Consider the following 55989-nt stretch of genomic DNA (forward strand, 5'->3'; position numbering starts at 1 on the left):
GCTGCAGGCGCCGATTTCGAGGGCCGCATCGGCGAGTGGCATGAGCCCGAGACCCATGCGATCCCGCTGGCCATCGATGCGGCACTCGGCCGCCGCGAGGGCTTCAAGGTCTTCGGAACCGACTACGACACCCGCGACGGAACCTGCGTACGCGACTATATCCACGTCCTCGACCTGGCAGATGCCCATGTACGCGCCGTCGACTATCTGCTGGAGGGCGGCGAGAGCGTCGCGCTCAATCTCGGAACCGGCACCGGTACAACGGTGAAGGAACTGTTGAACGCGATCGAAGACGTGGCAGGCCGGTCGTTCAATATCGGCTATGCGGAGCGCCGCGAAGGTGATTCGACCACGCTGGTGGCGAATAATGACAAGGCACGCGAGGTCCTCGGCTGGGAGCCGCAATACGATCTCGCAGCGATAACCAGGTCTGCCTGGAACTGGCATTCCCGCAGAAACCAGGGCGCGTGACTTTCCCAGAGCGGCTGGCCGCGCTGTCGGAACGTTTAGGCAGCCCGGCCATCTTTTCGAAATCGTCCTATTCCGCCGCACGCCCGGCAAGGCCCCCGGCAACCCGCCGGGCGTTGCCCCGCCGCATCAGCGGGCGCTCGAGCATCATGTATGCCGCAACGCCGATGAGCGTTCCCGAAAGGACGGCGACGAACATCGTTGCCAGCGCGCCGAGATCGATCTCCAGGGCCACCTTAGCCACGACCGATATCGCAAAAGTGTGCCAGAGATAGATGGAATAGGAGGCGTCGCCGAGAAGCGTCGGCAGCGGCACCTTCCGTACGCAGCCATTCGCCTCCAGCGAAAGGACGCCGAGGACGAGCAGCACGGCAAGCGGTCCGGTTATCAGCTCGTCAAAAGGCAGAGCGAGCAAGCCGATGAGAGCGAAGCCGCCGAGCGAGCAGGCCATCAGAGCGGAACCGACCGCCAACGGCGGTACCCTGCCCTTCAGCCAGAACTCCGCGATGATCATGCCGGCGACGAACTCAAGAATGATCGGCCGCGTATAGGTCAGCATCAACGCACCGTCGAAGGTTGCGACACGGCCGGCGATGACAAGCGCCAGGAAAAGGCCGGACATGGCGGGCAGCCGCCAGTTGCGCGGCAAGACGAGGGAGCCGGCGAAGACCAGGTAGAAGAGCATCTCGAAATTGAGCGTCCAGCCTTGCACGAGCACAGGCCAGATCTCTCCGCTGCTCGGAGAGCGCGCCGGCACGAAGAACAGCGACGCCAGGACATGTTCCAGGCTAAGGACCAGATTGGGAAACAGACCCGCCAGCGCCCCCGCGACCATTACGGCGGTCGCGAGCCAATAGACCGGCACGATGCGGCGCGCACGATCCCTGATGAATTCCAGTGGTGTCACCGGCCGACGGTCGCTGATGACCCACATGATGAAGCCGCTTATGACGAAGAAGACGTCGACGCCGGCGGCACCGATCGTGAAATGATGGCCGGTTTTCTCCGCCGCGTGGAAGAAAACAACGGCGAGTGCCGCCGCGGCGCGGAGATATTGTATGCCGTAGATCGTCTTCAACGGTTTTCCCCGGGTCGCTGCATCATCGGAGTGAAGGCCCGTCCGTAGGGTGCGGGATGAAGCTGCGGCGGCCAAGGCAATGCCGCCACCCGGCGGCGCGGGATCGTCAGCTTCCCAGCGGTGAAGTACAGGAGGAAGGAACCGATATGGTAGGGCGTGAGGATATCGATCTCCACGAAGGCGCGCACCAAAAGCAGTGCTCCAACACCGAAGAGGACCATCGATTCCGGGTCGCGATCCTCCGAAAGCAGGCGCTTCAGCTGCCCGAAGAAAGTCATGGCCAGCACCATTGTCAGCAGAACAAGCCCGATGAAGCCCGTCTCCACAGCCGTCTCTATGAAGGTGTTGTGGAAATGAAAGCCGGCGCGCGAGCCGATATAGAACTCCTCCCATAGCCGCTCGGCTTCGGAGAAGCCCTGCACCCAATAAGCCTGATAGCCGATGCCGACGAGGGGCGACGCCTTTGCCGCCTCGATGCCCTGCTGCCAGAGATAGGTGCGGCCGGTCAGCGTCGAGTCCTTGCCGAAAGCGCCGAGGATCATATCGATGCCGCCGGCGTAGATTATTGCCACGGCAGCCACGCCGCCGAACACCGATGCGGCGGTGAAGAGGATCTTTCTGCTCGCGGGACGCAAGGTCGTGATCGCGCGCATGCCGAGGCAGAGGCCGATGACCGCTGCCGTCGTCAGCACCGACGTTGCCGATTGCGACATGAGGAGGCAATAGGCGGCAAGCAATCCGCCGCCCCCTGCCGCGCCCATCCAGAGGCCTCTTTCGCCGAGAACAAAAACGGCGGCGAAAGCGAAATAGATGCCGAGCGAGGCGTAGAAGCCCAACTGGTTCTTCGATGCGAACGCACCGACAAAGCTATAGGTGCCATCCAGGGGATCGTAATGATACGAGCCGAAGAGCAGCGAATAGAGGAGCACGATCGCAACGCCTGCAATCATGCCGCGCGTCAGCGTGCGGATGTCGATCGTACGCATTGCGATGAGAGCGCAGACGACGTGGCTCAGATATTGTATTCCCGTCCGCAGCGACAGGGATGGCGCCGCCGACCAGAAGATCGTGAGGCAGGCGAAGATGGTGAAGGACAGGATCCAGAGATAGCTGGCATAGTTGCCGAGAACCTTTCGGTAGTCGACAAGGACCAGCGGCAGCCACAGGCCATAATAGGCGAGAATCGAAACCTGTCCGAAGCGCGCCGAATAGGCGAAGACGAAGACCGACAGGGCCAAGGCGAAGGTGCCGAAGACGTCATTCGCTCCAGGTCTGACAAGGCTCGCCTTGGATATTCTCATGCCGGCCTCACCGCATCGCCGCCAACGCCGTATTCACTTTGATGACGTCCCCAGGCAGCACAGGGGTGTTCTCATCGGCCGCGATCTCGGTCGGCTTCCCATCCTTGTCGCGAATGATGGAATAGGTGATCTGGGCTGCCTGCTGTTCGAGCTGGGCCGCGTCCGCCGACTGCAGCAGCGCCTCTGTCATGAGATCCCGGCTGGTGCCGAGCTTCAAGGCCAGCGTATCAAGTTCGGCTTCGGTGTTCTGCAGTTCCTGCGCAAGTTGCGCATCCCAGTCGTTGCGCAGATTCGTTTCGTCCTGCGCCGCCTTGCTCGCATCCTGTTTCGCTTTCAGCGATGCGGTGTCGATATCCAGCAGGGAAGCCTGCACGTCCGCCACCCGTTGTTCGAGGGAAAGCTTGCGCTGACTCAGCGCAAGCCCTTTCTCGGCAAGGCTGTCGACCTTGTCGCGATCCTCGGTGGCAAGCTCCAATTGGCGCGCCTGCGTTTCAGCCTTCTTTGCGAGCGCTTCGATCTCGCTTTGAAGAAGGGACCTCAGATCGGCGAGAGCATCGAGCTGACGCTTCTGGCGCTTGTCGCGCGATTCCATAAGGGCGGTTTCGCTGGCGAGCAGTTCGTCGGCACCCGGTACATTCTTGAGCTCCTCGGGCATCCCGATCGAGTCACGCTTGCCGATTTCGGCCTGCAGGCGCGCTCGGCGAATGAGGAGACGGCTGCGTTCCGCGACCTGTACAGCCGATTCCCCGCTCGCATTGATGTAGTCGCGTGCAAACCGCTGGCCGTTGTCGGCCCGCCGCAGCCCTCCCCCGAGACTGACGGCCTTCAGGACCGTCATGTTGGGAGCGTAAGGATATTCGCCAGGCGTCTGAACCTCTCCGGAGAGATAGACCGGTCGATATTGCGCCATCTCCACCGATGCGGAGGGCCGATCCCTGAGACCGAAGAGCTTCTGCATCTTTACGCCGATCTCTTCGGCCACTTCGGCTGTCGTCTTGCCTGAGGCAGGCAGTTCGCCGACGAAAGGCAGGGAAATGCTTCCCGATGCACCAACCGTATAATCGCCGCTGACGGCGGACCAATCGCGGACCGCACCTTCGGCGGTCTGCCACTCGGCGACGCGAACCCGGAGTTTGTCCATAACGCCGAGCCGATATTCGTCGGCGCGCGCCAGCGATGTCGCGGAAGCGGCGAGAGCCGCCATGAGCACCAGGCGGGTTAAACAGGAAGCCATGCGGGAACCAGCGGATGCCCCTGGTAGTCTGTTCGATTGCATTTTGGGATATTTCCGTTGCTCAGCGTTACCCGTCTAGGGCTCACGCCAAGATTTCAGTAGCTGCCGCGGGAGAGGCAGACGGCAGGAATCGTTTTGAATACAATGACAAAATCGACCAAAAGCGACCAGTTCTGGACATATTGCGTGTCGAAAGCAACGCGCGTGGCGTAGGACACATCATTGCGCCCACTGATTTGCCAGAGGCCCGTCAGACCAGGCCGCGAGCGCAGATAAAATTCGGCAGCCGAATCGTAGAGTTCAAGTTCGTCTTCGACCACAGGACGCGGGCCGACGACACTCATTTCACCGCGGATGATGTTGAGGAGCTGCGGCAGCTCGTCGAGACTGAGCTTGCGCAGGACGGCCCCAACCACGGTCACGCGCGGATCGTTCTGAAGCTTGCGAGTGGCGCACCATTCCTCGTAAGCGTCGGGATTGGCCTTGAAATAGTCTTCGAGGATCTGGTCACCCCTCTCCATCATCGTACGAAATTTAAGGCACTTGAAGGACTGGCCGTTGTGACCGATTCGGCGATGCCCATAGAAGACGCTGCCGCCGTCGGAGAACTTGACGAGGGCCATGATGAGCAGGAAGAGCGGACTGAAGAGTAGAAGGGCCACGGAGGCGGCAACAATGTCGAAACTGCGTTTTGCCATACCCCCGATCGGTCGGACTGCCCCGGTATCATCGGGGATAAAAAACGGCGAACTGGCCGAGCGAGTCGCGGACTTCATAGAGATGACTCCATTTAGGTTGGCGATTGTCGGTCCCGTGGGACGCGGGCTGATCTAACGCGAGTGTATGGTCAGATTTTGATTTTTGAAGGCGGAATAATGGCAAGCCGCAGCGTCCTTGCCCGGAGAGGGATTTCAGCCGGCGCGATCGCGAAATATTGCAAAGAGTTAATTTTGGCGAGCGGCAAACTAGCGCTAGGATAGTTCCCGATTGCATCACGCGAGGAAAACATCGTTATGATTAATCACTTATAATAATAAAGTATTGTAATAGACGCATCATTCTTGCACTGCGGCGGGCCCCAAGCGGCGGCGAAAGAAATTGACGCGCGGCAAGTTTGACCGATTTTTTTGCATCGCAACATTTTATTGCGCCGCACATTTTTGGAACCGTGCTGTGCCAATGGTTGTAATAAAAGTTGATCGAAAAATGTGCCGGATCGCGAACTGGGAGAGGCAGCATTCCAGGCCGAGTGCCTAATGCCCAACAAAATTAGGGGTCGCCCAGCTGACGGAACTGCTCGTCCTCATTTCGGGTCAAAAGGAGGAACTTATCGCCGGTTGCACCCGTTTGATTCGTGCGGAATAGAGCGAATGCCTAAAGACGACGGAAAGAATTCCGATGTATGCTCAATTTCAACAATGCAGCGTTTCCAGGTTGAAGAGAAAAGCGGCGGCTAATATAGTGGCTAGGCAGGAGGAGAGGGCAACAACTCTTATGACGCTTCCAATCGCAGACCCGAAGGCAGGGTAGCGCCATGTTTGCACCGCGTGTTTTTGTAAGCATGATCGGCGCCTTGGCGGCATTTGCCGTTGCAACCTATTATTTAAACGGTTCGCTCGCCTCGACGGCGATCCAAACCCTGATCTGTGCCGTCCTCATGCAGGTAGGTTATTTTGCCGCCATCCTTTTCCTGGTATGGAAGGAAGCGCGCGAGCGCCGCAGGGTTTCCTTGCAGAAGCCATTCGTGACGGCTGAGGCTGCCAATGACGAGAAGCAGTCCGGAAAAGTCCCGCTGCGCCGGCTGAACCGGCCTCATCATTTCAATTCCTGAGAAGCTCCGCCCAAGCGTATAACTCCTTCGCACCTGCGAAAAAATTCGTTTCCCGACGCGTTTGCGACATGATCGCCGGGCATGGTCCCTTCAGCGTCGCGCCGCTGGCGTGGCTTGGATAGCTGTAGAACCTTGAATTGCTGCATGATTTCGTGCTGAGCAATCCGTTCTCGACGAACATGCAAACGCCGGAATCGCGCCGGCGGATAACCCGCTGGAGGGCTCACATGACCGCAGCCGTGCCGACAAATGTCTGCATAATCATCGCCGCGAAGAACGCCGCCGACACCATTGCCCGTGCGGTCTCCTCGGCGCTTGCCGAGCCGGAGGCGGCGGAAGTGGTCGTCATCGATGACGGCTCGACCGATGACAGTGCTGCGGTCGCGCGCGCTGCAGATGATGGCTCCGGCCGGCTGAACGTCGTTCGCTTCGAGGAAAATCGCGGCCCGGCGGCGGCACGTAATCATGCAATCGAGATTTCGAAGTCTCAGCTTCTTGGCGTGCTCGACGCGGATGATTTCCTCTTCCCCGGCCGGCTGCGCCAGTTGCTTTCGCAGGAGGGCTGGGACTTCATCGCCGATAATATCGCCTTTATCGATGCCGCGCAGGCGGCAAACGCACAAGCCAGTATCGATCGCTTCGCCCCTGCTCCTCGGCTCATCGATCTTGTCGGCTTCATCGAGGGAAACATTTCGCGCCGCGGCGTGCGGCGCGGAGAAATCGGATTCCTGAAGCCGTTGATGCGGCGCGCCTTCCTCGACCAGCATGGCCTGCGCTATAACGAGACTTTGCGCCTCGGCGAAGATTACGACCTCTACGCTCGCGCGCTGGCGAAGGGCGCACGCTACAAGATCATCCACAGCTGCGGCTATGCCGCGGTCGTGCGCGGCGACTCGCTGAGCGGCAGTCATCGAACCATCGACTTGAAGCGTCTCTATGAGGCCGATCGTGCAATTCTCGCCGGAAACAAGCTGAGCAACGACGCCGAAGCAGCCCTACGCCGACACGAGCGACACATCCGGGACCGCTACGAACTGCGCCATTTTCTCGATCTCAAGAACCAGCGGGGCTTCGCTCGTGCAATCAGCTATGCCCTGACCCACCCAGCGGCTCTGCCGGCGATCCTGGGTGGCATCCTTGCGGATAAGACCGAGCGTTTTCGTCCGTCCCGCGCGCCGGCTCCCCTTGCCCTCGGCGGAACGGGCGATGTCCGCTATCTGCTCGAGGCCTTGGCCATGGATCAGCCTCAAAAATAGTCCCGGCGGATGCCTTCGAGCACCACCTGGAAACGCTCCTTGCGCTCCGCCAGCGCGCTGTCCTTGCTTAATTGCGGCGTGGCACGGCTGGCATGCCACAGCGCCAGGGCCGAGGGGGCGGCGAGAACGCGCTTTGCTGCACCGCGCAAGGAACTGTGTCGGGGCGCTCGCTCCGCAACGACGACATCTCCGTCAATATTCCGTCGGTTGGGATCCTCCGGCCGCGGCTCCTTCGGCTCGAAATCCATTCCCCAGAAACGGGAGCCTTTGATCACCGCTTCCGCTCGCGTCGACACCGGCACCCGCCGCGGTCGATAAGTGACGCCGAGGGTCTGCGCCCAATCGTTCCATTTGAAGCTGTTGATACTGTTCGATGTGCTGACCGCGGTCCAGGGAACGCGGAACGCGTCGGCCAGAATGGCGCCGTGCATGGACTCGGCGACGATCAGTTCCGATTGCGCGATCTTTCGAATGACGTCCTTCGCCTCCCCGCGCGGATCGATGTAGTTGAGCCCAACCACATCACAGATCGCAGGCCACAACCCGGCGATCGCAGATTCCCAGTGCGGCACGAAGCTTCGCTTGTATATCTTGCCTAGATCCTGAAATTCAGGGAGATCCGCAACCATTACGGCAGGATCGATGATGCCGAGCTCTGGCGCCACGCCGACTTTTGCAGCCGTTAACGGACCCCGGACCGACCGAATATCCCATTCCTGACGATCGCTCATATCCGGCAGCGTGCCGTAGCCGAATCCGCTGCCGATGACGAGCTTGTGCGTCCCCTCCGGAAGAAGGGCGCGATTCAAGACCGTGCCAACCCCGACGAGCAGCGTCTCGGGGTGAATCTCGCGAAAACCCGGCAACAGGAAGTCCCAGAGCCACAGGTTGAGGTCATCACCGAAATTTCCGTGCTGGGATTCCCAATAATACGGCTTCATGACCGTCTCCGTTTGAAGTGTGTGGGGCGACACGACAGCCACCGGCGTCGAATGCCATCATTCGCTTTCCGGGTCTCGCCAGTGCTAACCCGGTCAGGTCGGAAGTGAGGTTCAGCGAGACAGCTTGCCGACGGCAAGTTCGGCGGCGCTGCCGAGCAATCGCGGGTCTCGCCACAGCCAGCGGGCAAGAAGATCGAATTGCGGCAATTTCCTGCTCTTTATCCGGCGTGCCTGGCTCCAGAGCGCCTGCCGACGCGCCGTATGCTTGTAAGAGCGAATCGCCGCCATTGCCTTGGGCCTGTTCTGATATCGGCCTTCGAGCGTGTCGAGTGCGACCCATGTGTTGAACTGCTGCTTCAGGAACTGAGGCGAATCGTTGTCGATCGAATGAAAGATGTTCAGTCCCTCGCCGCGGACTGCACCCGCCGCATCGCAAAGCACGACGCGCTTGGCTGCCAGTACGCAATCGCAGAAGAAGAGTACGTCTTCGGCCGCAAGCTTGAGCGCGGCTTCGAAACGGGCGGTTTCGAAAAGCTTGCGCCCTATGACCATGCAGGACATGTGGAGGAAGCTCCAATCCTTCAGCATGACGTCCTGAAGCTCGGGAAGTTCGACGACGAGCGGGTCTTCCGAAAGGCGCGTGACCATCTCGCTTTTTTCGAGGTCCGCGACCCCGAAATGATAATAGAAGGCGTCGCCACCGGTGATCGAAGCCCAATAGCAGTCGGCGTCGAAACGCGTCATGCTCTGATAGGCATTCAGGAGGTGATCCGGAGTCCAGACATCGTCGGAATCAAGGAAAGCGACGAACTCGCTGCCTGCAGGAACATTGTCGAGGCCGGTATTGCGCGCGCCACCCGGCCCAGCATTGGGCTGGCGGACGACCGTGATGCGCACTTCCTGCTCCGAAGTAAGCCCGACAAGCTCGTCCGCAACCGGATAGGGGGACTGATCGTCGATTATGAGAACGTGGAAATCCTCGAACGTCTGGGCAAAAACGGATGCCAGCGCCCGGCGGAGGATACCCGGCTCCTTTTGGTAGTACGGAATGACAACTGTCAGCTTCGCCATCTTTTCGCCCCTGCGGCTTCTCTAAAAAGAGTCTGCGTGGTCTCCTCCCATCGGGTTGCGGCCGTATATCTAGAGTTTGTCCTTTGCATTTCCTCCCTCAAAGGACTTCACGGAATCTTCTTCAATGACCCCAACCGTTAACGCAAAAACCGTAACGCGCAATGTCGGCTGGAGCGTTCTCTCCAAGACAGGGACATTCGGGCTTAAATTTGTCACGGTACCGATTCTGGCGCGCATTCTGTCCCCCGAGGAATTCGGCGCGGTCGCTGTGGCGCTCACGGTGGTGCAGTTTCTCGCGATGATCGGCGGCGCCGGGCTCACCTCCGCGCTCGTCATCCAGCATGAAGAGGAAATGGAAACCGTACACTCGGTCTTCTGGGCAAACCTCGCGATCGCGCTCATGATGGCGCTTGGATTGTTCGTTTTTGCCGAGCCGCTGGCCACGCTGCTCGGCGCGCCGGAGGCAAGTTACCTGCTCAAGATAATGAGCCTGCTGATCCCGCTGCAGCTCAGCGGAGACGTCGCCTATTCGCTGCTGGTCCGGCGGATGAATTTTCGCAAGGATGCCGTCTGGAGCATGATCTCGGAATCACTCGGCGCCGTGATTGCCGTCCTCCTCGCACTGCTTGGTTTTGGCATCTGGTCGCTGATCGCCCAGCTTTTCGTCTCGGCGCTGGTGCGCCTGTCCGGGCTCTACGCTGTTTCCCGATACGCTCCGCGCTTCGTCTTCTCCATGCAACGCGTTGTGGCACTGAGCCGCTTCAGTTTCGGGATGATGGGTTCCGAGATCGCGAATTTCATAACCTTCCAATCACCGATGATCGTCATATCCCGTTATCTTGGGCTCTCCGACGCTGGCGCCTATTCGGCAGCAAACCGCTTCGCCAGTATCCCTAATCAGGTCGTACTCTCCGCCGTCATGGGCGTGCTGTTTCCCACCTTCGGCCAGATGATGCATGATCGCGAGCGGCGCTCGCAGGCGCTGATGCTCAGCACCCAGGTGACGACCGTTCTGCTGGCCCCGATGATGTTCGGCCTTTGGGCGCTGGCCGAGCCGGCGATGCTCGTTCTTTTCGGAAGACAGTGGGCCTATGCCTGGCCCGTCCTCGGTCTTCTCGCGCTTTCAAAGGGCATTCTCACTCCCTGCAGTACATTCATCCCCTATCTGAAGGGTGTCGGAAAGGGAGCGGTCCTGTTCTGGTGGGCGCTGATTCGGGCGGCCGCGACGACGGGGGCGGTCGCCTACGGGGCAATCAACGGTTCGCTGATCGAGGCCATGATCTGGCTGTGCATCGTCAATACCGTTACGCTTGTCGGATATTCATGGGTGGTTTTTCGTGCCGACGATACACCCTTCCTCAAGGGGCTTTTCCTATCCAGCCGGCCGATGATCGCAGCGCTGCTGATGGCCCTTGTCGTTCGTTTCATGCTCGAGCGGTTCGGCGCCCACCTTCCAAACGCCGCTCTCCAGATGATCGCCGGGGCGGCCATCGGCGGCGCGATTTATACGGTTCTGATCCTTCTGACGGAGCGATCCCTGTTGCGGAGGCTTTTGGACATGATGCGGGCACGCAAATCGAGAGCCGCACTGGCGGGAGCCGGCGAGTAGCCGGACACGTCTGGCTTCGGAGGAGCACCGCCGGTCCGACCGGCCTTTTGTTGCTGCTACAAACGAGCCGCGGAACGGTTTGCCTCATGCCGCGTTTCCGCTCCAGTGGTAACAACACGGATTTTTCGAGATGAAAGGTATTATTCTCTGGTTGATGGGCGTGCCCCTCATCGTCATTATCCTGCTCTACATGTTCGTTTTCTGAATGCGCAGCTCCGCCAATCATCCGACTGGCGCCGAAGCAAGCCGATTTGCACGTGGCAGGGCTTTTCCCCATGCTTTTGACGGATGTGGATGGCACCCATCTGGGCTAGCCTGTTCGGGTTGGCTGGGCTGGAAGGGGATGGGGCATGACCGCCACCATAAGCGCTAGATCATCTGCGGCAGATGCGTGCCCTGCGCGTTGCCAAAGTTCCGGAGCGCTTATTGTTGCGGCTTCCCAGCCGCTCGCCTTTCCGCGGCCGAAGGCGCTGGAACCGCGGATCCCATCATTGGCAAGCCCGGTCGGAGCCAATTTCGTTGAAATCGCGAGCGCGAGCGCTTCCAATTTAATTAATAAGGATGGTGTATAGACGATGTGAACCGAAGCCGAGTTGCTAGAGACCGCAGACGAGAGACGATGATCTTAGAATTCTGGATCCTGTGCGCTATTGCTACTGCCGTTATCGCGGCGGTCAGAGGCGGTCATAGTCTGTTTTGGTTGCTTATCGGCTGCATCCTCGGGCCCATCGGAATTGTTGCAGCGATCTTCGTGCCTTCCCTGAAAGCGAAAGACCCGTCGGTTGCCGCAAAACGGCAGGGTGAGGTCGATGAGCTGGCAAGGCCGCTGCGCGAAACCGACACAAAGGCGGTCTCGGTCAAGTCGAAAGATCATTAGAGCAGCCGGCCCGGGTTGCCCGCTTCCCGAGTCGGGAATTTGCTCTTCGGTCAGAGGAATCTCTTCACTGATCCCGGCGCCGCTGACCTCGCTCCGCTTGCCCCAACCTCGCCGCATTTGGCGCCACGACTAATCCATTCGGAACCGGTGCCGAAAAATATTACGTACTGCCGGAAAGATTTCAGTCTCTGAAATTCAACTACCGGTTACCCCAAGTATTTGCGGGAGACAGGTTCCGCAACATGCGGCGAAACCGGGATTTATCGCGCAGGCAGGCCCCCTCCGGAGCGCCGGCAATATTGCGGGCGCTCGCCATTTTGGTGCACTGCAGCATGATTCGGTTCAATTTTCTGCTGCAACGCCATATTTTTTCTAAGGGCGTGCCCTAGTTTCTCTTCTGCGGGCCGCGGTCTGCTCTGTTGAAACGGCTGCCGCAAGGCGCTGCCCGATAGGGAGTGACTGAAATCGTGAGTATGGACGCGAATGTCTCGGCGCGCATCAACCTGATGCGTATTCTGCTGATCTCCGGCATCGTATTCGTGCACGTCCCGTACAATCCGCAGTGGAGCCCATTTCTGGGCAACTACGGCATGCTGGACTGGATTCGCGTCTTCCTCGGCGAAAGCCTGTTCCGGATCGGTGTTCCCTGCCTGAGCGCGATCTCCGGCTATCTCCTGTTTCGGCGTGGCCTTGCCGGTTTCGACTATTGGAAGACACTGAAGACCAAGGCGCGGACCGTTCTCCTGCCGTTCCTTATCTGGAGCGGCTCCTTTTTTGTGGTGGTCTATGCCATCCAATACCAGGGCGTCGGCTTCGGCTATCTGCCAGACACAATCAGTGCGACGCCGCGCCAGTGGCTGAGCATGGCCTTCGCGCTCGAGGCAACGCCCGTCAACCTGCCACTGTATTTCCTGCGCGACCTCATGCTCTGTGTCCTGCTTTCGCCCATTCTGGCGTTGCTGGTGAGCCGTTATCCGCGCGTGACGCTGCTTGCTCTGCTCGCCTATGCGATCCTGCCGCTGCCAAACGGGATTTTTCTCAAGAAGTCCATTTTGTTCGGCTTCTCGGCAGGCATCTATGCGAGCCTGCATGGCGTGAACATCAAAGCGCTTGATCGCTATGCCGGGCCGATCGCGGCCGGATTCCTGGCGATAGCCGTCGCGATCGCCGTCGGCCTCTATTACACCGGTCCGGATTTCCCGCTGTGGCTCGACATGGCGCTCCGCCTGACGTCGATTGCCGGTATCATCGGCTCCTGGGCAATTTCGCAACTGCTCGTTCGTACGCGCCTCGGCGGCAGGTTGGGGCGCGGAAGCGGGCTAAGCTTCTGGATCTTCTGCGGTCACTATCCGTTGCTCGTCCTGTTCTGGATGATCTGGAACCGCACCGGGCTCAGCTACTACCCACTCTTCTACTTCTCCGCGCCGCTCATCGCGATTGCGATCCTCGTCGCGTCTCACAATCTCGTACAGCGCCTGGCGCCGGACCTGCTTGCAGTGCTTACCGGCAGCCGGACGGGTGCGAAACGAATACCCGTGCCGGCGCCGCAAGGCGCGCAAGCTGGCTATTCGCCACAGCAAAGGTAACAACCATGACAAACGATCGCTATACACGCATCGCCCGTCTCGCCTTCATCGCAACGCTTCCGTTCGTTGGGCTTGTCAGTGCCGCCGCGGCGCAGGAAGGCGCCAACGGCACCTCCTTCAAGGACGATTTCGACAGTCTCGATACGCGCATCTGGTACGTCTCGGACGGATGGAACAATGGCGGGCACCAGAATTGCACTTGGTCGAAGAAACAGGTGAAAACGGTCGATGGCATTCTGGAGCTGACCTTCCAGGAGAAGAAGGTAAAGGACCGCAATTTCGCCTGCGGGGAAGTCCAGACGCGCAAGCGCTTCGGCTACGGCACCTATGAGGCGAGAATAAAGGCGGCCGACGGCTCCGGGCTGAACTCCGCCTTCTTCACCTATATCGGCCCGGCCGACAAGAAGCCGCATGATGAAATCGATTTCGAGGTACTCGGAAAGAATACGGCGAAGGTCCAGATCAACCAGTATGTGTCGGCGACCGGCGGCAACGAATTCCTCGCCGATGTTCCGGGCGGCGCCAATCAGGGTTTCAACGATTACGCCTTCGTCTGGGAGAAGAACCGCATCCGCTACTACGTCAATGGCGAACTGGTTCACGAAGTAACCGATCCGGCGAAAATCCCGGTCAACGCCCAGAAAATCTTCTTCAGCCTCTGGGGGACAGACACGCTCACCGACTGGATGGGTACCTTCTCCTACAAGGAGCCGACGAAACTGCAGGTCGATCGCGTCGCTTTCACGGCAGCCGGCGACAAATGTCACTTCGCCGAGTCGGTGGCTTGCCAGCTCGAGCGGGCAGCGTCCGAATAAACGCTCGTCGCCAGGTAATTTATTCAAATTGTTGCAGTGCACAAAGAATTGAACTAAGCTCGGCCTCGGGCTGGGCAAGAAAACGGACGTTTTCATGCTGCAGATACTCTATCTGGCACAGGATCTTGCCGATCCCGCAGTGCGCCGGAGAACCCTCACTCTCGTCACGGGCGGAGCACGCGTGGCGCTCGCCGGTTTCCGCCGCGGCGCCAATCCGCTCGCAGCCATCGACGGCGTCGAGCCCATCGAACTTGGGACCACCGCCGACGGCCGTTTCGGCCAGCGGATCGGTGCCGTCGTCCGCGCTTGCATGTCTCTGAAAAGCAGGCTCGCACACGTTCCCAAGCCCGACTTGATCATCGCGCGCAACCTGGAGATGCTTGCACTAGCAAGGAGGGCAGTCGCCGTTTTCGGCGGCACGGTTCCGATCGTTTACGAATGCCTGGACATTCATCGCCTAATGCTTCGCCAAGACATGGTCGGACGGACTTTGCGAGCGGCCGAAGGCCAGCTCGGCAAGGACGTTCGCTTGCTGATCACCAGCTCCCCGGCCTTCGTCGAGCACTATTTTCGCCCCATTTCCAGCATCGGCGCTCCGCCAATGCTGCTTGAAAACAAGGTTCTTGAACTCGATGGCATCTCCGAACCTAAAGCCGCACCGCCGGTATGCCCTGCGCCCGGTGCGCCTTGGAAGATCGGCTGGTTCGGGGCGTTGCGCTGCCGGAGGTCACTCGCACTTCTGGCCGAGTTCTCGCGCAGGATGAACGGCCGCTTCGAGGTCGTTCTGCGCGGCCGGCCAGCCTACTCCGAGTTCGAGGATTTCGACGGCTTCGTTACGAACGAGCCCTTCATGCGTTTCGCAGGCGCCTATCGCAACCCAGAAGACCTCGCAGATATCTATGGCGAGGTCCATTTCACCTGGGCGATCGACTTCTTCGAGGAAGGCCAGAATTCTGCCTGGCTGCTGCCGAACCGTCTCTATGAAGGCTGCCGCCACGGCCGAGTTCCCATCTCCATGAAAGGGACGGAGACTGCTCGTTTCCTATCCGTGCGGGGCATCGGTCTCGTTCTTGAAGAAGCCGACGCCGACAGCCTCGACACAGTCCTCGGCTCGCTGTCTCCGCAGAGCTATGCCGACGCCACAGAACGCATCAACCGCTGCGATCCCGGATCCTGGATATTCAGCCGCGCCGATTGCGAAGCCCTGGTGCGGCAACTGGCGGCGCTTACCGTGGAGACGCGGCAGCACGTTCCCATAGTCGCGACGGCGGGGGCCCGCCACAACGAAGGTGGTTTCTTATGAACTCCGAAGAACTGACATCCACGTCGAGCCTTATCGTCATACCGTGCCTCGACGAAGCTTCGCATATCGAGGCGCTGATCGAAAAGCTGCGTCCGGCGCTCACGCCTTTGAACGCGCAGATCGTCATTGCCGACGGCGGCAGCACCGACGGGACGCGCGATATCGCCCGCCGTCTGGCTACAGAGGATCCGCGGGTGCTCTTCCTCGACAATCCGAAGCGCATACAGAGCGCTGCAATCAATCGTGCCGTTGCGGAACTGGGTGCCGACAGCGACTACCTGATCCGCATCGACGCCCATGGCACCTACCCGGACGATTATTGCGAACGGCTCGTCGAGGATGCACTGGCGACCGGCGCGGATTCGGTTGTGGTCGCCATGCAGACAGTCGGTTTCAGCACCTTCCAGAAGGCGACGGCATTCGCGCAGAACTCCAAACTCGGCAATGGCGGTTCCAAGCACCGCTCGGGCGCCGTCGGCCACTGGGCCGAACATGGCCATCATGCGCTGATGCGCATCGAAGCCTTCAAGGCTGTTGGGGGATATGACGAGTCCTTCAGCCACAATGAAGACGCGGAACTCGACTATCGGCTGGGCAAAGCGGGCTACCGGATCTGGATGACCGATAGAACCAGTATGGTTTACTACCCGCGTGCGAAGATCGTCCCTCTGTTCCGGCAATATTTCGGCTATGGCCGCGGCCGCGCAAAGAACTTTCTCAAGCATCGCGCCATGCCGGGGCTGAGGCAGATGGTGCCGCTTGCGGTCGCACCCGTCGTTTTCGGAGCGCTTCTCGCGATCGTCAACTGGATGGCCGTTTTGCCAGCCGGCGTTTGGGCAGGGGCGTGCCTTGGTTACGGCGTCTGGATGGCGCTTGGTCAGCGAAACCCCTATGGTCCGCTGGCCGCGGTTGCGGCTATGGTCATGCATCTCGCCTGGTCTGCCGGTTTCTGGCGCGAGCTCCTCGACTTTCGCCGCAGGGTGGCGTAATGGCGAGCGAAACCCTGCACATAGATATCGGCGTCTGCACGTATCGGCGGCCGGAGCTTGCCGAAACGCTTCGCTCATTGGCCTCGATGAAAGTGCCGGAGCGTACAGATATTCGCGTCATCGTCGCCGACAACGATACGGATCCGAGCGCCAGAGGTCTGGTCGAAGGCCTTCGGCCGCAAATGCCGTTCGAAATCCTCTACGTCCATTGCCCCCATTCGAACATCTCGATCGCGCGCAATTGCTGTCTCGATAACAGCACAGGAGATTTCCTCGCCTTTCTGGACGACGACGAGACGGTATCGGGCGACTGGCTGGTCCGCCTTCTGGATACCGCGCGCGGCACCGGCGCTGCCGCCGTGCTTGGCCCGGTAAAGGCGCACTATGCGGCTACGGCTCCCGGCTGGATGCGCGGCGGTGATTTCCATTCGACGCTGCCGGTCTGGGTGAAGGGAGAAATCCGCACCGGGTACACATGCAATGCGCTGCTCAAGCGCGATGCGCCCTCGCTCCTCGGCCGGCGCTTCAAGCTGGCGCTCGGCAAGAGCGGAGGCGAGGACACGGACTTCTTCGCCGGGATGCACCAGGCGGGCGGAACAATCGCCTTTTCGCCGGAAGCCTGGGTCCATGAACCGGTACCGGAAAACAGGGCATCGCTTGCCTGGCTTGCGAAGCGGCGTTTCCGTTCCGGGCAGACACATGGTCGTCTCTTGGCCGAAAAGTCGAACGGCCTGCGTCAGGCCTGGAACGTTTGTCTTGCCGGCGCCAAATCAGGCTTTTGCGCAACTGCCGCGCTTCTCTGCTTTCCTTCGGCAGCGAGGCGCTACCGGTTTGTACTTCGCGGCGTGCTGCATGCCGGCGTCATCAGCGGCCTGCTCGGACTTAAGGAAATCGAGCAATACGGCGCCCGCGAGGTGACCTCGCCATGAGCGCTCCTCTGAGCATCCCCGACGTCACATTCGTCGTTGCCGCCTACAATTCGGCAGACACGATCATGCGCGCAATCGAAAGCGCCCTGTCTCAGGAAGGCGTCACGGTCGAAGTTATCGTGGTCGACGACTGCTCTACGGACGCGACGCCGGCACTTGTGGCAGCGATCCGGGACTTGCGCGTCCGGCTGATCGCGCTCGACCGCAACCGTGGGCCCGGCGGCGCACGCAACGCCGGTATCGGGGCTGCACGCGGCAAGTGGATCGCGGTTCTCGATTCGGACGATACGGTCCGGCCGGACCGGCTCAGGCGCATGATAGAGCGAGCGGATTCGGCCGGAGCACAGATCGCGGTCGATAATATTGATGTCGTTTCGCTCGGCGGGGGCAGTCTCAGGATGTTCCCCGAAGCGCAGCTCGCCCGCATGCCGCAGCTTACACTTCCCGCTTTTATCGGGTCGAACATACTCTTTCGATCCGAGCACAATTTCGGCTACATGAAACCGGTCTTCGAGCGCCGCTTCCTCGAAAATCATGGACTTCGTTTCGACGAGACGCTCCGCATCGGCGAGGACTATATCCTGCTTGCATCGGCGCTTGCCTGTGGCGGGCGCTGCGCGGTCGAGCCCTCGGCCGGCTATATCTATCATATCCGCGAGGGCTCGATCTCGCGTGTGCTGCGGCTCGAGCATATAGACGCCATGATCGCGGCCGACGAGGCGTTTCTGCAGCGCTACGTGCTCGACGCCCAGGCACAGGAAATGCAGCGCAAACGTATGCGCGGCTTCCGTCAGGCTCGCTCCTTTCTGGTCCTCGTCGATCAGTTGAAAAAGAGATCGTTGGCCGGCGCGTTCAAAACCGCACTGGCCGACCCGCTCGCACTCCGGCATCTCGGCATGCCGATTGCTGCCCGATTGCGCCGCCTTGCCGCGCGATTGCTGCATCCGCCGTCCCATGCCCCCATGACGGCGGTGGAACGATCGCCGTTGGGCGACGACCCCCACACAAGCAAAGGATGATTCAATGAACCGTGTCAGGACCGTCAGAAAAGCAGTTATTCCTGTTGCCGGCAACGGGACCAGGTTCCTTCCCGCGACAAAGGCAGTACCGAAGGAAATGTTGACGATCGTCGACCGGCCGGTGGTTCAATATGCCGTGGACGAGGCCCGCCAGGCCGGGATCGAGCATATTGTCTTCGTCACCAGCCGGAACAAGCAGGTGATCGAGGATCATTTCGACGACGCGCCGGAGCTCATCTCTTCGCTTTCGCGCTCCGGCAAGAAAGCTCAGATTTCCGAACTCGAAGCCATGCTTCCGGCAGCAGGTTCGGTCAGCTTTACGCGCCAGCAAGCCCCGCTCGGCCTCGGACATGCGGTGTGGTGCGCGCGCGACCTGATCGGCGACGAGCCCTTCGCACTTCTGCTGCCGGACATGGTCTCGTTCGGCGCGCGCGGTTGCCTTGCCGGCCTCATGGACCTTTACAACGAAGCCGGCGGCAATGTCGTCGGTGTCGAGCAATGTGCGCCCGAGGAAGCGTCGAAGTACGGGATCGTCGGCAAGGGGGAGACGGCCCGGCACGGTTTCGCCGTGACCGAGATGGTCGAAAAGCCCGCCGCCGGAAAGGCACCGTCCAACTACTATCTCAATGGCCGCTACATCCTGCAGCCGGAAATCTTCTCGATCCTGGCACACCAGACGCGCGGCGCCGGCAACGAAATCCAGCTGACCGATGGCATGCTGACGCTTTCGCAGTCGCAGTCCTTCCACGCGCATCCCTATGAAGGCCGTACCTTCGATTGTGGCGCGAAGCAGGGCTTCATCGAGGCCAACGTCGCCTTCGCACTTGCGCGTGCGGATATAGGCGACCTCGTTTTTGAATCCGTCCGCGACATGGTTCTGTCTCACGAAAGCCGCATCCGCGCGGCATAAACGGCGGCTTCCGACGGTTCTTGCATGGTGCTCAGAAGCGCACAGCAGTCTGAGCAACATGCAGAAGCAACATCGTAAAGCGCGCAACGTGAACTCTATCGACGCGCTCTGAGAGACCGCCGGTACAAGGACCGGAAAAGCAGATGAACAGAACGGCCCCCATGAAACAAAGAAGCGTTCCATTGAGCAGCATCATGCCCAGCGAAGAACAGTCCGACGGCTTTATCGACCTTGACCGGCTTGTAGCCGCCGTCTTCCGTCGCGCCCGGCTCGTGACCGCATTCGTCGTTCTCTTCATCGCACTGGGGGCCGCTTATCTCCTGTTTGCCACGCCCTATTACACGTCGATGACGCAGATCCTTCTCGACGAGAACCTGTCCAAATACGCCGAAGAGGAGCCTGTCCCGGTAAACAGCCAGATGCTGGATACGCAGATCGCAAGTGCGGTCGAAATCCTCAAGTCGGGCGAACTCGCGCTTCGCGTCGTCGACAAGCTCAAGCTTTCGGAAAACGAAACCATCCTCAATCCGCCGCGCTCGCCCGTCGACGTCGTGAAGGAATGGCTGAAGACGGCCACCGGACTCTTTTCGGGCGGACCTGAAGTAACCGAGGCGGCAGCGCGCAACGGCCGGCGGCAGAAAGCTGCCGCGATCATCCAGCAGTCGCTTGCGGTCGAGCGTGTTTCGCGAAGCTCGGTCGTCGCCGTGGCTTTTCGCTCGAGCGATCCGGTGCTTGCGGCGACCATCGCGCGTGGATATGCCAGCGCATATCTGACAGACCAGCTGAACGCCAATTTCGAAGCTACGGAACGCGCATCCGTCTGGCTGCAGGAACGGCTTACGGATCTTCAGCAACGCTCGCAGGCCGCCGCGCTGGAAGTCGCACACTACAGGGCCGAGAACGGTTTGACGGCTGCGCGGGGCGAGTTGATGTCCGAGCAGCAAATGGCCGACCTCAACAGCCAGCTCATCGTTGCCCAGGCCGACACGGCAAGTGCCTCCGCCCGCTACAATCAGTACAAGTCGATCGTCGACCAGGGGCCGGAAAACGCAGTGAAGAACGCCACCATCTCCTCGAAGGAGGGTGACAATTCGGTAATCCGCGACCTGAGGACGCGCTATCTCACCGTCGGTAAGCGCGAGCGCGAAGTCTCCGACAATTTCGGCGCCGACCACCCGCAAGCGGTATCGCTCCGCACCGAACAGGAGGATGTGGCCCGTCAGATCTACCAGGAACTGCAGCAGCTCACTGCAAGCTATAAGAACGAATACGAGGTCGCTCAGTCGCGCGAGGCATCGCTCAGGAAAAGCATCCAGGGGATTGCCGGCAAAACCTCCGACTCGAGCGAGCAACTCGTGCAATTGAGAGAGCTGGAACAGAAAGCCGCGGCCCTGAAGACGCTCTACGAGTCTTATCTCGGACGCTACGAACAGGCGACTCAGCAGCAAACCTTCCCGATCGCCAAGGCTCGTGTCATTTCCGAAGCGGGCGTGCCCGTGTCACCGTCGAGCCCAAAAAAAACCATGACGCTGGCGCTTTCGGCGGTGCTCGGCCTGATGGTCGGCGGTGCATACGCGGCCTTCCTCGAATTCCGCGAACGGACCTTCCGCCTGGAGGGCGACGTACGCTCGATCCTCGGCCATCGTTCGTTCGGCTACGTTCCGCTTCTCGGCACGCGCATCAAGAAGAAGGCGCAACTCGTTCACGCACATTTCGGTTCGGTGAAGAGAGCCGACGAAGCGGTGGACAATACGATGCCGTTCCAGCGATTGTCGCGCATCGTGGTCGATGCGCCGCGGTCGACCTTCGCGGAGACCTTTCGCAACGCCAAGCTTGCCTGCGACCAGATGCTGGCGGGCAGTGAAAGCCGCGTGATCGCCATCGCATCGGCCCTTCCGGATGAGGGGAAATCGATCATTGCCGCAAACTTCGCCGCGCTTCTGGCCGCGAGCGGCAAGCGGACCCTGCTCATCGATGCCGACATACGCAAGCCTGGCCTGACGCAGATGATTACGCCTGCCCCGCGCACCGGGCTGGTGGAAACGCTGACCGGAGAAGCCACCTGGCCCGCCGGGATCAAGGTGGACCAGCGTACGAAACTGGCAATCCTTCCGGCCGGCGGTGCATCGCACCAGCGCCACCAGAGTAACGAGTTGCTTGCCTCGCCGGGCATGGCGAACCTGATCGAGAACGCGCGCAACGCCTTCGACTATGTCGTCGTCGACCTTGCGGCGCTCGCCCCCGTCGTTGACGCGAAAGCCTTCGCGCCGCTGGCCGACGGCATCCTCTTCGTGGTCGAGTGGGGAAGAACGCCTTCGCGCCTCGTGCGCGATCTGCTCAACTCGGAACCGCTGATCAATTCGAAAGTGCTGGGCGTGATCCTCAACAAGACGGACATGAACGAGCTGGGCAAATACAGCGATTTCGACGGTGCCGAAAAGTACCGCCACCGCTACGGCAAATACTACATAGAAAACAGTTTCACGGACAATCAGAACACCGCCGCTTGATCAAAGCGCAGTGCTCGCCTGAGGGTAGCCGACGCGCGGGTGCTTGGGTCTGCTCACACTAATCCTCCCACCAGTGGTGGAAATGGTGGACTGGCCCCCGCCCCTGCCCGATCTTCAATCGGCCGGACGCGGAAATTGCGGCATGCAGATAGGTTTTGGCGGCGTTTGCCGCTTCGACCAGCGGCGCACCTCTTGCAAGGCCGGCGGCAATTGCCGCCGACAGGGTGCAGCCGGTGCCATGGTCGTTCCGCGTCTCGACCCTTGCCGCCGGAAGACGGACAAGGGTCTCTCCGTCGAAGAAGAGGTCGGTTGCCTGGTCGTTCTTCAGGTGTCCGCCCTTGACCAGCACCGAATGTGCACCCGACCGCATGATCGCTTCCGCCTGGCGCCCCATCTCCGCCTCGTCCTCGGCAACCGCGCGCCCCGTTATGAGTGCGGCCTCGGCGAGATTGGGCGTGGCGACGATCGCCAGCGGCAGCAACTCGTCTATGAGCGCGGCAACGGCGTCCGACCGAAGAAGCGTGTCGCCGGAAGTCGCAACCATCACCGGATCGACGACGGCCAGCTTCCCGAACCGGCGCAATCCATCGGCGATGGCGGCAATCGTTTCCCGACGCGAGACCATGCCGATCTTCACGGCGCCCACATCGAGATCGGAGAAGACGGCGTCGATCTGAGCGGACACGATCTCGGCGGAAACATCTTCGACCGCAGAAACGCCTTTGGTGTTCTGGGCCGTGATCGCGGTGATCACGCTGGCGCCGTAGACGCCGAGCGCAGAAAAGGTCTTGAGATCCGCCTGAATGCCGGCGCCTCCGCCCGAATCCGATCCGGCGATGGTAAGAGCGATCGCCGTCACGCCCGTCCATCCTTTTTACGAGAATGCGTCACGCTTGCTTTGAGTAGAGGGGGAAAGGACGGCATCGATCGGTCTCCGGACGGGATATCAAGAAACCCAGGCTGAGCGACGAAAGGCGAACTTGCCGCGGGCGGCCCTCAATCCGTTCCTACGCCGGCATGACCCGGATCAGGTCGGTCAAATGGCACAAAAACTCAATAGACTCAACGCTTATCAGCACTTTGCTACATTCTTGCTACATCGATTGCTACATTCGCCACAAGCACAACGAAAGTTGAAATGAAATGAAATTCCTAAAAAGTGTAGCAACGTAGTTTTTTATTGTTGACTCCACTTCTGGCACAATGTAGATCAAAGGATATTGTAAACATGTCAACAAAATTCAAAATGAAAGTAAATAAAAAGGTTCCATACACAGTTATCAGAGACGGCATTTATACATTCCGCATCGCAGTACCGAAGCATCTTCGGGAAAAATACCGAGACCCGGAAACGGGCAAGCCACGCACCCAAATTTGGGAAACGCTGGATACAAGAGACCCCGACGAAGCTATCAGCAAAGTCGGTCCCGCTCTGTCCAAGTGGCGACGTCAATTCAAGTCGGAAACCATTCCGGCTGATGAAATTTCCTATCCAACTTTACAGCAGACGGCGGCAAGCTTTGCCGCACCATTCACCTACGCATACGCGGGGGACTTCCTGTCTGCATCCATCGAACATTCAATTCATATGTACAACGAGAGATACGAAGCAAAGAATATGATGAGCAATTTAAACAAACGACAGGTCGCGGCAATTGTCGGCGCGACGGAAACCCCTGCCCTTACCTTCAAGGACGCGTTCGACCGGTTCAAGCAGATTTGCCCGGATAAGGTGTTGGGCAAAGACCCGCTCGAAACCAAGCGCTTTTGGCGGCGGTATGAAGAAGCAATTGAGGACTTTGCCGAAGAAATGGGCGAAGACGTGGATTGCCTGAAGATCGACAATGTCCTTGCCACCGAATACCGGAGCAAGCTTGTTGAACGGCTTGGCGAAGGCGAATTCAAGGCGGATGCAGCCAACAAAAAAATGATGTGGCTGAAGATCATCCTTGATGAGGTTTTCCGCGTCGATCACCCCGGCACACACAATCCCTTAAAAGACTTGAAGAACATCAGGGAAGACGACGCCGAAAAGCGCCCCTCGTTCACTGAAGCCGACGTGAAGGCGATACGGGCGAAGCTCGAAACATCGGGCATGTCGGACGAAGCGAAGGCAATTATCTTGATTGGCGAAAGCACGGGTTGCGGTGCCAAGGAACTGGCATGGCTCACGGCTTCGGATATCCATCTGGACGCACCTATTCCGTATATCAGCATCGGCAAAAACGCTCTTCGCAAGAAGGTAAAAACCGGTGGCGATAGACACAGAGACATTCCGCTTGTTGGCGATGCTCTTGAGGCGATCAAGGCATTCCCTGAAGGCTTCACGCGGTTCCATCATCCACGCGGACCAAGGCAGATAAACCGCGCGATGTCCGAGTTTTTCCGGAAGGTGACACCGTCAAAAGGACACTACAGCTACCGCCATAGAATGGCTGATTTGCTGAAGAACTCGAAGTGCGATCTTGGGATTCGCTCGTCTATTACGGGTCATAAGATCAAGGGACATGCCACATATTACGGTGGCGAATATGACCTTAAATTGAAAAAAGAGGCGATGGACATCGCACTGGAACACGCCAAAACAAGAGACTGACACGATAGCGGCAACACATATGGCTGAAGCGAAATAGGCGGCGCAAATGCCGCCCTCCTCTATAAAATGAAGGAAGCCATATCCGGCAAGGATATGGACATTGAAAGAACCGAAATTCACATACGAAAAGCTAATTGAAAATCATGATCTTCGCGCAGATTTCTTCGCCTTCATTGACGAACAAAGGGAGTTGGCGCGAAAGGCAGGTTTCCGAGACGCGGTGAGATTACACAACATAAATGCGAAGCGTATCGCCGAAGATTTGGCGCAATACGACTAAATCGAAACAGGGAGAACCGGAACATGCGCACACTCGTACCGCTTTTCTTTTTATTAGGAACCGCTTGGTTCGCAGTTCAGCTTTTCGGATACACTGGCGTCCTGTTGATGGCTGTCGGTCTGGCGGCACTATGGTTGGTCGTACAGATCGGCGGCTTAGCCGTGCTCGCCTACTTCCGATGGGAGGACTTCTTTAAGCGGGTTGCCGTCGCCATCGGCTACGCGTTCGCTTATGCCGTCGCCGGAACCATCGTCTCATTCTATCTAACGATGTTCTTGGGCATAGCCGGATGGGGACCGGCGCTTATGTTTCTGAACAGCCCTGCCGGGGATGCGATCATGTATGGTTGGTTCGGTGTACTCTTCGCCGGATCATTCGTCATCACTTGGATTCGGAAGGATCGTAAGCAAGCGGCTGATTTCGAGACGGGGAACCAACCAACCGCGTGACGTGGCATGATCAGCGAACACGATAAGCTCCCGGCTCGGAATCTCATCGCAAGCGCACTCCATTAACGCGAATGCTTGTCTCACCACTCGTAACGGTATAGACCTCGCAAGGTAAATACCCTAATTTTATAGGGGTGAGACGTTGCGGGAGCCTATGTCAGGTTGGAGGCGGTGTTAATTGATCACGCTATCGTACGGAACTCTTGCGTTGTGTCTCCTTGGCACGGCGCTGTTGACGGCAATTCTCTTCAGTCAGCGCAACAGGAAGAAGCACAAGGCAATCCAAGAACGACTTAAGGCGCTTTCCGAAGAGCTATCCAAAAGCAGGGCTCAGGTTGAAAGGCAAAACGAACGGTATGCCCTTTTGTCCAAGGTCGCGGAGGAAAGGCTCCACGTCATTGATGAGTGTCACAACACCATTACCGACTTGGAGAACAGCAGTAGGTTGTTGAGGAACGACACCTGAACCGCTTCCCGTGTACCGCACAAGCTCCCGGTTTTGGGGGCTTTTTTGTTGCTCAGAGTAAAAGTTGAAATTAAACGAAATTCCTTCAAATAGAACTTGTTTTGACTACAAGTTATTTGTTGACGTTGCCTGTTGACGAGCGTTTTCTTCTGCGGTATTCGTCCAATTATTCGAACGACCCCCCACACATTTAAGGAGATTTTATCAATGCTTATTGAAAGCAAAATTCGTCGCGAATTGTCCAAGAATGGCTACCGCCTGACCAAGACCCCTCCCCGCCATTGGTCGCGTGAATACTATGGGGTCGGCTATGAGGTTGTGGACGAAAACAAAATCGTCGTTCTTGGCTCAATCGGGCATGAATACTCGGCAACGCTTGAAGACGTTCAGGCTTGGTTGGACGACCTGAACGCCCGTAAAGCCGCGTAATCGAGAAGGACACATACCATGGCTATTACCGTAAAGATTTTGGATCACTTCACTTTTGCGTGCGCGGTTGAAGAAGGCGCGAAATCGGTCCCCGTAGAGATTATCAATTTCCCCAACGTCAACCGAGACGACCTGAACAATTTCGATGATTTCACGTCGTTCTACGAACAGCAGATGGAATTCGGCACTTGCGACACGGACATCCAAACTGCCCGCGACCAATTCGAAATGGATCGGGACACGTGTGATGTGATCGAAACAGCGATTGCATTTGACGATAACGGATACATGTCGATTGACGATGATCTTCAAGAATTCGTCATGGACTTGATCGAGGACACAAGGGAGGATCACCCTTGGATGGATGACGACGCGATAATGTCGTTCCTCGACAAAGACATGCCAAAGGGTGCGAATATCGCAGTCCATTGAGAACGAACCCCAGGAAAGGATAACCGGGGTTTTTGATCAATCCGTTACCAGCGCAACCAATTTTCGCTCAACGACACAAGCTTCGATCGGGCTGGTTTCTTCGTTCAGAATACGAAGCAACGTTTGCTGGTCGGGCATCCGCACCAAACAGCGGTAAATTGCCATGGCTTCATGCTCGTCGTCGGGATCAGCCTGTTTCAATTCCCGACGTTCCTCCAACGCGGCGGCTTGGCTTTCCTCAAGCGTTTCCGCGAAGTAGAGCAATTGATCATTCGGCGGTGAAATCTGATACGCGTACAAGGTCATTTCTTCCATCGGCGAAACCTCCTTCAGAATCGCGAGCGAAGGTAAAGTCCGGGTGCGGGGATTGGAAGTTGACGAATCCTACAAACGCGCTTCAATTCCAGAGTTCCGGAAAGACCTTCCGACTATGCATTTCCAGCGCCTTGCTCATATCGTCCAGCCGGTCTTTGATGCTTCCTTCCAACACGACGACCAATCCCGCGACGATGACCACCGCTGTGGTCACGGAAACATATTCACACACCAACCAAATCAGTCCCATCACCAGTGCTGCGGTGAGCGTTCTCCAAACTTGATGCACTTCGATCCCCTCGGACTATTTCGAGCACGGTTCTGCTTTGCCGTACAGCGCCTCATTGTGAAGGGAAAGGAACACCATGTCACCGAATGGAGTATCTTCAAGGAACTTATCAAAGCGTGCATCGTCCATAGTCATGCGAGCCGCCTTAATTTGCATATTTGCGCCTTCAAGCAATTGCTGAATGGTGACCTCGTATTCGCACTCCCACCAAAGATGATCTCGAACACCGGACAAGTAGTGGACCACGTTAAGACGCGCCTGTTTCTGCTCGTCAGTCGTGTCGCTATATGCGTAAATGTAATAGTCGATCTTGAAACGTGGCAAATCCTCAACCGCAAACGCGGGTGCGGCTATCATTAATGCAAGCAGGAGCGGAATCAGTCGCATGTGAACCCCCAACGTGACCGTTGATGACGCTATACAGGCTTCAACGTCGCGGCAAGGTGGTGTTTTCAGCCGGGATCGCGCCACGCGATATAGGAGACAAAGGCGCACCAAGGTCGGACCGAGCAACTTCCCTAATCCACATCGATCCCGGCAATCCGATTGTCCAGATCAGCAAGCAACTTTTCAGTGCCGCCCAAAATGACGCGGTTGCCAAGGTGGAAAACGTCAACGACCCGGCTTAGGGCTTTCCAATACACAGAAAGCAATCCAGTTGCGACCAGCACAAGAACGAAAACACCCATAGCCGCTCCGCTTTCACCCTGTCGCGCCAGCCAAACAGCGGCATATAAAGCCGGGGTAAGACAGAGGCACAGACCTATTCCACTCCACACGAGGGATAGAAAGAGGATGCCGACGATAATAAACAGCCTCAGTAAGCCCAAAAAGAATTTTTCCATATTCGCCCCTACCCGTCTTTCATCACGTGACGTAGCCGCCACGACAGGTCTTCCAAGCGCTTATCAAGCTCCGCCGTCTTGCGTTCATGGTAGAATGAGTTGGCAACACCAACCGCCCCGACGAAGGCGGCAGCAATCACCGGACCGCCGCTTTCCCCGACAAACCAAACGAAGGCCCCAAATAGAAGCGCCGTAATCCAAATCTTTATGGACATCTGTTCCCCCAAACCGGATGATGCCGATCTACTCGCAGAAATAGCGGCAAATCGACTTACCGTATAGTGATTGAAGCGGCGTATTCATTTCAATCTTTTGAAAATGCCACGCTGAACACCCTGAAATACAAGGCGTTGCGGACGGCAGATTTCGCGAATTCGCGTTAAATGTGCCGGATGGTATCTCGGTAGGGTAGCGCTCAATAAAAGTGCGCGTTTATCTCAGGGAAAATTTCGGCATCCGCGCATACATAGTAGATGCTCAATCAGTTCAACCTTTACATCATCCTCGCGCTTATTCTCGCACTGGTCGCCACATCCGGTGGCTTCCTCCTGTACAGGCGAATTACCCTTGCTGAAATTGCCGTTCTTGAGCAACGGAACGCCACGCTCACGCTTGCCGTGGATCAGCAGACCAAGACGATTGAACAGATGGTCAAGGATGCCGAAGCGCTGGCGAACGCCAACAAATTCTTGTCTGATCGGATGACCGCAACAGAAGCCGCGTTTGTGGACGAATGGAGCGCGATAGAAGCGCTTGATCTTGGTCGGGTACTGGTGAGCCGGGAGAACTGGAAAAGCGCGTCAATGACGAATTTACGCGGTCTCTCGACGCACTACGAAACGCAACAGCCAGATAAACGAAACCCGCCACTTCGGCGGGTTCTTTCGTTGGTGGTTATGTCTGGTGTGGATTAGTCGGCGATCCTTTGCGCGTTATCAAGTAGGTAACGCGCAGCGTCATATTGATACGACGTCTCCGGGTCGCGACCAGATGCAATTTCGCGAATGACATGCAGCGCTTCGGCGCGAAGCTCTTCAGCGGTGACCGTAGCGGGCTTGGCGGGGGTTTCGGTTGCCGTGGTGGCTTCCCATTTCGCAATATGCCCATTTGCGGGCGCTTCCCCAATAAGGTCTTCGACAGTCACCTTGTTCGGATCAACGACAATGAGCTTTGATGCCTCACGTAATGCGCAAGCGATTGGCGCGATATGAGAAGGGGCGACAGTTTCAGCGCCATTCGCGAGAGTGACGAACTCTCCCGGCTTATCGCAAAGCTTCATGAGGCCATTAAGGGCAGAAATTCCCGCCTTGGCTTCCTTCGTGAAAATCAGGTCGCAAACATCAAATTCAATAAGGGCTTCGGATGCTTCCCGGCGAAGATGAAACGGAGCGTCTTTATCTTTCATTACGGCGTATGCAAGCTTCGCCATTTTAAGAAGGGCGCTGTCGGTGTTGTTTTGATTAGTCATTTTTATTTTCTCCTGTTTTGAAAATGAATGAGTTCCGGCGCTGATCGCGGGATGTGCCGCATTGGATGATGTCCACCCTCTCAGCACCGGAACGGAATATTTAGAAAATTGGTGTGTTCGGCGGGATTAAGCGGGATTGGCGGCTTCAATAGGTCCGTTTACCGCTGAAGAACGTGTGAACATCAACGACAACATTGCCGTCAACAATCTCTTCGGTGGTGGGAACGTTGTTCAGAATGTACGCGGCAGCATGGGTCCGATACGCCATCGGAATGTCCTTGTTCCGCATAAGATCATAGATGATCCATTCGGCTTCGGTGGGAACGCGGTTCTCGGTGATTTCAGTCTTCTTTCCAATGAGTGTTGGCATATGAAATATCTCCTGTCTTTGAAAATGAAAAAGGGTTCAGATGCGCCGGTCGGAATGGCATCTGAACCCCTGATCAAAGAGACATTTAACGTAAAGGAATACGACTCCGATCAATGGCTAAGGAATTCAGCCATCCGACCGGCTTTCGTCTTCCTTACATGGTTTATTTAGTGGAATTGAAATTTGTGGGGTGGCATCAGTGAAGTGCCGCCGAATTCGTTAGATCGTCATTTCAGCAGCAGCGGCTTTCTTCGCTCTTTGCGCCCGCTTCTTCTGTTTCTCGTATTCCTTCCTCTCTTCGTCGGTGCGCTCGATACGCGGACGACCACGCTTGGCGCGCTCTTCGAAATCAATGGGAAGCGGGGTAGATGGCGCACACCCTGGAATCAGCGATTGAAGGTTTTTGGCAGCGCCTTCGTCCTGAACGATCAGAACGACCTTTTTCCGGCTGTCCTTGTCCCGAAGCGACGTCCTACCAAGGAACTGATAGACCAGTTGATAGCAGAGCGCTTCCTTCGACTGATCAGCCGTAATGCCATAGAACGCAAAGAGCCTTTCAACCGTGTCGGGATCAAAGTTGATCGCGGCAAGAAAAACCCCCATGTCACAATCTTGAAGGTGGTTCCAACCATGCGGATTGGTGATCACCCGTGTACCGGCTTCCAACAACCAATCGTATTCTTTGCCTTCACGAGGGTGTTTGTTCGTACAATAGATGTGGGGACGACCGGGGAACATTTCGTCTATCGGTTCGGCAACCAAGTTCAAAAATGTCTGATTGCCTTCCGCTTCCTTGCCTTTAGCAAGCCCCTTCACGAAGGTCTTCGACAGGTTGGGAATCGGCACATGATGGAGTTCCACACATTCAGCCTTGTGGCTCAAATCCGAGTAATCCAGCCGGGATTCAATGAATTCGTTCGTCTTGAAGGTGACGTCCTTAGACCACATCCTTGAAAGAAGGGTCTTCTCAATATTGGCGCTGATAATCAAAACATCCCGATAGCAATCAATGATGGACGGCAGCATGAACGTCGTGAACTGAAGAATGACCTTCTTGTATTTGTCGAAGGCTTCCCCGGTCTCAGCCATATTGAAGCTGTCCTGATCGATAATCACACGGTAGTGCGTGTTTGCGGTGAATTCACCAAGCTCTTGCGCCTTCTTTCCGAAGTTCCGGTAGCGTGTACCGTCCTTGTCCTGAACATCCATGAGAAGCTTTACGGTGTGTTCAGAGGGCACCAATTCATAGAAGCCCGGTTCATCCGTTTCTTTAACCGTGAAATCCTGAAGCTCTTCCGCGTTCTCGAATTCAATCTTGATGTTATCGACCGGGGAAAAGGCTTCATCAATGATCAGCAGCCGGTTGGCGGTGTTCGTCGCGGTCGTAAGGGCAACCCAATGGTTGACCAGAAGAACGCCCTCATAGCCTTCTTCGCAGAGCCGCTTGTACTCTTCGGATGCGCTGCGAAAGCCTTCTTCTTGGGAAATGACGACGCAAGGAATTCCCATCTCGCTAAGATAGCGGCGGTGCTGCTTGCTCAATTCGTTGGTGGGAGTTGCTAATGTTGCCGGGACCGGCTTGCCGTCGTTCTGCTTGATAAGCTCGGCATACCACTGAAGGGTAGAGCGGGATTTTCCAGCGCCAATGTGACCGGAAACTTTCTGAATTGTTCTCTTCATTAAAATCGTTCCTCAAATAGAATAGTACAAAAGAAAAAGGGTCTCTCGTGCGTCGGGCGAGGAACACGAGAGACCTTCAAAATGCTTTTCTTCTGTAGAAAACTATTGAGGATCGGGAACCAAAGCCTTTCCGAAATGACCGGTTGGATACCAAGTCATTTCGCCCGACTTTGCTTCCAACTGTTTTATTTAGCGATTTGCTCCACAAAAATTCGCGCCAAAACGTACTTTTTGACCGAAATCACAAAAATATTTTTGCGGTATTGGGGAGTGTTGCTATTTAACCACATACGGTTTGGCGAGTCAAGACAGTACATCAAAGAATAACTTGGTTTCATTTGAAGTTTCAGAGGTAGAATGTCCCTCTTGCGGCACTCAATCTGGCTGTCCCCTTTTATCCCGTAAGGTGTTCTTCTTATACGGATTTTTCGGGGACATTTGTTGAATCCAATGTATATGAATCAATAATGACTTTATAAACATGATACTATGGGACGCCGAAGGCGGACCATTTACGAGCTTGCTCGTAACCATGTCGATCATAAGAACTGGTAGCAACTTCATAAGAATCAATTTGTAACTGGTTGCGACCATTCACCTACTGATAAAGATGGAATCTAACCAATTGCTATTGGTAAAAAGAATTGCTTCGCAACCCGTGTCCGCTCGCAAGCTCGCGTCCCCGGCGTGGCTGATGAAGTATAGGTTGGATAGAAATGTTATCGCTGATGGAATCCTGTCGTATCCTGCGGAACCTGCCATTACCTGTTGTATCCTGCCAACACCTGATGAACCTTAAGATACATCTGGATTCCCTCTGTTACTCATCTGGAATCCTCTGCCAACATCTGCCGATCACTGGAAAAGTCACCAGCGAATGAACCATTACCGATGGGATATCATCCCTACATTGGGTGGAGTCCTGTTACCGGATGAAGTGCCGCAAAGGGACAGCCGACCGATGAAGTGCCGCAAGAGGACAGCCGATCCCGCCTCTATTCGGTTGTGCGCTATATGAACAAATTTTGAACTGCTTGCGAAATGCAATCACTAAATATGCGCCAATACTTCTGTCGTTGATCACGTTTTCCGCCCCCGCCGCGTCACCGCCCGGAAACTCTCCGAAACCCGCCCGGATCACACCAGCCCTGCCGCTTGGACAACCGTGTGACCGAACAGCGTCAACAGGGCGAACACCAGCGTCCAGAACATGGCGATTATCACGGCACAGATGACGGAGAAGCGACCTATCGCGGTCGATTCATAGCCGCCCGGAAATTTCAGCTTCAGTTGGTCGGGGATTTTCGAACTGGTCCTTGGCAATCGTCTCTCCTGTCTGAACTCGGTTGCATATGAAAATAGTCAAATCGCGCGCAAATCCCAAATTGGTTTGCGTTGACCGGTGTTTTTGTCGGTGCGCTTCAAAACAGCTAACGGCGTGCGTTCTCAAGCGTCCAGTGCTTTGTTGAAACATTTCGGCAATGTACCGTTTAGCCGGTCGCCCACACCCGTTGTTCGACTGATTCTCAGGGGATAGGCAGTAAGGTTGTATCTGGCGTATCACCACAACCCGCAACCGCGCCCGATAAGCACGAGCACGGCAAGAATGACGACAGACAGCACTGCGAACGGTCCAGACGCGGAACCTTCGAACAAGCCGAACAACAGCTTGACGTGCATACGATCATTGTCTTGGGGATTGGGTTTCGGCACGGCACACTTCTCCATTAACAAAGGAAAACGTGTGCGGCTTACGGCTTACGCAGTAGCCACGAATCCCCGCGCAAAAGCAAGGGGTTTAGGGGTCTCTTCCCCAAATGCGACGGAAAACCAACGTCGCAAAAAAAATGTGCCCCTATTCCGCCAAAGCTCGATAGACGGTCGCCTTGCTCAGTCCGGTCTTCGACATGATTTCCCGGATCAACAACCCATCATCGCGCATCTTCCGGATATCCGCTGTTACGTCCACTGTAGCTTTGGCTTTCCGCCCGAACTTCTTCCCGTCCGCTTTTGCCTTGGCTATGCCGTCCATCTGGCGTTCCTTGCGGATAGACGTTTCGAACTCCGCGAAAACAGCCAGCATTTGGAGCATGGCGCGTCCTGCCGGTGTGCTGGTGTCAATGCTCTGATCAAGGACGCGAAGCTCTACACCCTTGCCCTGAAGCTCATTGACGATGTTGAGAAGATCGGTCGCGGATCGCGCCAATCTGTCAATCCTCGATACACAGAACACATCGCCTTTCCGAGCGAACCGAAGAGCTTCCTTCAATGCGGGTCGATTGGTGTCAACGCCAGAACGCTTTTCCTCAAAGAGGTGATCCGGCTGGACTCCGATAGCGGTCATTTTGTCCCGCTGAACTTCAAGCGACTGCCCGACCGATGAAACTCTTATGTACGCAATAAGTGTCATGTCTCAAATCCCCGTAGACTATTCTAATCGCCAGTTATGAGACATGAAACGAGACACGTCAAGAGACGGTCGCACCGTTTTTACATTTTGAGACATTGCCGACGCAGTGCCGATCACGTCGGCTCATCATAGAACGGCTTACCGCGTCCACGTCGCTTCGGTTCCTTCGGCGGCTTCGGCTCTGGTGCTGGCTTCGGTGCTGGAATGATTTCGTCCAGATACTTTTCGTGGATTGTTACGGGGTGCTCGAAGCCCGGTAGGTGAAGCGTCACGAGTCCATTGTCCCACACGCGCACTACCTTGGCACGAATGACAACGACATCGCCTTTTCCTATTCGTTTAGCCATAGCTAATATTTGGCGCGTCCGTCGTTGCGGGCAAGTAGCGCATTCGGGCGATACGGATCAGGCGAAAACGTCGGCAGGATTACGGGGGAATACAGCACCCCCTACACCCCCCTTCGCGCACTTCTTTTCTCTATATGGTGGCGGGGAAAATTTTTATAAAAAATTGAACATCCGGAGCAGACAAACGAAAAGGGCGATCCCCGAAAAGATCGCCCGATAATCCCAATCACCTATTCTACGGTGGCTATCAATCGATGGACCTGTCTATTCCGTTAGCCTGTCCCGTCTGAACAGCCTTCTTGCCCTTGCCTTTGCCTTCGGTCGCGCCCTCCATAACAGGAAGCGTGCTGCCGGGATACTCTGCGATCATAGCCCGGAACTCAGTGTCCTTCTCGTCTCTTGCCGCCAAGATAAGATCGTCCATCAGCTTAGCCAGCTTGTCTTTCGGTACGTAGCGAATTTGACCAAGTAGTTTGACTTGGTATGTGTCGCCCTCAAGCTTGTATGACCAATTGCCTCTACCCCCGGTCTTATTCGGGTCGGCAACCGCCTGCTTGATGTTCTTGAGATAGGCAATGAATTTTTCGACCGCTTCATTCTTGGGCGGCTCATTATAAGGCGCAAGCAATTCCAAACCGTTCGCCATTCTATTCCCCTTCCTTCGAAAAATGATGATGCCGCTAAATAAGCGAAAATACACAACGCATGCAAGGGGCAATACGCGGGTTAATGCGCATCAAATTCGAGATACCACAGAACGGCTATAAGGCACAGATCGCGGACGCTTCGGCGGCTGGTCGATTTGACGAATGGGCCTATGAGAAGTTCATAAAGCCGGTTCGTGGCATGGTAGATGGGAACTATTCATACGAGATCACCCAACCTACCCACATCATAATCGACTTCGCCGACGACGCGGATGCGGATGTCTTCCTTACCATCTTTGGGGGACGCGAAATCGATGAGTGATGAAATTGACAACGGCAACGAAACCGAAAACGAAATTAAATTCGACATCAGCGAATTTCCGGAAATCAAACGCAAGAAAGGTCGGCGCAAGCGCACCGTTACCGAGAAAGAGCGTGAACGCTGGCAATCCCCTGAATGGAACGATCACCTGAAGAAGATCGGACGGCAGAAGGGCGATCCGAAGGTTCCCGGTAGCGGTCGTAGACCAACACCGAAGGAAGCCAAGGAACTGGCGAACAGCAAGTCCGTGGAAGTTGTCGAGTTCATGCTTTCGGTTATGCGTGATGAAGACGCATCAATGAAAGATCGAATGAAAGCCGCTGCCTATCTTGGCGACATGACGCTTTCGAAAGCTCCGACCGAATCCAAGGTCGAAGTGAACCATACTCACCAGATTGTCGACATGATGGCTCGCATCAATGCGCAGCGGCACGGCATAAAGGATATCACTCCCGCTACTCCCGTGATCGAAGCCAACTTCGTCCCTCTGGAAATTGAAGATGAGGGCGAAGTATGACCGACTCTGTCGCTGGCTTCTTGGTTGCGCTCTGGCTTGCGCCCGCTTTGTGTTCCATCTTCGGCATTACAGCGGCAGCAAGCGCCGTGACGTTCGTCTTCGCAGTTGCGGGCACCTGTCTCTTCAGGTCCATTTCAAACAAGAGCACATCCAAAGATGTTTGATTGGATCGTTGCCCTTCTCATTGCTGCCGGACTTTGGGTTTCCGCACATCTTTTACAGCCGCAATACGTCCTTGCCGCGATTTCCGGCGCGTTCGTGCGCGCAATCATTGCCCGATCCGGTACGGTTTGGGAACGGCTCTTCGGCGGCTTTGGTGGCGTGCTCTGCGCAGTATGGCTTACACCGGTCGTCTGTATGCTACTCGGCATATCAGCCGTATCTGTCATGAACGCTGTTTCATTCGTTCTCGGCATGACTGGCATGTATCTCGCAGAAGCCTTAGTGAACGTTGCGCGCAAATATGCCAAGAATCCGCAAGGTCTCAAAGAGTTCATCCGTGATCTGATATTGCGCCTGATCACCAAGAAATGACCAGACAAAGTCGTTCATTCCCTAAATATCGGAATGAACGACAATCAAGAATATAGCGATCTTAAAGCACTTATTGATGCCTTTTATGAAGACATGTCTCTTTTTGCGAAGCATGTCTTCGACGTCGATTTGACGCCTAAGCAAATTGAATATTGTGAGGCATTTAAGAACAATCAAACGATCACGGTAAAGGGTTCGTCGGGATGGGGTAAAACCTTTATCTCCGCAATTTCCCTCTGGTGGTCGCTGATCGTATTCGATCCCGTCAAGGTCACGATCTTTGCCCCCTCTGAGTCCACGATCAAGTCGGGTATCTGGAACGAACTTCAAGTGCTGTATTCAAATATGGCACCGCTCTTCAGAGAACTGTTCGAGGTATCGGCGACCAAGATTTTCAGGAAGTCGCGCGGCGAAACCTGTTGGGCGGAATATCGTCTTGTATCGAAAGACAACATCGCTGCGGCACGTGGTTTCCACTCGAAAAACAACATTGTCATTGCCGACGAAGCCAGCGGTATTGAAGACGTAATCTTTACCGGCGCACTTCTGAACGTCCTGAACGATGGTCCGGGCGCGAAGGTGGTCCTTGTTTCCAACCCCGATAAGGCAAGCGGCTTCTTCTTTAAGACATGGCGCGACCCCGAACTATCCAAGGATTGGATAAAGGTTCACGGCTCGATTCGTGACAAGCCGAACTACACACCGGGAGAAGAGGAAAGGTTTGCGCGTCTCTATGGCGGCGTGACCAGCCGCGACTATCTGACATTGGTGGAAGGCGAATTCCCCTTGTCCGACGTGGACGGGCTGATTTCACGCGAATTCCTTGACGAAGCCGTCACGAACAAGGACGCGATCCCCAATCCCAAGGCACCGATCATTTGGGGCCTCGATCCAGCCGGTGCTGGCAAAGACAAGTCAGTGCTCGCCATCCGACACGACAATGTCTTGCGCGGTTTCGAAGAATGGGCGGGTCTTGAACCGGTTGCCCTCGCCTTGCGCGTCAAGGAACTCTACCTGAAGACATCGAAGAAGGATCGTCCTGCCGTTATCGCGGTGGATGGCAACGGTCTTGGTGCCGGCGTCTATGACGCGCTGAAGCACTTCAAAATTCCCGTCTATAAGTGCATGTTTGCCGAAGTTCCAAAGCGCAATCCGGACCGATATACGCGCGTCCGTGACCAAATCTGGTTCGAAATGCGCGAGTGGATTCACACTGGCGACGTGTCAATTCCCAACCATAAGAAGCTGATCGAAGACTTGGCTATCCCGACCTATGAGGATTCGCCAAAGATCAAGATCGAAGACAAGAAGTCGCTCAAGAAAAGGCTTGGTCGATCCCCGGATTATGCCGACGCATTGGCGCTGACATTCTCGGTATCTCACACTCGATACGCGTCCAAATACCAGTGGGATAAGCCAATTGAATACGACAACCTTTCGCAATGGGAATAGCCATCGCTGCGCATCGCCCGCCGCTAAATAGATCGAATTTCATAGATCAAAACGATTGGCGGTAATGGCTATTTCAAAGAAAGACGAGCGGACAATTCTTGAGACCATCGGCACAAAGCTGAAGGACTCGGTCAATTTTTCGAACGGTAACATTGCGCAGAAGCAAGAGAAGGCGCTCAAATATTACAATCGCGAACTGCTGGATGGTGACTCCAAACTTCCACGGGGCCGTTCCAAGTGGGTTTCTCCCCTTGTTCAGAACCATGTTGATTGGGCAACCGGACAGCTAATTCGCATCTTCACGACACCCGAACACGTTTGTGAGTTTCAGGCAATTGGTCCCGAAGATGAAGCGATTGCGCGGCAACAGACCGCCGTTGTCAACTGGATACTGACTGACAAGAACAAACACCTTAGTTACCTTCATCCATGGCTTCAAAACGGATTCTTGACGGGCTTGGGTATAGTGACTGCCGAATTCGAGACGATCACGGAAGAGTCCCTACCCCGGCTGATCAAGGGGATTCCCGACGTTCAGCTTGTCCAGTTCTCTGAACAGCAAGAAGCCGGACAAATCATTATCGAAGAGTCGGGCGAGCCGTACACCATTCCAGGCGGTGTTCAGGTACGCGACGTAAAAATTCGCACTGTAACCCGCCGCTCTTGCATCAATGTTTTCCCGGTCGATCCGGAAGACGCGGTTCTATCGACTGATGCGCAGTTTGATCCGGAAACAGGGGGCATCCGCGCCAAGCTACAGGGGCATCGCAAGATCATGTCCCGTTCCGTCCTCATCGACCTTGGCTTTGACAAGGCGACTGTAGATCGTATTCCCGGTGTAAATGAAAAGACTGATGGTATCGCGCTTGAACGTCTCAAAGACGTCTCAGGCGAGCGCGCATTCGACAAGGATATGGTCGAGGTCTATACGGTCTATACCCGTCTCAAACTTGATACCACGTCGCGCCATTACCGAATCACGTTCGGGGGCGATTCCGCCAACCCCATTCTTCTGGATTATGAAGAGACGACTCGGTTTTATCCGTATGCGGCATTCGTCCCTTATCCACTTGCGGGCACCCTTTTTGGGCAAGGAATCGCGGACCGAATTGGAGAAGATCACGAGAAAATATCGAAAATGGAGCGGGCTGTTCAAGACTCGCTCAACATGTCGGTATTCCCCATCACTGTTGTTGATGATGACGTTAGTTCGATTGACGACCTAACAAACCTGCATCCCGGTAAGGTCATCCGCTCATCGTCACCGAACGGCGGAATTAACTTCGTTCAGCATCCGTTCACTGGCGCACAAGCTACCGGGATTATCGAACGGCTCGAACAGAAGCTTGACTTCTCGACAGGCGTTGGGCCTCAAATGATGACGCTCGACGCATCCGACTTACAGCGCACCACTGCCACGGCGATCAATCAGCGTTCGAACCAGCAACAGACTTTGATTGAGACCGTATCACGCTTCTTTGCCGAAACCGGCTATCGCTATCTCACAAAAGTCATTGTCGATTTGCTCGTACAGAAGCCCGACGAGTCGCAGGAACTTATTGGTAGGCTGACGGGCAACTTCATCCCGGTTGATGAATACAACATCAATTTCGATGTCACCACGTCGGTTGCGTTTGGAGTCATGTCCCGCGACCAATCAATGGCGTCTCTCAATAACCTTCTGGCGCAGCAATATCAGGCATTGGCACAGGGTCTGCCCATCGTCAATGCGCAGAACATCTTCAACACCGTTGCGAAGTTGACTGAACTGTCGGGATACAAGAACACGGCTGCTCACTGGACCGATCCGACAACATTGCCGCCGCCCCCGCCCCCGCAACCGCCCGTCGATCCGAATGCCGGAATCATCGAAGTTGAGACCGTTAAGGCGCAACTGAAGTCACAATCAGACGAACTGAGCCGCCAGTCCGATTTGACGAAGTTTGCTGCCGAAATGGACTTCAAGCGCGATCAGCTGGCGCAGGAACTTGAACTGAAGAGAGCAGAAATAGAAGCAAAATACGCGGCACAAGTCGCAATCGAGCAACTGAAGGTTGAACAGCGAATGCCGCGCGATCCCATGGGGAATATCCAATGATCAATCAGGACGTTGTAGACAAGGCGTATGCTGCCGAACGGCTGATGAATAATGCCGATTATCAGAACGTGTGCCGTTGGATCGAAGAAGATGTCTTTGCTCTGTTCAACAGGGTCCCGCTTGGTGACGACGCGACATTGAAGGAAGTTCAACAGCTTTCGCACGGGTTCAAACTCTTCAAAGAACGCATCACTAAATATATTGAGAAAGCTCGTTATGAGGCACAAATCGAAGCCTCAAACGACGAAGAATACTAAATAGAAGCAATTCAAACGTTTTTGAAAACCAAAGGATTATATTAGAAGTATGGATGAAGAACTTGTTGACAATACCTCCGAAGCGGAGACTGTCGATAGCCAAGGTCTTTCTGTTGATGATGCCGCGATTAAACTTCGTGGCATGCTCGGCGTATCGAATGACTCTCAAGTAGAACACTCTGAAGATAACGACGGCGAAATGTCACCGGACGCTGAAGCCAATGCTGATGAAGCGAATGAGGCTGACGCAACCGAGAACAATACCGATGAAGACGACCCGGAATACGAGGTTGAAATTGGTGGCGAAAAGCTGCCGGTGAAACTCTCGGAACTCCGCAAGGGCTATTTGCGACAGAGCGACTACACACGGAAGGCTCAGGAAATTTCCGAACTGCGAAAGCAATACTCGGAGAACCAGCGGGACGTGAATCAGGTTCGTGAGCAACTTCGTGAAGAAAGCATGGGTTATCTCCAAGCTTTCAAGCGCGAAATGGCAGCCGCATATGCGACGCAACCCGAAATCGATTGGGATTACCTCCTGAATGAGAATCCCGGCGAATATGTCCGCCAGAAGGAAATGCAAGAGCGCCGCGATAGTATCGCACGCCAGCTGTATGAAACCGAAATGGCGATGGCTCAGCAACGTGAGGCTCAAGAGGCGCAACTGCATCAGGAGAGGCTTACTGAATCGAAGACTAAGTTCTTTGAAACGTATCCTGAACTCCGCGATTCTGCCCGTGCCAAGGAAGCTCAAGTCGGTATGACGCAACTGCTGATCGACGCAAGTTTTGATCAGCAAGAACTGGAAAATCTCTCTGACTATCGAATGCTCGATATTCTCTACCGCCTCTGGAAGGCTGAAAACACCGCAAAGATCGTGCCTCAAGTGGTGAAGAATTTCGAACAGAAGCCGAACATTTCCGCGAAGGAACCAAGTCGGAAAAACTTCGATCATCGTGAGAAGAATTGGTCCAAATTCAAGCAATCGGGCAATCTGGACGACGCCGCTGCCCTCATCATCAGTCGCCTATAAAAAGAGGTTTTAACTAATAATGGCTACTCTCAAAACAACCGATGTCTCTCACGTTCGCGAAGACCTTGAAGACATCATTTCGAACATTTCGCCTGAAGACACCCCGTTCCTTACCTCCATTGCGAAGGTTTCGGCATCGCAGAAGACTCACGAATGGACTCAGGACAAGCTTCGCGCCCGTAACAAGAACAACGCTGCTATCGAAGGTGCTGAAGCCGCCGCCGCAAGCAATAGCGCTCCCGTTCGTCTCCGCAACCACGCACAGATTTTCACTGAAACTGTTCAGGTTTCCGGCAGTCTGATCGCATCCGACACGGTTGGTTCAAAGAACGAACTTGCTTACCAGCTTGCGAAGAGCATCAAGCAAGTCAAGGGCGATATCGAAGCCACTGCTGTATCGGAGAAGGCTTCTTCGCTTGGCGAGCCGCGTGAAATGGGCGGTATGGAAGCTTGGGTCAAGACCAATGCGCTTCATGGAACTGGCGGCGTTACCGCTGGCTATAACAGTGGCACCGGTCTCGTCGGCGCTGTAACGGACGGCACGGCTCGTGCGCTGTCTCACGCACTCATTGTCGAGATGGCTGAAGGTATCCACTCCGAAGGTGGTGTGCCGAAAATCCTTCTGGTTCCCCCGGCACAGAAGAAGAATATCGTTGCTCTGTCCAATGGTACTACCAAGTTTCAGGACGCCAGCAAGAAGACCGTCTTCGGTGACGTCACGATGTACGAAACACCTTTCGGTCGCTTCGATATTGTGACTTCGCGCGACGTACGTTCGAGCACGGTTATCGGTTACGATCCGGAGCTTTGGGCACAGGCTGTATTCCGTGGCCTCACCAAGAAGAAGCTTCCCGAAGGGGGCGACTACGAGGGATATCAGGTCATCACTGAAGTTACCCTTGTTTGCCGCAACGAAGCAGGTAACGGCAAGGTCGCTGACCTTTCGTAATCTAATCTGACCTGAACGGATATAACTATAATTCAGGGAAACTGAGGCTCCATTTCGGGGCCTCTTTTTTTGCCCGCTGCTCAAAATTCACTGCCGCTAAATAGCAATAAACAAGGCAGGAATGACGAGCAAACATGAACGACCTTAATCTTACTGGCGCTGACTTGCTGCCGACCGAAGGTACATTCCTATGGGAAGATTCCCCTACACGACGCGTATGGATTACCCGTCAAGGCGACAATCTGATTATCACTACCGAAGCCAAGGTTGATGCGATCATTGCGCAGAATGCCGCGATTGAATCCGAATTCAATTATTCGGGTCGGCACGGTGACTTGGTCCAAATCGCATCGGTCCCGGATTCGCTCTACTTCGAATGGATGCGGCAGGGCATTACGGATGATGACGCGAAAATGAAGCGCATCCTGAACGACCCTGATTTTGCGAAATTCCGTACGAATAGGTGGACCGTATAACGATGACCTATGACGATTTTATCGCTACTATCAATTCTCTGACGGTACGCACCGACGCGCCAATTCCGACGTTCATTAGTCTTGCTGAAGATTCCCTCCGGACCGTCACCAAGCACTATCTTGCGGAAAAGACCGTTACCCTTTCAGTCGTTGACAATACGGCTGAACTCCCATCCGACTTCATCGAACTACGCTCAATCACCGGATCACACGGCTATGTCTATAAGCCGGTCAATCCCGCACAAGCAACGTTGTACGCCGATGAAGTCGGGTACTATCATTCGGGCAACACGCTCGTGTTTGTGGGCAACTACGTCGAAAACGAAGTGACGATCCTTTATTGGTCCGCTTTCGAGGGCCTGTCTCCGACCCAATCCAATTGGCTGTTTGACCGCTTTCCTACCGTCTATGTCGCCGCCGTCATGAAGGAATTCTACCGGTGGGAGAAGGACGCTGAAGGAGTCGCTATCGAGCAAGCCACGCTTCAAGAGCTTCTTGGGCGCGTAGCAGAAGACGACCGGCGCGGACGCAAAACCGGCACGCTCTATATGGGTTTCGGTACATGGCTCTAATCGAAATCCCGTTCACATCCTTCACACCTGATCTACCCGCGATGAACAACCCCGGCAGTCCGCGCATTCACAATGCCACGGCTGGTCGCGGATCGGCGCAAGGTGCGGTTACGCTCTATCCCATGAAAGCTGCCTCGCTCTACAGCAGCACCAGTATGGCTTCGCGTCCGCTCGGAACCGCCATCGGTCAAGACAGGGATGGAAACGCTAAGATTTACGGCGGATGCGCGACGAAGCTTTACAAGCTCGCACCTTCCACCCGCCAATGGACGGACATTTCCCGCGTTGGCGGATACATCACGTCGGCAACAGAGCGTTGGCGCAGCGTTGAATTCGGGTCTCTTCAACTCTGGACCAATTACAACGACGAAATCCAGTACCTTGATATGAACACAGATTTACAATTCGCAAATCTGACAACCCTTGTGAAAGGACGACATATAGCCACACACAAAGGCTTTGTGATCGTCGGAAATACATACGACTCGCTCGATTCCGCCGTCCCTTATCGTGTGCGGTGGAGCGGAATTGAGAACCCTTTCGATTGGTCATTCAGCGCGGCAACGCAAAGCGATTTTCAAGATATCCATGGCTACGGCGCAATCCAAGGCATCGTTACGGACGACAGTTGTTATGTGATCCTTCAACGCGGCATCGTTCAGATGACATACATTGGAGCGCCTTACGTGTTCCAGTTCGATGACCGCGTGGTAGGTAAAGGCTGCTCTGTTCCGAACTCAATTATCACGGTTTCAGGTCTCCATTTCTTTCTCAGTGACAACGGCTTCTACATGCTCCAAGGCGGTCAATTGACGCCAATCGGGGAAGGTAAGGTGAACAAGTGGTTTCTTGAGAACTTCGACAGTTCCCAAGCAAGCCTCATGACGGTAGCCGCCGATCCACGAGAAACCTTAGTCTACTGGCAATTCTGTTCGAAGGCATCAACGTCCGGAACTCCCGATTTGATGCTTACCTATAACTATGTGTCTGGCGAATGGACTCGGGCGACAGCCACTACAACGTACATTTTCAACTCTGTCTCCTTGCCACAAACGGTCGATGGATTGAACGTGTACGGCTCTATTGACGCTGTTCCGGCTTCCTTTGACGACCCCATATGGGCGGGTGGACAGAATCTCCTGTGGGGCATGTCCGCTACTGGCGCTGTCTATTCGTTCAGCGGTGAAACGCTCGAATTTCAGTATGACAGTCCTGAGATTCAAGCGAGCCGGTTAATACCAAACGAGCACGGCGCTGAACTGGCGATTATTGGTGCTGTTCGTCCTAAGTTCGAAGGCGCTGGTGATAGCGTCACCGCTCGTGTTCAGGTCGGAACGAAGGCCCTGCCGAACTCGGATATTGTTTGGTCCGACATGCAGGAAACCAACTCTGAGTCAGGCTACGCATACTTCCGTAACAAGAGCCGTTATCAGCGATTCCGCGTTCGTATCTCCGGACCATGGACGCGCGCATATGCGATGGAAATCGACGCCAAACCATCAGGGCGAAGGTGAGTTTCCGCTAAATATGTGAATGCAGAAAGTCAACGAACATACCAACCAACGGCAAGTCGCCTCTATCGTGAACCAATTGGCGAGCCAGTTCGACGGAACAACTGGTTCGTTTTCGCTTGCTAATTCGGCGACCACAACGACCGTTTCGAACTCTAAAGTCACGACCATCAGCAAAGTCATTCTACAGCCGCGCAACACTAATGCGGGTTCGGCTGGTGCGTATATCAGTTCGATTTCAAACGGCAGCTTTGTGGTCGGACACCCGTCCGCCACGACCGTCCGAACATTCGATTACGTGGTGTTCGGCGTATGAGGATCGGTTTCACTGAAAGCGAGTACGCGCGGGTTCGTGATTGGCTTGTTGCGGCTATCGATACAAATCCGGATGTCATTTCGGAAGGCACATTGTTGGAGAAATTGCGCTTCAACGAATGGCAATTGCTTACGACCGAAAACGCCGCATGTGTCCTCCAACTGTGTGAACACGAAGGCGAGAGGATTGCCAACGTGGTCCTATTAGGCGGTAAGCGAAACGGTTCGCTTCGGGAAATCATGGGTACTCACATTGTTCTCTGCGATTTTCTCAGAGAACTGAAGTTCACTAAATTGGTAGGAACGCCGCGCAAAGAGTGGCACCAGTTTCTAAAACAAAATGGCTTCAAACAACAAGAAAAAGAATTCATTAAGGAGCTAATTTAATGCCCAGTTCGCCAAAGGAACAAACCAGTAAGGTCGAACCGTGGGATGGGGCTAAACCCTACCTGCTCGACCAATACAAACTTCTTGATGACGCGTTCAAAAATGGTGCGCCAAAGCCTTGGGAAGGCAAGCAGGTTGCCGATCAGTCGAAGGCGACTCTTGACGCGCTTCAGGGTACTGAAAATCTCGCACGAAATGGCAACACGTCGGCACTCACCAACGCGACCAATGCCGTGAATGGCGTAATGACGCAAGGAACGAATACGCAAGCCAATCAGACGCTCTCGCAGCTTCAGCAGCAGATGAATTTCGGCACCAATCCGACAGACGCGATTGCCAAGGGTATCGCCAACGGTTCGACGGTTGGGCAGAACTATACGAACGCTGCTGCTGGCACTGCCGCTGGTCTACAGAACTATCAGAACGGTGCCATTTCTCAGTTTCAGGGTATGGCGAATTATCAGAATCCGGCGCTCGCACAAGCGCAGGGTTACGGCGGGTACACCAATGCGGCGGCTGGTCTACAGAGCAAACAGGCGAACAGCCTTGCGCAGTCCAACAACCCGGCAATGGACTTCCTGAAGAATACGGCTTCCGGTGCGAGCGTCGGCAACAACCCGTACTTGGACCGTATGGTTTCCAATCAACAGGACGCCATCGCCAACAAGCTGAAGAACATCACGAACCCCGGAATCGATTCACAGGCTGCTTCCCTTGGTAGAATGGGAAGTGCTGCCTACGCGACACAACGAAACAATGCGGAGTCTACCGCCGCTAACGAAATGGCGAAGGTTGCGACCGAAGACTATCAGGCTCAGTACAATCAGGACACGGCGAACCAACTGAACGCTGCTGGTCAATATGGAAATTTCGCCAACCAAGATGTTGCGAACCGACTTAACGCCAATCAGGCGCTTGCCGGTACGGACGCTCAGCAGCAGCAGTTGCGACAGGCTGGTACGAGCCTCTACGGCGACCTTGCCAACTCGCAGCAGTCTCAGCGCCTTAATGCGGCTAACTCGCTGTCGAGTGCGTATGACTCTCAACAGGCGGCAAGGCTTGGTGCTAACGCAAATTACGCGGGCATTATGGATAGCCAGAACGCCGCACGGCAAGCCGCGCTAAATTCGAACCGTGATTTCCAGATGCAGGGCGCAAATCTCGCATCGAACAACTATCAGAACAACATTGCGAACATGTTCGCTGGCAATAACCAGCGTTTGAACGCCGCGAATGCAGCGAACAATCAGCAGAATGCGGTTGCCGATCAGCGCTTAAACGCCGCGAATATGGCGGGAACTGCTTACCAGAACCAGTACCTTCCGTACCAGCAGTTGGCGGGAGTTGGTGACATTCGTGACGCTCGCAGCGACCTCCAATTGCGTGCTGAAATCGACAAATGGGATCGGATGCAGCAGCAGCCAATTCAGAATGCCGCGAACTTCATTAACCTGCTGAATAGCGGCGGATACAACAATACAAAGACGCAAGTCTATTCCAATACTGGCGGTCAAATGCTCGGCGGTCTGGCGGCTCTTGCCGGTCTGTTTGTTTGATTAGAGAGGCAGACTAATGGCAATTTTCGATCTATTCACGAATACAGCGCGCAAGAAGAAGCCGGGACAACCGAGTGATTTCGAAGCGGTAACGACGCCGGACGAACAGCCGAATTGGTTGTCGCAATTCCTGCCGGATGAGCCGGACAAACGGGAAGCGTTGTCGCGTGGTCTTCTGATGGCTGGCGCTAACATGATGGCGGCGGGTGGTCCCTCTCGCGATCCGATGAACATCCTTAGCGTACTCGGTTCCGGTATTGCCGGTGGCGTGAAGGGCTATGACGCTACTCTTTCCGGCAATCAGGAATTGGCGGCGCAGCGCCTTCAAAACCAGTCCGCACAGATCAAGCTTCAGGGTAGCCAAGAATTTCGCAAGCAGATGTCCGCATGGCAAGACAAATGGGGCACCAATGGCACCAGCCCGGAAGCGCTTAACGAACTCATGGGCATCTATGCGGCTGCTGGTGATGCGGATGGCGTTAGGGCAATTCAGAAGCAAGTCCACGACGCGACCACGAATGAATATGGTCTCAATCCTATTTGGATGACTGACGAGAACGGCAATTCTGTTCTTGGGCAGATCGACAAGAAGGGGAACTTCCATAAGGTCGAAACGGGCGGTCTCACCGCTGCCCCCGGTGTTGATAAGATCGATACCGGCACTGAAATTGTCCTTATCGATAAGAAGTCCGGCAATGTAATCAGCCGCACTCCCAAGGACGTCGCGGGCGAAGCAAGCCAGAAAGCAGGAGGCAAGGTACAGGGCGAGTCTGCTGCGAACCGTCCGAAGGTGGAAGGCGCTGCGAACGAAATGCTGTCGTCTATCGATAGCCTTGCGAATGATCCGTATCTTGATTCCATGGTCGGTGCTTGGGATGCCCGGACACCGGATTTGACAGAGGATGCTGCCCGCGTTCGATCCAAGATGGATCAGCTTGGCGGTCAAACCTTCCTACAAGCCTTCAACTCATTGCGGGGCGCTGGCGCGATTACCGAACAAGAGGGCGCAAAGGCACAAGAAGCCATCGCACGGCTCAATCGAGCACAGAACGAGCACGACTACCGGGAAGCGCTTAATGAGCTTCGCGCAGTCGTCCAGCGCGGCGTTGAGCGGTATCGGCAAACGGCTGGCGTTTCGACTGATGATCAAAGCGGTTCTGTCGAAAGCGAGACGACTGCGGATGCTCCGGGAACCCAAGCTAATCCAGTTCGTGTGACCAACGCTCAAGAGTTGGAAGCTCTGCCGGAAGGAACTTGGGTAGTTGGTCCGGACGGCGTTCCGCGCCCCAAAGGAAAGAGGCGCAACTAATGGCGGTAAATGATCGCGCGTTCTACCTAAAGCGATACCTGATGGATACGCACAACTTGAGCGACTATCAAGCTGCTGCTGTCGTCGGCAACCTCATACAGGAATCGAGCCTGAATACCGGCGCTGTCAACCGTGGTGACGGTCGTGACGGCTCCAATAGCATCGGTCTTGCGCAGTGGAATGGCGAACGTGCCCGTGGTCTAAACAGATACCTTGATGAGCGTCGGAAAGCTGGCACCTTCACCAGCGACACCGAAGCGCAGCTTGATTACATCATTCATGAACTGAACACGACGGAAAAGGCGGCTGGCGATAGGCTTCGCAACTCGCAGTCTCTTGAAGATGCCACTGCCGCTTTCGTCGGCTTTGAACGCCCGCAAGGCTGGTCTGCTGCCAATCCTACCAATGCTCATGGTTGGAACAATCGATACGGCTACGCCAAAACGCTGATGGGTTATTCGCCGAACGGCGAGAACGGACAAGCCGCGCAAATGCAAGCGTTGGCTCAATCAAATCCGACTCCGTCCGCATCATCGCAGTCAGCACCCACACCAACGGACGGCAATGTTTCCATCGGGAAAGTAGACCTTCATCCGAATGATGGGGTCGCGGTCCGTCTCGCAAACAAGCTGTTCGGTACTGATTGGCATATATCAGATGACCAGAAGAGCGATATCGACAAAAGCGCTGGATTGCTCGGTGACGCTGCCAAGCTGTTCGCCCAAGATACCGATTCCATAAATAGACAGATCCAGAATGGTGCGCGTCCTCGACAGGATACCGGTCCGGTCCAAATCGCAATGCTGTCGTCGGCACCAACGTTAATGATGAAGAGGAAGCGCGGCGGATTGGGCGGATTGGGCGGTTACTAACAGAGAGAATATCGAGCGAATGGCTCCGGATAATAAGAAGAACAAGCAGAGCTTGAGTCAGGCGGAAGCTGCCGCGAAAATTCGGCATTTGAATGATCAGGACGACCTTTCGGCAGCATTTGACCAATACGAATGGGGCAACCCTGCTTCCGGTGATGACGAGCTAATCAAGGCTTTCGATCAGTACCAATGGGGCGATGATGGTGCGCCGGTCAATAGCGGTCCAAACCCCGATCTTATTGACAACAGCGAAGATGCTCCTGCCGTTGTTCGTGTAGCTGTCGGCGCGCTGGATAAACCGGAAGACCGGCTTTCTGCCTTGCGCAAATATTACCCCGATGCGCAGCCGTATGGCGAAGACAATTTCATTTTCACAGACAAAGACGGCAAGGTTCGTCAGTATAATAACGAAGGCTGGATTCCATCTGGCGGCGATTTCGCATCCATTCTCCCGGAAGTCGGCGAAGGCATCGGTGCGATTGGCGGCGCAGCTGGTGGCGGTGTGCTCGGTAGTTTAGTTGCCCCCGGTCCCGGCACTGCTCTTGGTGCGATTGGCGGCGCTGGTGCTGGCGCTACTGCCGGTCGTGAGGGCGTTCAGCGCAGTCTTAATTGGCTGTTCGACAATGTGGACTCAAGGACCGGCACTGAACAAGCTGTCGATATGGCGAAGACTTTCGCTCTTGGCGCGGCTGGCGAAGGCGTCGGTATGGTTGCCGGTCCGCTCATTAGGAAGGGCGGTCGTGCTGTTGGTGACTTCGTTGGCGATACTGTCAACAGGGCATTTGTCGGCGGGGCTGATGATGCCGCCAAGGTCGCCGACCGTATCGCGGACTTTGAATCCATCGGTGTAACCCCGACTCCAGGCATGGTGTCTGGCAATCCTCGCCACGCCAGAATTGAACATGTGCTGAAGAATACCAAGTCCGGAGAAGCTATCGAAGCTCGTATCCGGGACGCACACTCAGGACTCGGCAATGAGTTTGACCGCATCATAACTGATATGACAGGCGGTCAACCCGCAATGACGCGCCCGCAAATCGGTCAAGCGTTGCGGGAACAGACGCAAGTTGCCAAGGACGCGGCATATTCTGTTTCGAACGACCTGTATGACGACGTCGCCAACAAGGTAACGGCTACGCCTAAGGCTTCCAACACCGCAAAATATCTCTCGGATTTGAATGCTGAAAAGGCGGGCCTGTCCAATGTGGGGCAGCGCATACACACAAAGCACATTGATCGTGTAATTGAAGAAGCAACACCGCTTCTCGAAGACATCAGGAATGGCGCTGGAAACTTCAAGGAACTGAAGGAATACCGCACCTACATCGGCGGACTGGCGAATGAACAGGGTCTTGATAAGACCTTGAAGAACCGCCTGAATGGTCTTTATGACGCGCTCACGCGTGACATGGAGGAAACCGCCCTTTCTTCTGGCGAGGATGCCGCCAAGGCATGGCAAAAGGCTAACTCCAATTATCGCGAATTGTCTCAGGAGTTTGGTAAGAAGACCCTGCCCGATACAGTTCTGAAGAAAGATACAGACCTCATCTACCGCGAAGTTTTTGGCAGCATGAAAGATGGCGGCAACAAGATCGCTGCCATGCGTCGTACCATCATGAAGGATGATGGTGGTGCGGATAAGTGGGCAGAAATGACCGGTTCAATCATTAGCGACATCGGAAAGAAAGGCCCTGACGAACCCTTCGAAATGTCCACCTTCCTGAACAACTGGAATGATCCCAAGCGGTTCAGCAAGGAAGCTAAGGATGCCTTGCTTAGGGGCACGAAGCACGAAAGCTATATCGAAGACTTGAACAGAGTTGCCCGGATCGCCGACAGTCTGAAGAAGCATGGCAAGTTCGACAACCATTCGAACACCCTAAGCAACGCGATTGCGGCAGATTCCCTAAACCCGTTCAACAGGAATAACCTGCTTGCGGCAGCACTCGACATGAGTGTTACGGGTGGTAGTGCCTTGGCAACAAAGTATGCCGTTACGGGTGCCGCTAAGGCTGGCAATTGGGTCTATAGAAATCGCGTCGGCAAGATGATGACAAGTCCCGAATTTGTGAAATGGCTGGCGGACGTACCGAAAGCAGAAATGAAGAAAGGCGGCTTGGAAAGCCACGTCAAAAATCTCGTAAAGATCGGCGCGGTATCGCAGGACCATGAACTTTCTCAGGCGATTCACGAGTATCTTCGGGACGTTGGTTACTACAAAGACGAGCAATAATAAGAGGCGGATTAACGCACAATGACAGACATTACCTCCAGCGATTGGACCGAACTTGATGCTGATAATACGAACCCTTCGCCGAATGGCGTTCAGGGCGGCTATCAGCCTTCGACAATCGCCCCGATCATTCGCGGCATTCGCGGCGCAATAAAGCGCGCTCACGTCCGAACCAATCCGTATTACACTACGACGGGCACCGGAAACGCTTACGTCTTGACGTACGTCGGTGCGCCTCTCGCCTACACCAAGGGTGATCCCTACGAGTTCTTTGCGGATCGGGCGAACACTGGCGCAGTAACGCTGAACGTCAACGGGCTCGGCGCGAAAGCCCTTGTCATGCCCGATGGCTCGGCGCTGACTGCGAACCAAATCAAAGCCGGTCGGGTTGTTTCGGTCATCTACAATGGCACGTCCTTCGTGATGAATGGCTACGTCGATCAGAACTTGAAGCTTGGCGATGTGTCGGCAAATACGCTGACTCTCACGACTGCCTTGACCATTCCTGAAGGCGGTACTGGTTCGACAACGGCGGCGGCTGCGCGCACTGCGCTTGGAACCGACAACGCAAACAATATTACGCTTGGTACGCTCGCACTTTCTCGTGGTGGAACAGGCGCAAATGACGCCGCTACCGCCCGTACAAACCTTGGTCTCGTAGCGGTTGCGGCTTCCGGTTCTGCTACCGATTTGACGACCGGTACACTTTCGGATGCTCGCTTGCCGACGTCGATGGCTGGTAAGACATTCATTTCGAACACGACGATTGACCACGCGACGACGGCGGACCTTCGTTTTGAATTGGCTGGCGTTCTTTCTGGTCGCCTTTACCGTGACGTCGGCGGCGGTCTGGTTATGCGCCGCTACAACGAAACGACGGGTGCTGCCGAAGGCTACATCCAAATCACCGGTAATGGTGTCAATGATGCCAAGTACAACGGCAACGTCATGTGGCACGCCGGGAACGATGGCGCGGGTTCCGGTCTTGATGCCGATTTGCTCGACGGTCAAAGCAGCGCGTATTATCTCAGCGCATCCAACTTGAATGCGGGTACTGTTCCGAACGCGCGGATTTCCGGTGCGTATTCCGGCATTACAACGCTTTCTACAACCGGTCTGCTGACTGTTACCAATGCTGGCGAAGCACTTCGTGTGGCTGGTCCGGCTGCTGCCGACGATCCGTACATCACCTTCTATGCTGGTGGCGTGCGACAGGCTTATATTCAACACACCGATGGAACCGGCACTGGTGCTGGCTTCAGACTATTCAACGACGTCACCGACGATTATCTTTACCTGTCGAACGTCGGTGATGTGGACGCCTTGAAGTTTTACGACTCCTCCACGACGGCACACAGAACCGTTTGGCATTCGGGAAATTTGACACTTGCCGATCTTGGTGGCGCATCGTCTTCGATCAGTATTACGGCGGGTAACGGTCTTTCGGGCGGTGGTACTCTCGCGGCATCCCGTACGGTAACGCTCGGCACTCCCGGCACGCTGACGTCTGGCACGACGAACTCGGTAACTTCGACCAGCCACACACACGAAGTAGACGAAGACAGCATTGTTTCAGTTGGCATGGCGGCGCTTGGTGCTGGCGCTGTCGGTACGTACATGTTCGCTCAGCGTGTCGGTAACACCAATGGATATGCCTTTGGGGCTACTATTGGCGGCGCGAACCTTGAAAGCGCCAGTTCGTCCAGCGGTGACGGAACCGTACAATCGGGCACTTGGCGCTGTATGGGCAACATCGGCGCTGGGTCGACGGCGGGCGGCTCGCTTTCACTATTCTTGAGGATATCTTAATGGAATTTCGAAACGCTTTTTATAGCCGACAAGATGGTTCGGCGATTGACATGGAAGTAAACCATCCAACATTTGGGTGGATTCCCTTCACGGCGACCGCACAGGACCCGGAGGCACACGGCAGAGAACTATTTGCTTTGGCGAGTGCTGGCACGGTTGCGCCGTATGTATCGCCGACCATTGAAGAAGTTCGGGCAAACATGCCTACCCTTACCGCGCGCCAGCTTCGGCTTGGTCTTGTCGGCAACGGCTTCTCTATGTCTCAGGTGACGGCGGTAATTGAAGGAATGCCGGAAGGTGCTGACAAGGAAACGGCGCGCATCGAATGGGGATATGCGACCACGTTTGAACGCACACATCCCCTGATCGCGACCGTTGGTGCCGCTCTTGCCATTGGCGAAGAGCAAATTGATACGATGTGGACAGAAGCCGCGAGCCTGTAACGCCCCTCACCCGGTCTCTCAAGTGCCAGAACTGCTTTCGCCGCTTTTGGCACTTTCTTGTTAGCAATGCCTGATGTGACGAGGGGCAGCACTCGCAAGAGCTTCGAAATCAGGCTATGCAATCTGTCGTTGGGATTTGCTGGGGGAATTCATGTATCGGAATCTTATTGCGTCCGCGCTGCTGTCGGCGGCGCTGGTTAGTTGTGCGACTACGAGCGAAATGCCGCTCGCACAGAATATGGTGCGGCTTGATACGAACGCATCCGGATTGATCTTCACAAGCGCAGCCGGTGCGATCACCATGAAGAAAGCCGCTGAAGCGACCTTGCGGCGCGGCTACACGCATTTTCGGCTTGATCAGGCACAGACGTCTTCCGGTTCACGATTTGCTGGCATGAGCACGTATGGAAGCGGGACCGCGCAAGCGAGCGTCTACGGAAACAACGCTTATGGAAGCTATTCCGGTTCGTCATTCTCGACCCCTGTATATGCTCCCACGGCACAGATTGGCGTGACCGTGATCATGTTCCGCGCGAACGAAGCCGGTGCGCGTGGTGCGTTCGATGCCGCCGACGTGTTGGCGAAGAAGGGCAAGGTTTAAAGGATGGACAACTTTCGTCCTGCCGCGCTCTGGATATCAGGCGTCATCGCGTCCTTGGCGATTGGTTCGGGGATTGGTCATTCAATGAGGAACGAGGAAGCAGCCTTCTTTCTCGCAATCGGGTTTGCGTTGGCTTTCATTTGCGCCCGCTTATGGATAGGCGAAAACCGAAGGACTCCAGACGCTAAATAGAAGCGTCGATACTGAAAGCCATAATTTTTAATTGCCACGCGCATGACAAAGCCGCCACGGGGTTTCCTGTTTCCCGTGGCGGCTTCATTTTTTCTGGCGAATATGCCTATGTCAGGTGCTTTCTGTGTACCTTCACAATGATCCAGTCGTTGAAGCAGTCATCCCGTCTCAACACGTCATGTGCGAATTGCTCGTAAGCTTCCATGAAAGAGGCTTCACCCTTCGACCTGCATAGATGAAGGATTTCGCGGTTGAACCGGTCCGGACCGTGCTCTTCGACAAGCACCTTCAATGCGTCATTACTGCCGTAATATGAAAGCCAATCACTCTCTTTAATGACAGTTCGCTTACGCTTCTGTCCTTTCAATGGCGGCAGTTTGCGCGTGCTGAAGAAAATCTTCTTGCCGACGTGAAAGCGTCCGGTCTCTTTGTCTGTGATCTTGTAGACGAACGAATGGTAAGCGCTGATGTCCTCGGACGTGAACGGCTCACTGCGATAGAACCACGTCATCTACCGGCGAACAGAGCGAATTCAACATTACGACGCTTGGTTAGACCGGCAAGAGGCTTCAGGACGCCATTCACCCGCGCCTTGTTCCATTGAAGCCAAGCGCGTTCAATATCAGCCAATGGCGCTTTGGCGTTGATGCGTTTCAGCAAGGTAGACGAACCGAACGCACCGATACCGAGATTGTACGCGAAGGAAACGAGTGCTCCGAACTGGTCATCACACAGTTTGACCTTCACGAGCTTCGCCACGCCACTTTCGAAAACGGCAAGATCGGATTTCAACAGTCGTTCGGCTTCGGCTTCAGTGATGGTCTGCCGGCGCTTGACGTCGTCTTTGGTGACGGTCTTCGTATGCCCGTATCCGATTGTCGGAATACCAGCGGGACAGAGATACGCCCGAAGCTCGCAGCCTTCGGACGTTTTGATGAGTGAGATTGCTTTGGGGGAAGTGGTGTTTGTCATCCATTATATAGCAGCGGATGACGATCTATCCCCGATCAAAGCGCTTGTTGGCTTCAATGAGTGCTTCGATTGAGGCGACATTCTCGCGCATTCGCCTCAAGGTGTCTTCCATTTCTTCATGCCAAGACTCGATAATGATCATGCGCTCAGCCAAGGAAAGGTCTTCGAATTCGGCGCTGTTTGGGAAATTGATGACGTTATTCATTTTCTTGATATCCTCTGAAATCAATGTTGCTCGTTAGCTTTTTCAATGAAGCCGAAACCCAATTCGGACCAACGCTTGCCGACAACGCTTTCATCGAAAGTCGTCATCAGGTAGCGAGACTTACAATAGGCTTGGCGGGTGATTATCGTTTCCGGACGTGTACAGACATTCCAGATCGCCGGTTGGCTGATCAGGTCGCCGATTGCTTTTGCCGCGCTGTTGCCTGAAGTGAACGAACCCCAAGGTGTCAGATACGTCCCTACCGTTCGAAGCTGTTTGCCAATCAACTTTTTGCGCTGCTTGTCCCGCCAAGAGTCAGAAACTACGAAATAGCCGCCGCCGCCATCGTACTGATTGAAAACCGGATTAAGTGTGGCGATGTGCGCCGTCTCGCGCTCCCCCAACACGTCTATATCGCACAGTTCGATGGTTCGAAATTCCAAGCATGAATTGCCCGTTGCGCTTTGATTATAAGCTTCCTGAAGCTCTTCGTTATGGTGTGTCCCCTTATAAAGTTCCCGTAGGTGCTGGTAGTGTCTTTTCTTGAGGTTGCTCGATGCGCCGACATATATGTTCCCCGTATCTCGGTGCTCAATGATGTAGACGCCGCAGTTCTCATTTACG

General features: G+C 55.4%; 60 protein-coding genes (2 of these 60 only partly in view). 38 read left to right on the top strand and 22 right to left on the bottom strand.

Going from position 1 to position 55989, the window contains the following annotated elements; genetic code table 11:
* Nucleotides 1-471, top strand: partial view of a UDP-glucose 4-epimerase GalE gene (gene galE / locus FB009_RS24535; RefSeq protein ID WP_012061852.1) — the final stretch only. The gene continues 516 nt to the left of window position 1, outside the view; 471 of the gene's 987 nt are visible here — the last part of the coding sequence; the start codon falls outside the window, past its left edge; the stop codon is at nt 469-471.
* A 67-nt stretch (nt 472-538) separates the two neighbouring features.
* On the opposite strand, the gene FB009_RS24540 is transcribed toward galE, so the two are convergent.
* Genes FB009_RS24540 through FB009_RS24555 form a run of 4 tightly spaced genes read right to left on the bottom strand, consistent with a single transcriptional unit; the run spans nt 539 to nt 4857 of the window.
* On the bottom strand, nt 539-1546 hold the full coding sequence (locus FB009_RS24540; RefSeq protein ID WP_101804637.1) for an acyltransferase family protein: 1008 nt from the start codon (nt 1544-1546) through the stop codon (nt 539-541).
* On the bottom strand, nt 1543-2847 hold the full coding sequence (locus FB009_RS24545; protein ID WP_101804636.1) for an O-antigen ligase family protein: 1305 nt from the start codon (nt 2845-2847) through the stop codon (nt 1543-1545). The genes FB009_RS24540 and FB009_RS24545 overlap by 4 nt, the downstream gene beginning before the upstream one ends.
* A gap of 7 nt (nt 2848-2854) precedes the next feature.
* Nucleotides 2855-4123, bottom strand: coding sequence for an exopolysaccharide production protein ExoF (gene exoF / locus FB009_RS24550; protein WP_012061855.1), 1269 nt, complete (start codon nt 4121-4123; stop codon nt 2855-2857).
* A gap of 53 nt (nt 4124-4176) precedes the next feature.
* Entirely contained in the window at nt 4177-4857 is a 681-nt protein-coding gene (locus tag FB009_RS24555) for a sugar transferase (RefSeq protein WP_018012130.1), read from the bottom strand.
* Between the two features lie 758 nt (nt 4858-5615).
* On the opposite strand from FB009_RS24555, the gene exoX reads away from it, so the two are divergent.
* A complete protein-coding gene (exoX, locus tag FB009_RS24560) occupies nt 5616-5912 on the top strand; it encodes an exopolysaccharide production repressor ExoX (RefSeq protein WP_012061857.1) in 297 nt (98 codons plus the stop codon).
* Nucleotides 5913-6139: 227 nt separating this feature from the next.
* Nucleotides 6140-7168, top strand: a complete 1029-nt coding sequence (locus FB009_RS24565; RefSeq protein ID WP_012061858.1) for a glycosyltransferase family 2 protein — start codon at nt 6140-6142, stop codon at nt 7166-7168.
* Here the strand turns inward: FB009_RS24565 and FB009_RS24570 are convergent.
* Together FB009_RS24570 and FB009_RS24575 are read right to left on the bottom strand one after the other, a co-directional pair.
* Nucleotides 7159-8109, bottom strand: coding sequence for a polysaccharide pyruvyl transferase family protein (locus FB009_RS24570; protein WP_012061859.1), 951 nt, complete (start codon nt 8107-8109; stop codon nt 7159-7161). The two genes, FB009_RS24565 and FB009_RS24570, sit on opposite strands and share 10 nt — an antisense overlap.
* A 111-nt stretch (nt 8110-8220) precedes the next feature.
* Complete coding sequence (locus FB009_RS24575; RefSeq protein WP_012061860.1) at nt 8221-9180, bottom strand: glycosyltransferase family 2 protein; 960 nt, start codon at nt 9178-9180, stop codon at nt 8221-8223.
* A 124-nt stretch (nt 9181-9304) separates the two neighbouring features.
* On the opposite strand from FB009_RS24575, the gene exoT reads away from it, so the two are divergent.
* The 10 genes from exoT (at nt 9305) to exoP (ending at nt 21727) form a co-directional block, all read left to right on the top strand.
* Nucleotides 9305-10789, top strand: coding sequence for a succinoglycan biosynthesis transport protein ExoT (exoT, locus tag FB009_RS24580; protein WP_012061861.1), 1485 nt, complete (start codon nt 9305-9307; stop codon nt 10787-10789).
* Nucleotides 10790-11408: 619 nt separating this feature from the next.
* A complete protein-coding gene (locus FB009_RS24585) occupies nt 11409-11666 on the top strand; it encodes a hypothetical protein (RefSeq protein WP_012061862.1) in 258 nt (85 codons plus the stop codon).
* Nucleotides 11667-12139: 473 nt separating this feature from the next.
* Nucleotides 12140-13252 (top strand): acyltransferase family protein, encoded by a 1113-nt coding sequence (locus FB009_RS24595; protein ID WP_101804634.1) that lies wholly within the window; start codon nt 12140-12142, stop codon nt 13250-13252.
* Nucleotides 13253-13257: 5 nt separating this feature from the next.
* Nucleotides 13258-14067 carry an endo-1,3-1,4-beta-glycanase ExoK gene (exoK, locus tag FB009_RS24600; RefSeq protein WP_101804633.1) on the top strand — a complete coding sequence of 270 codons (810 nt, stop codon included), beginning with the start codon at nt 13258-13260 and terminating at the stop codon, nt 14065-14067.
* Between the two features lie 94 nt (nt 14068-14161).
* On the top strand, nt 14162-15370 hold the full coding sequence (locus tag FB009_RS24605) for a glycosyltransferase family protein (RefSeq protein ID WP_127581680.1): 1209 nt from the start codon (nt 14162-14164) through the stop codon (nt 15368-15370).
* Entirely contained in the window at nt 15367-16359 is a 993-nt protein-coding gene (gene exoA / locus FB009_RS24610; RefSeq protein ID WP_024311875.1) for a succinoglycan biosynthesis glycosyltransferase ExoA, read from the top strand. The genes FB009_RS24605 and exoA overlap by 4 nt, the downstream gene beginning before the upstream one ends.
* Nucleotides 16359-17288: a glycosyltransferase family 2 protein gene (locus FB009_RS24615; protein ID WP_028053592.1), complete on the top strand. Its 930-nt coding sequence runs from the start codon at nt 16359-16361 to the stop codon at nt 17286-17288. Before exoA ends, FB009_RS24615 begins: the two co-directional genes overlap by 1 nt.
* On the top strand, nt 17285-18307 hold the full coding sequence (locus tag FB009_RS24620; protein WP_018012142.1) for a glycosyltransferase family 2 protein: 1023 nt from the start codon (nt 17285-17287) through the stop codon (nt 18305-18307). Before FB009_RS24615 ends, FB009_RS24620 begins: the two co-directional genes overlap by 4 nt.
* A 4-nt stretch (nt 18308-18311) precedes the next feature.
* Nucleotides 18312-19217 (top strand): UTP--glucose-1-phosphate uridylyltransferase, encoded by a 906-nt coding sequence (locus tag FB009_RS24625; protein ID WP_018012143.1) that lies wholly within the window; start codon nt 18312-18314, stop codon nt 19215-19217.
* A gap of 143 nt (nt 19218-19360) precedes the next feature.
* Nucleotides 19361-21727, top strand: a complete 2367-nt coding sequence (gene exoP / locus FB009_RS24630; protein ID WP_101777459.1) for a succinoglycan biosynthesis transport protein ExoP — start codon at nt 19361-19363, stop codon at nt 21725-21727.
* A gap of 58 nt (nt 21728-21785) precedes the next feature.
* On the opposite strand, the gene thiD is transcribed toward exoP, so the two are convergent.
* Complete coding sequence (gene thiD / locus FB009_RS24635; RefSeq protein ID WP_101804631.1) at nt 21786-22586, bottom strand: bifunctional hydroxymethylpyrimidine kinase/phosphomethylpyrimidine kinase; 801 nt, start codon at nt 22584-22586, stop codon at nt 21786-21788.
* A gap of 369 nt (nt 22587-22955) precedes the next feature.
* Between thiD and FB009_RS24640 the strand changes: the two genes are divergently transcribed.
* The 4 genes from FB009_RS24640 to FB009_RS24660 all read left to right on the top strand — a co-directional run bounded on the left by FB009_RS24640 (nt 22956) and on the right by FB009_RS24660 (nt 26379).
* The gene (locus tag FB009_RS24640) at nt 22956-24323 is read left to right on the top strand and encodes a DUF6538 domain-containing protein (RefSeq protein WP_145162015.1); all 1368 of its coding nucleotides are present in this window, start codon (nt 22956-22958) and stop codon (nt 24321-24323) included.
* 303 nt (nt 24324-24626) lie between these two features.
* Nucleotides 24627-25052: a hypothetical protein gene (locus FB009_RS24645; RefSeq protein WP_145162018.1), complete on the top strand. Its 426-nt coding sequence runs from the start codon at nt 24627-24629 to the stop codon at nt 25050-25052.
* Between the two features lie 673 nt (nt 25053-25725).
* A complete protein-coding gene (locus FB009_RS24655) occupies nt 25726-25947 on the top strand; it encodes a hypothetical protein (protein ID WP_145162021.1) in 222 nt (73 codons plus the stop codon).
* A gap of 18 nt (nt 25948-25965) precedes the next feature.
* Nucleotides 25966-26379, top strand: a complete 414-nt coding sequence (locus FB009_RS24660; protein ID WP_145162024.1) for a hypothetical protein — start codon at nt 25966-25968, stop codon at nt 26377-26379.
* A 36-nt stretch (nt 26380-26415) separates the two neighbouring features.
* On the opposite strand, the gene FB009_RS24665 is transcribed toward FB009_RS24660, so the two are convergent.
* From FB009_RS24665 to FB009_RS24685, 5 genes are all read right to left on the bottom strand, one after another.
* Nucleotides 26416-26694: a hypothetical protein gene (locus tag FB009_RS24665; protein ID WP_145162026.1), complete on the bottom strand. Its 279-nt coding sequence runs from the start codon at nt 26692-26694 to the stop codon at nt 26416-26418.
* Between the two features lie 82 nt (nt 26695-26776).
* Nucleotides 26777-26983, bottom strand: a complete 207-nt coding sequence (locus tag FB009_RS24670; protein ID WP_145162029.1) for a hypothetical protein — start codon at nt 26981-26983, stop codon at nt 26777-26779.
* 15 nt (nt 26984-26998) lie between these two features.
* On the bottom strand, nt 26999-27370 hold the full coding sequence (locus FB009_RS24675) for a hypothetical protein (RefSeq protein ID WP_145162031.1): 372 nt from the start codon (nt 27368-27370) through the stop codon (nt 26999-27001).
* Between the two features lie 131 nt (nt 27371-27501).
* The gene (locus FB009_RS24680; protein WP_145162034.1) at nt 27502-27828 is read right to left on the bottom strand and encodes a hypothetical protein; all 327 of its coding nucleotides are present in this window, start codon (nt 27826-27828) and stop codon (nt 27502-27504) included.
* A gap of 8 nt (nt 27829-27836) precedes the next feature.
* The gene (locus FB009_RS24685; protein ID WP_145162037.1) at nt 27837-28043 is read right to left on the bottom strand and encodes a hypothetical protein; all 207 of its coding nucleotides are present in this window, start codon (nt 28041-28043) and stop codon (nt 27837-27839) included.
* Between the two features lie 258 nt (nt 28044-28301).
* Between FB009_RS24685 and FB009_RS24690 the strand changes: the two genes are divergently transcribed.
* A complete protein-coding gene (locus tag FB009_RS24690) occupies nt 28302-28742 on the top strand; it encodes a hypothetical protein (RefSeq protein ID WP_145162040.1) in 441 nt (146 codons plus the stop codon).
* Here FB009_RS24690 and FB009_RS24695 read toward each other — a convergent pair.
* The 6 genes from FB009_RS24695 to FB009_RS24720 form a co-directional block, all read right to left on the bottom strand.
* Nucleotides 28739-29296: a hypothetical protein gene (locus FB009_RS24695; protein ID WP_145162043.1), complete on the bottom strand. Its 558-nt coding sequence runs from the start codon at nt 29294-29296 to the stop codon at nt 28739-28741. The two genes, FB009_RS24690 and FB009_RS24695, sit on opposite strands and share 4 nt — an antisense overlap.
* A 145-nt stretch (nt 29297-29441) precedes the next feature.
* On the bottom strand, nt 29442-29666 hold the full coding sequence (locus tag FB009_RS24700; protein WP_145162046.1) for a hypothetical protein: 225 nt from the start codon (nt 29664-29666) through the stop codon (nt 29442-29444).
* A gap of 219 nt (nt 29667-29885) precedes the next feature.
* The gene (locus tag FB009_RS24705) at nt 29886-31346 is read right to left on the bottom strand and encodes a DEAD/DEAH box helicase family protein (protein ID WP_145162049.1); all 1461 of its coding nucleotides are present in this window, start codon (nt 31344-31346) and stop codon (nt 29886-29888) included.
* 1137 nt (nt 31347-32483) lie between these two features.
* Entirely contained in the window at nt 32484-32669 is a 186-nt protein-coding gene (locus tag FB009_RS24710; protein ID WP_127645585.1) for a hypothetical protein, read from the bottom strand.
* 532 nt (nt 32670-33201) lie between these two features.
* A complete protein-coding gene (locus tag FB009_RS24715) occupies nt 33202-33756 on the bottom strand; it encodes a recombinase family protein (protein WP_145162052.1) in 555 nt (184 codons plus the stop codon).
* A gap of 594 nt (nt 33757-34350) precedes the next feature.
* Complete coding sequence (locus tag FB009_RS24720; RefSeq protein WP_014527907.1) at nt 34351-34749, bottom strand: hypothetical protein; 399 nt, start codon at nt 34747-34749, stop codon at nt 34351-34353.
* 83 nt (nt 34750-34832) lie between these two features.
* On the opposite strand from FB009_RS24720, the gene FB009_RS24725 reads away from it, so the two are divergent.
* From FB009_RS24725 to FB009_RS24820, 20 genes are all read left to right on the top strand, one after another.
* The gene (locus tag FB009_RS24725) at nt 34833-35072 is read left to right on the top strand and encodes a hypothetical protein (protein WP_014527906.1); all 240 of its coding nucleotides are present in this window, start codon (nt 34833-34835) and stop codon (nt 35070-35072) included.
* On the top strand, nt 35065-35589 hold the full coding sequence (locus tag FB009_RS24730; protein WP_014527905.1) for a hypothetical protein: 525 nt from the start codon (nt 35065-35067) through the stop codon (nt 35587-35589). Before FB009_RS24725 ends, FB009_RS24730 begins: the two co-directional genes overlap by 8 nt.
* Before the next feature lie 156 nt (nt 35590-35745).
* On the top strand, nt 35746-36123 hold the full coding sequence (locus tag FB009_RS24735) for a hypothetical protein (RefSeq protein ID WP_127635318.1): 378 nt from the start codon (nt 35746-35748) through the stop codon (nt 36121-36123).
* Nucleotides 36124-36156: 33 nt separating this feature from the next.
* Complete coding sequence (locus FB009_RS24740; RefSeq protein ID WP_014527902.1) at nt 36157-37575, top strand: hypothetical protein; 1419 nt, start codon at nt 36157-36159, stop codon at nt 37573-37575.
* A 64-nt stretch (nt 37576-37639) separates the two neighbouring features.
* Nucleotides 37640-39673, top strand: a complete 2034-nt coding sequence (locus FB009_RS24745; protein ID WP_145162055.1) for a portal protein — start codon at nt 37640-37642, stop codon at nt 39671-39673.
* Entirely contained in the window at nt 39670-39930 is a 261-nt protein-coding gene (locus FB009_RS24750; RefSeq protein WP_145162056.1) for a hypothetical protein, read from the top strand. The genes FB009_RS24745 and FB009_RS24750 overlap by 4 nt, the downstream gene beginning before the upstream one ends.
* 49 nt (nt 39931-39979) lie before the next feature.
* Nucleotides 39980-40963 carry a hypothetical protein gene (locus tag FB009_RS24755; RefSeq protein ID WP_145162058.1) on the top strand — a complete coding sequence of 328 codons (984 nt, stop codon included), beginning with the start codon at nt 39980-39982 and terminating at the stop codon, nt 40961-40963.
* Between the two features lie 19 nt (nt 40964-40982).
* The gene (locus tag FB009_RS24760) at nt 40983-41912 is read left to right on the top strand and encodes an SU10 major capsid protein (RefSeq protein WP_145162061.1); all 930 of its coding nucleotides are present in this window, start codon (nt 40983-40985) and stop codon (nt 41910-41912) included.
* A gap of 134 nt (nt 41913-42046) precedes the next feature.
* A complete protein-coding gene (locus FB009_RS24765) occupies nt 42047-42388 on the top strand; it encodes a hypothetical protein (protein ID WP_145162064.1) in 342 nt (113 codons plus the stop codon).
* A gap of 2 nt (nt 42389-42390) precedes the next feature.
* Complete coding sequence (locus FB009_RS24770) at nt 42391-42960, top strand: phage adaptor protein (protein WP_153423759.1); 570 nt, start codon at nt 42391-42393, stop codon at nt 42958-42960.
* On the top strand, nt 42951-44474 hold the full coding sequence (locus tag FB009_RS24775; protein WP_145162067.1) for a hypothetical protein: 1524 nt from the start codon (nt 42951-42953) through the stop codon (nt 44472-44474). The genes FB009_RS24770 and FB009_RS24775 overlap by 10 nt, the downstream gene beginning before the upstream one ends.
* Before the next feature lie 19 nt (nt 44475-44493).
* A complete protein-coding gene (locus tag FB009_RS24780; RefSeq protein WP_145162070.1) occupies nt 44494-44787 on the top strand; it encodes a hypothetical protein in 294 nt (97 codons plus the stop codon).
* Nucleotides 44784-45173, top strand: a complete 390-nt coding sequence (locus tag FB009_RS24785; protein WP_145162073.1) for a hypothetical protein — start codon at nt 44784-44786, stop codon at nt 45171-45173. Before FB009_RS24780 ends, FB009_RS24785 begins: the two co-directional genes overlap by 4 nt.
* Nucleotides 45173-46729 carry a hypothetical protein gene (locus tag FB009_RS24790; protein ID WP_145162076.1) on the top strand — a complete coding sequence of 519 codons (1557 nt, stop codon included), beginning with the start codon at nt 45173-45175 and terminating at the stop codon, nt 46727-46729. The genes FB009_RS24785 and FB009_RS24790 overlap by 1 nt, the downstream gene beginning before the upstream one ends.
* A gap of 16 nt (nt 46730-46745) precedes the next feature.
* A complete protein-coding gene (locus FB009_RS24795) occupies nt 46746-48038 on the top strand; it encodes a hypothetical protein (RefSeq protein WP_145162080.1) in 1293 nt (430 codons plus the stop codon).
* A complete protein-coding gene (locus FB009_RS24800; RefSeq protein WP_145162083.1) occupies nt 48038-48910 on the top strand; it encodes a phage tail tip lysozyme in 873 nt (290 codons plus the stop codon). The genes FB009_RS24795 and FB009_RS24800 overlap by 1 nt, the downstream gene beginning before the upstream one ends.
* Before the next feature lie 19 nt (nt 48911-48929).
* Nucleotides 48930-51143, top strand: a complete 2214-nt coding sequence (locus tag FB009_RS24805; protein ID WP_145162086.1) for a hypothetical protein — start codon at nt 48930-48932, stop codon at nt 51141-51143.
* A gap of 21 nt (nt 51144-51164) precedes the next feature.
* Nucleotides 51165-52952 (top strand): hypothetical protein, encoded by a 1788-nt coding sequence (locus FB009_RS24810; protein ID WP_145162089.1) that lies wholly within the window; start codon nt 51165-51167, stop codon nt 52950-52952.
* On the top strand, nt 52952-53395 hold the full coding sequence (locus tag FB009_RS33295) for a hypothetical protein (RefSeq protein ID WP_234888290.1): 444 nt from the start codon (nt 52952-52954) through the stop codon (nt 53393-53395). The genes FB009_RS24810 and FB009_RS33295 overlap by 1 nt, the downstream gene beginning before the upstream one ends.
* Before the next feature lie 136 nt (nt 53396-53531).
* Nucleotides 53532-53996, top strand: coding sequence for a hypothetical protein (locus tag FB009_RS24820; RefSeq protein WP_234888291.1), 465 nt, complete (start codon nt 53532-53534; stop codon nt 53994-53996).
* A gap of 298 nt (nt 53997-54294) precedes the next feature.
* Here FB009_RS24820 and FB009_RS24825 read toward each other — a convergent pair whose 3' ends face one another.
* The 4 genes in view from FB009_RS24825 to FB009_RS24840 are tightly spaced (at most 25 nt apart) and all read right to left on the bottom strand, a layout consistent with a single transcriptional unit that may run on beyond the window.
* Entirely contained in the window at nt 54295-54699 is a 405-nt protein-coding gene (locus FB009_RS24825) for a hypothetical protein (protein WP_145162092.1), read from the bottom strand.
* Complete coding sequence (locus FB009_RS24830; protein ID WP_145162095.1) at nt 54696-55160, bottom strand: lysozyme; 465 nt, start codon at nt 55158-55160, stop codon at nt 54696-54698. The genes FB009_RS24825 and FB009_RS24830 overlap by 4 nt, the downstream gene beginning before the upstream one ends.
* A gap of 25 nt (nt 55161-55185) precedes the next feature.
* Entirely contained in the window at nt 55186-55365 is a 180-nt protein-coding gene (locus FB009_RS24835) for a hypothetical protein (protein ID WP_127634481.1), read from the bottom strand.
* Between the two features lie 20 nt (nt 55366-55385).
* Nucleotides 55386-55989 carry the 3' portion of a GIY-YIG nuclease family protein gene (locus FB009_RS24840; RefSeq protein WP_145162104.1) on the bottom strand. The gene runs 8 nt beyond the window's last position, so the window shows 604 of its 612 coding nt (coding positions 9-612); its start codon lies off the right edge, out of view; its stop codon occupies nt 55386-55388.

The sequence above is a fragment of the Sinorhizobium medicae genome, from assembly GCF_007827695.1.
Lineage (GTDB): Bacteria > Pseudomonadota > Alphaproteobacteria > Rhizobiales > Rhizobiaceae > Sinorhizobium > Sinorhizobium medicae.

What these genes read in the sequence shown, in the direction of transcription:
- FB009_RS24545 (WP_101804636.1), bottom strand. Translation starts at nt 2,847, where the DNA reads ATGAGAATATCCAAGGCGAGCCTTGTCAGACCTGGAGCGAATGACGTC.
- exoF (WP_012061855.1), bottom strand. Translation starts at nt 4,123, where the DNA reads ATGCAATCGAACAGACTACCAGGGGCATCCGCTGGTTCCCGCATGGCT.
- FB009_RS24555 (WP_018012130.1), bottom strand. Translation starts at nt 4,857, where the DNA reads ATGAAGTCCGCGACTCGCTCGGCCAGTTCGCCGTTTTTTATCCCCGAT.
- exoX (WP_012061857.1), top strand. Translation starts at nt 5,616, where the DNA reads ATGTTTGCACCGCGTGTTTTTGTAAGCATGATCGGCGCCTTGGCGGCA.
- FB009_RS24565 (WP_012061858.1), top strand. Translation starts at nt 6,140, where the DNA reads ATGACCGCAGCCGTGCCGACAAATGTCTGCATAATCATCGCCGCGAAG.
- FB009_RS24570 (WP_012061859.1), bottom strand. Translation starts at nt 8,109, where the DNA reads ATGAAGCCGTATTATTGGGAATCCCAGCACGGAAATTTCGGTGATGAC.
- FB009_RS24575 (WP_012061860.1), bottom strand. Translation starts at nt 9,180, where the DNA reads ATGGCGAAGCTGACAGTTGTCATTCCGTACTACCAAAAGGAGCCGGGT.
- exoT (WP_012061861.1), top strand. Translation starts at nt 9,305, where the DNA reads ATGACCCCAACCGTTAACGCAAAAACCGTAACGCGCAATGTCGGCTGG.
- FB009_RS24585 (WP_012061862.1), top strand. Translation starts at nt 11,409, where the DNA reads ATGATCTTAGAATTCTGGATCCTGTGCGCTATTGCTACTGCCGTTATC.
- FB009_RS24595 (WP_101804634.1), top strand. Translation starts at nt 12,140, where the DNA reads ATGGACGCGAATGTCTCGGCGCGCATCAACCTGATGCGTATTCTGCTG.
- exoK (WP_101804633.1), top strand. Translation starts at nt 13,258, where the DNA reads ATGACAAACGATCGCTATACACGCATCGCCCGTCTCGCCTTCATCGCA.
- FB009_RS24605 (WP_127581680.1), top strand. Translation starts at nt 14,162, where the DNA reads ATGCTGCAGATACTCTATCTGGCACAGGATCTTGCCGATCCCGCAGTG.
- exoA (WP_024311875.1), top strand. Translation starts at nt 15,367, where the DNA reads ATGAACTCCGAAGAACTGACATCCACGTCGAGCCTTATCGTCATACCG.
- FB009_RS24615 (WP_028053592.1), top strand. Translation starts at nt 16,359, where the DNA reads ATGGCGAGCGAAACCCTGCACATAGATATCGGCGTCTGCACGTATCGG.
- FB009_RS24620 (WP_018012142.1), top strand. Translation starts at nt 17,285, where the DNA reads ATGAGCGCTCCTCTGAGCATCCCCGACGTCACATTCGTCGTTGCCGCC.
- FB009_RS24625 (WP_018012143.1), top strand. Translation starts at nt 18,312, where the DNA reads ATGAACCGTGTCAGGACCGTCAGAAAAGCAGTTATTCCTGTTGCCGGC.
- exoP (WP_101777459.1), top strand. Translation starts at nt 19,361, where the DNA reads ATGAACAGAACGGCCCCCATGAAACAAAGAAGCGTTCCATTGAGCAGC.
- FB009_RS24640 (WP_145162015.1), top strand. Translation starts at nt 22,956, where the DNA reads ATGTCAACAAAATTCAAAATGAAAGTAAATAAAAAGGTTCCATACACA.
- FB009_RS24645 (WP_145162018.1), top strand. Translation starts at nt 24,627, where the DNA reads ATGCGCACACTCGTACCGCTTTTCTTTTTATTAGGAACCGCTTGGTTC.
- FB009_RS24655 (WP_145162021.1), top strand. Translation starts at nt 25,726, where the DNA reads ATGCTTATTGAAAGCAAAATTCGTCGCGAATTGTCCAAGAATGGCTAC.
- FB009_RS24660 (WP_145162024.1), top strand. Translation starts at nt 25,966, where the DNA reads ATGGCTATTACCGTAAAGATTTTGGATCACTTCACTTTTGCGTGCGCG.
- FB009_RS24665 (WP_145162026.1), bottom strand. Translation starts at nt 26,694, where the DNA reads ATGGAAGAAATGACCTTGTACGCGTATCAGATTTCACCGCCGAATGAT.
- FB009_RS24675 (WP_145162031.1), bottom strand. Translation starts at nt 27,370, where the DNA reads ATGCGACTGATTCCGCTCCTGCTTGCATTAATGATAGCCGCACCCGCG.
- FB009_RS24680 (WP_145162034.1), bottom strand. Translation starts at nt 27,828, where the DNA reads ATGGAAAAATTCTTTTTGGGCTTACTGAGGCTGTTTATTATCGTCGGC.
- FB009_RS24685 (WP_145162037.1), bottom strand. Translation starts at nt 28,043, where the DNA reads ATGTCCATAAAGATTTGGATTACGGCGCTTCTATTTGGGGCCTTCGTT.
- FB009_RS24690 (WP_145162040.1), top strand. Translation starts at nt 28,302, where the DNA reads ATGCTCAATCAGTTCAACCTTTACATCATCCTCGCGCTTATTCTCGCA.
- FB009_RS24695 (WP_145162043.1), bottom strand. Translation starts at nt 29,296, where the DNA reads ATGACTAATCAAAACAACACCGACAGCGCCCTTCTTAAAATGGCGAAG.
- FB009_RS24700 (WP_145162046.1), bottom strand. Translation starts at nt 29,666, where the DNA reads ATGCCAACACTCATTGGAAAGAAGACTGAAATCACCGAGAACCGCGTT.
- FB009_RS24705 (WP_145162049.1), bottom strand. Translation starts at nt 31,346, where the DNA reads ATGAAGAGAACAATTCAGAAAGTTTCCGGTCACATTGGCGCTGGAAAA.
- FB009_RS24715 (WP_145162052.1), bottom strand. Translation starts at nt 33,756, where the DNA reads ATGACACTTATTGCGTACATAAGAGTTTCATCGGTCGGGCAGTCGCTT.
- FB009_RS24720 (WP_014527907.1), bottom strand. Translation starts at nt 34,749, where the DNA reads ATGGCGAACGGTTTGGAATTGCTTGCGCCTTATAATGAGCCGCCCAAG.
- FB009_RS24725 (WP_014527906.1), top strand. Translation starts at nt 34,833, where the DNA reads ATGCGCATCAAATTCGAGATACCACAGAACGGCTATAAGGCACAGATC.
- FB009_RS24730 (WP_014527905.1), top strand. Translation starts at nt 35,065, where the DNA reads ATGAGTGATGAAATTGACAACGGCAACGAAACCGAAAACGAAATTAAA.
- FB009_RS24735 (WP_127635318.1), top strand. Translation starts at nt 35,746, where the DNA reads ATGTTTGATTGGATCGTTGCCCTTCTCATTGCTGCCGGACTTTGGGTT.
- FB009_RS24740 (WP_014527902.1), top strand. Translation starts at nt 36,157, where the DNA reads ATGAACGACAATCAAGAATATAGCGATCTTAAAGCACTTATTGATGCC.
- FB009_RS24745 (WP_145162055.1), top strand. Translation starts at nt 37,640, where the DNA reads ATGGCTATTTCAAAGAAAGACGAGCGGACAATTCTTGAGACCATCGGC.
- FB009_RS24750 (WP_145162056.1), top strand. Translation starts at nt 39,670, where the DNA reads ATGATCAATCAGGACGTTGTAGACAAGGCGTATGCTGCCGAACGGCTG.
- FB009_RS24755 (WP_145162058.1), top strand. Translation starts at nt 39,980, where the DNA reads ATGGATGAAGAACTTGTTGACAATACCTCCGAAGCGGAGACTGTCGAT.
- FB009_RS24760 (WP_145162061.1), top strand. Translation starts at nt 40,983, where the DNA reads ATGGCTACTCTCAAAACAACCGATGTCTCTCACGTTCGCGAAGACCTT.
- FB009_RS24765 (WP_145162064.1), top strand. Translation starts at nt 42,047, where the DNA reads ATGAACGACCTTAATCTTACTGGCGCTGACTTGCTGCCGACCGAAGGT.
- FB009_RS24770 (WP_153423759.1), top strand. Translation starts at nt 42,391, where the DNA reads ATGACCTATGACGATTTTATCGCTACTATCAATTCTCTGACGGTACGC.
- FB009_RS24775 (WP_145162067.1), top strand. Translation starts at nt 42,951, where the DNA reads ATGGCTCTAATCGAAATCCCGTTCACATCCTTCACACCTGATCTACCC.
- FB009_RS24780 (WP_145162070.1), top strand. Translation starts at nt 44,494, where the DNA reads ATGCAGAAAGTCAACGAACATACCAACCAACGGCAAGTCGCCTCTATC.
- FB009_RS24785 (WP_145162073.1), top strand. Translation starts at nt 44,784, where the DNA reads ATGAGGATCGGTTTCACTGAAAGCGAGTACGCGCGGGTTCGTGATTGG.
- FB009_RS24790 (WP_145162076.1), top strand. Translation starts at nt 45,173, where the DNA reads ATGCCCAGTTCGCCAAAGGAACAAACCAGTAAGGTCGAACCGTGGGAT.
- FB009_RS24795 (WP_145162080.1), top strand. Translation starts at nt 46,746, where the DNA reads ATGGCAATTTTCGATCTATTCACGAATACAGCGCGCAAGAAGAAGCCG.
- FB009_RS24800 (WP_145162083.1), top strand. Translation starts at nt 48,038, where the DNA reads ATGGCGGTAAATGATCGCGCGTTCTACCTAAAGCGATACCTGATGGAT.
- FB009_RS24805 (WP_145162086.1), top strand. Translation starts at nt 48,930, where the DNA reads ATGGCTCCGGATAATAAGAAGAACAAGCAGAGCTTGAGTCAGGCGGAA.
- FB009_RS24810 (WP_145162089.1), top strand. Translation starts at nt 51,165, where the DNA reads ATGACAGACATTACCTCCAGCGATTGGACCGAACTTGATGCTGATAAT.
- FB009_RS33295 (WP_234888290.1), top strand. Translation starts at nt 52,952, where the DNA reads ATGGAATTTCGAAACGCTTTTTATAGCCGACAAGATGGTTCGGCGATT.
- FB009_RS24825 (WP_145162092.1), bottom strand. Translation starts at nt 54,699, where the DNA reads ATGACGTGGTTCTATCGCAGTGAGCCGTTCACGTCCGAGGACATCAGC.
- FB009_RS24830 (WP_145162095.1), bottom strand. Translation starts at nt 55,160, where the DNA reads ATGACAAACACCACTTCCCCCAAAGCAATCTCACTCATCAAAACGTCC.
- FB009_RS24835 (WP_127634481.1), bottom strand. Translation starts at nt 55,365, where the DNA reads ATGAATAACGTCATCAATTTCCCAAACAGCGCCGAATTCGAAGACCTT.